The following is a 55038-nucleotide window of genomic DNA, read 5'->3' as shown; positions in this document are numbered from 1 at the left end:
CGGCTTCGACATGTCGGTGTTCGCCACCGGGCAGCCCACCTTCGACGAGGTCCTCGAGGTGCGGGCGCAGCGGCAGGCCATGCTGCGTGACTTTCTCGCGACCGCCACACCGGAGCTGCTGGCCGAGCAGCGTCCGAGCGCCTGGTGGCCCGAGCGGCACGTGTCGGTCCTGCACTGCGTCCACGTGATCTTCACCGAGGAGTGGCAGCACCTCCGCTACGCCCTGCGTGACCTGGACGCGCAGGGCTGACGACAACGAGGGTCGCCCCGGGTGCGGCTGTCAGGTGGCGGGGAGTCGCCGGGCCAGCTCGCGGCGCAGGGCGTGGCGGTCCGGGATCATCCAGGTGAGCTGGACGACCAACTCGTACGGTCCGCGCCCCGGTGTCGACCACTGGTTGGGCCGCATCGGGGGCCGGGTCTCCCCGGGGTCGCGCGGCCGGACAACCAGTCGCGGGTCCACGGCGCCCCGCACCTGGGCGCTCGCCACGTTCGTCCAGTCGATGGTGAGCGCGGTGCCGTCCGGCCCGGTCAGGCGCAGCGACTCCGCGGTCAACCGCAGGGGCAGCCGGGGCTGACGGCGTAGCTGCCAGCGGATCACCGCCGCGCTGGCGAGGCCGATCCCACCGAACCGCAACAGCGCGTGCCACCACGGCTCGTCGACGATCGCCGCGTACGTGACGAGGAGCCCTGCCGCCAGCACCGTGACGACGGCGAGGGCCTTGCGGCGTCGGGCCGGCGATGAGTGAAAGTCCACGACGGACGCGTCATCGTTGCTGGCCACCGTCGTGCTCTGCCCGACCGGCCGCCGCGCCAAACGCGGTGGTCGTGTGACAGGCGCGGGGTCGGCGACGGTGGGGGTGTCCTGGCGGTCGGGATACCCGATTTCGCTGATCTGGAGTGGATCTCGGCCGCAACGGGCGGTCGGGCGGGGTTTCTGTCGTACCCGGTGGTTAGCGTCGATGTGACCGACGGTGCTCGGGTGGCGACGACAAGCGTCGACCGGGCTCCGCCAACGATCAGGAGGCGTGATGCTCATCGACTGCGACGGGTGCGCGAGGCGGGGTGACGGCTGTTCCGGCTGCCTGCTGGCCGCTCTCTTCGACGACACGTCCCCGGCTGCGGGGCTGGTCGCCGCCGAGGTCCAGGCGATCGAGGTGCTCGCACGTGCCGGGTTCGAGGTGGAGGTGCTTGCCGCGCCCGAGCGCCGCGGCGACACCGGCCGCGGCGCGGCACGACGGGTCGCCTGACGCGACACCACCTCCAGAGAGGGCTTTCCGCGGGCCATAGGATGAGCGGTCACGGCGGGAGGAGCGGGCGGGATGAGCGGGCTACCAAGAGGCGTCGCCGGCACGGCGGTGTCCGCGTGACCCCCCGTGGCTGGGCGCTGCTGACCCTGGCCGGGTTGACCGTCGCGCTGGTGGTGGTCGCCGCGCTGCTCATTCCGTGGCACCGGCCGCCCGCGCCCCGGGCCGACCAGCTCGCCGCGCTGCGTGACCTGCCGGCCGAGCAGGTGGCCAGGGGGCGGGAGTTCCGCGCGGCCCTACGCCCCGGTGGCTACACCGCGCTCGCAGTCGGCCTGCTCGTCGCGCTCGCGCTCGGGCTCACCCCGCTGGGCAGCCGCCTGGTCGAGCTGGTGGGCCGGCCCTTCGGCGGGCACTGGGCCGCGCAGGCGGTGCTCGGCGGGCTGGTCGTGGTGCTCGTCGCCGACCTGGTCACCCTCCCGTTCGCCGTCTGGCGCCAGAGCGTCCTCACCCGCTACGGGCTGAGCACCAACGGCTGGAGCGGCTGGGCCGTCGACCTGCTCAAGTCGTACGCGGTCAGCGCGGTGATCGGCGCGGTGGCGCTGTTCGGCTTCTACGCGGTGATCAGGTTCGTGCCGCGCTGGTGGTGGGCGTTCGGCGCGGCGGGTGCCGCCCTGCTGGTGGTGCTGCTGTCGTTCGTGCTGCCGGTGCTGGTGGAGCCGGTGTTCAACAGGTTCACCCCGATGGAGCAGGGTCCGCTGCGCACCGAGCTGATGAGCATGGCCGCCCGCGACGGGGTGCCAGTGCGCGACGTGCTCGTCGCCGACGCCTCCCGCCGCACCAGGGCGGTCAACGCGTACGTCTCCGGTCTCGGCCCGACCCGGCGGGTGGTCGTCTACGACACGCTGCTGACCGAGGCGACCCCGGCCGAGGTGACAGCCGTGGTGGCGCACGAGCTGGGGCACGCGAAGGATTCCGACGTGGCCGTCGGCACGCTCACCGGGGCGCTGGGCGCCGCCGCGGCGGTGGTGGCGCTCTACCTGCTCGGCTCGTGGGGGCCGCTGCTGCGGCTGGCCGGCGTCGACTCGGTGGCCCACCCACGCGCGTTCCCGCTGCTGCTCGCCCTCGTCACGGTGGCCGGGCTGGTCGCCGCGCCGGTGCAGGCGCTGATGTCGCGCCGGGTGGAGGCCCGCGCCGACGCGCACGCGCTCGCGCTCACCGGCGACCCGGTGGCCTTCGAGTCGATGCAGCGTCGGCTCGGCTCGGTCAACCTGGGCGACCCCGACCCGCCGCGCTGGGAATACCTCTACTCCGCCTCGCATCCGTCCACCGTGGAGCGGATGGCCGCCGCCCGCGCGTACGCCCGGGAGGCCGGCCGATGAGCCGTACGCTGCTGATCACCAACGACTTTCCGCCCCGCCCCGGGGGCATCCAGTCCTTCGTGCACAACCTCGCCCTGCGTCAGCCGGCCGGTTCGGTGGTCGTGTACGCGTCGAGCTGGCGGGGTGCCGCGAAGTTCGACGCCGACCAGCCGTTCGAGGTGGTCCGGGAACGCACCCGCGTGCTGCTGCCGACCCCGCTGATCGCCCGGAGGGCGGCCCGGCTGGCCCGCGCGTACGACTGCGACACGGTGTGGTTCGGCGCGGCCGCCCCGCTGGGGCTGCTCGCCGCCGGTCTGCGCCGCCGGGCGGGCGTACGCCGGGTGGTGGCGCAGACCCACGGTCACGAGGTGGGGTGGGCGGCGGTGCCGGCGGCCCGGCCGGCGTTGCGCCGGATCGGTCGGGGTGTGGACGTCACGACCTACCTGGGCGAGTACACGAGGACCCGGCTGGCCCGGGTGTTGGACGGGGTGACCGAGCTGCGCCGGCTGGCGCCCGGGGTGGACGTGGACACGTACCACCCCACGGTGGACGGTGAGCAGGTCCGGGCCCGGCTGGGGCTGACCGACCGGCCGGTGGTGGTGTGCGTGTCCCGGCTGGTGCCACGCAAGGGGCAGGACATGCTGATCCGGGCGCTGCCGGAGATCCGCCGTCGGGTGCCCGACGCGGCGCTGCTGATCGTCGGCGGTGGTCCGTACCGGGCGACGTTGGAGAAGCTGGCCCGGCAGACCGACGTGGAACGGGACGTGGTCTTCACCGGCTCGGTGCCGTCGGCGGAGTTGCCGGCGCACTACGCGGCCGGTGACGTGTACGCGATGCCGTGCCGCACCCGTAACCGGGGCCTCGACGTGGAGGGGCTGGGCATCGTCTACCTGGAGGCGTCCGCGACCGGTCTGCCGGTGGTGGCCGGCGACTCCGGGGGCGCGCCGGACGCGGTCCGTGAGGGCGAGACCGGTTACGTGGTCGGTGGGCGGGACGTCGCCCAGTTGGCCGACCGGGTGGCGCGGCTGCTCGCCGACCGGGACCTGGCCCGTCAGTTGGGCGCGGCGGGTCGGGCGTGGGTGGAGCGGGAGTGGCGCTGGGAGGCGCAGGCGCAGCGGATGGCGGGGATACTCGCCAGCTGACCGCCGGGCCTTCTCAGGTGGTGCTCGCCCGGGGCGGCGCGTAGTGCGGCACGTACTCCTGGTCGGTCAGCCGTTGGATCGCGGCCATGACCTCGTCGGTGACGACGCGGATGTCGCGTGGCCCGTCGATCCGGCCGGCGACCGGGATCGGCGGGCCGAACCGCAGGGCGACCGGGTGTCGGCGGGGCAGTCGCGCGTCGACGGGCAGCACCTCGGCGGTGCCGAGCACACCCACCGGGATGATCGGCACCCCGGTGTCGCGGGCGAGTCGGGTCATGCCGGTGCGGCCCCGGTAGAGCCGGCCGTCGGGGGAGCGGGTGCCCTCGGGGTAGATGGCGACGAGGCCGCCGCCGCGCAGGACGGGCACGGCGGCGTCGAGGGCGGTGAGGGCGGCCCGGCCGCCGGCCCGGTTGACCGGAATCGCGCCCATGCCGGTGACGATCCGCCGGCTGACCCAGCCGCCCGGCCCCCGGCCGGTGAAGTACTCGACCTTGGCCCAGAACGTGACGTGTCGGGGTGTCAGGCAGGCGAGGAACACCTCGTCGGCGACGGACAGGTGGTTGCTGGCGAGGATCGCGCCGCCGTGTCGGGGCAGATGTTCCAGCCCTTCCACGCGGGGTCGCCAGCCCGCCCGCAGCGCGGTGCCGACGGTCAGTTTGCTGAGGTCGTACAGCAGTGGCACGTGTCCTCCGGGGGTCGGTGCGGTGCGGGGCCGAGGTGGGCGTCGAGCGTGGCGCGCAGTAGGGCGTCGTCGTCGGTGGCGCCGGTGGCCAGCGGCAGACTGCCCCAGGCCCAGAGTTGGGCGATGCCGTGCAGGTTGGCCCAGAGCGCGCCGGCGAGCACCGGGGCGGGGGCGTCGCCGGGTTGGCGTACCTGGGTCACCAGGTCGGCCAGGACGGCGAACAGCGGCAGGCTCGTCTCGCGCAGCCGCAGCCGGCCGCTGTTCAGCAGGTCGTGCCGGAACATCAGCTCGAACATGCCCCGGTGCGCCGCGGCGAAGTTCAGGTACGTCCGGGCCAGTGCGGTCAGTTGGGTACGCGGATCCGGGTCGACGTCGCGCAGTGTGTTCTGGACCCGGGCGGTGAGGTCGGCGAAGCCTTCCCGGGCGATGGCGGAGAGCAGGTCGACGTGGGTGGGGAAGTAGCGGCGCGGCGCGCCGTGGGAGACCCCGGCCCGGCGGGCGATCTCCCGCAGCGACACGGCCGACTGGCCCTCGCGCAGCACCAGGTCCACTCCGGCGGCCACCAGTCGGGCCCGGAGGTTCGCGTCCCCCTCGCTCATAGACACTGTCTACCAGCGAGCCGTAGACGCTGTCTACTCCCCGCGTTTCGCGGCGCTGGTCAGCGGATACGGGCCAGGATGCGGTCGGCGGGGGCCGGCCTGCCGAAGTGCCAGCCCTGGGCGGCGTCACAGCCGATCGCCCGCAGCCGCTCGGCCTGCCCGGCGGTCTCCACACCCTCCGCCGTCACCGTCAGGTCCAGGGCGTGCGCCAACGAGACGAGCGAGGCCAGGATCCGCTCGTCGGTACGCCCGACCGCCGGCGACCGCAGCCCGGCCACGAACTCCCCGGCGACCTTCAACTCCGTCACCGGAAGGTCCCGCAGGTACGCCAGGTTGCTGTAACCGGTGCCGAAGTCGTCGATGGCGATCCGCACACCGAGGTCGGCGAGCACCCGCAGGGCGCGTACCGGCTCCTCGGCGGTGCTCATCATCGTGCTCTCGGTGATCTCCAACTGGAGTCGTTCCGGTGGCAGCCCGGTCTGCCGCAGCAGGGCGAGCACGTCCTGGACCAGACCGGGCCGGTGCACCTGCCGGACGGCCAGGTTGACGCTCACAAAGGGCGCCTGGACGCCACCGGCCGACCACGCCTCGGCCTCCCGGCACGCCTCGGCAAGCACCCAGCCACCCAACTGCACGATCAGGCCGGTCTCCTCGGCCAGCCCGATGAAGCTGTCAGGTCGCAGCACCCCCAGCTCCGGATGGCGCCACCGCACCAGCGCCTCCACACCCAGCAGCCGCCCGTCGCGCAACGAGGTCAGCGGCTGGTAGTCGAGGTAGAACTCGCCCCGCTCCAGCGCGGCCGGGATCGCCGCGGAGAGCGCGTACCGGGCCAGCTCCCGGCGGCTGCGTTCGGCGTCGTAGAGGGCCCAACGCGCCCCGCCGGCCGACTTCGCCCAGTGCAGGGTGGCGTCGGCGGCCCGCATCAGGTCACTCGGATTGGCGCCGGCCACCTGGCGCTCGACGATGCCGATGCTCGCCGAGACCTGCAACTCGTGTCCGTCCACAAGCGCCGGTGTGCCCACCGCGGCCAACGCCGTCTCGGCCACCTTCACCATGTCGTCGGTGCCGCCGGTCCGTTCGACCAGGATGACGAACTCGTCGCCGCCGAGCCGGGCCACCAGGTGCTCACCCAGGTCCTGGCACAGCCGCTCGGCCACCATCGTCAACAACCGGTCGCCCACCTGGTGTCCCAGGCTGTCGTTGACGACCTTGAACCGGTCCAGGTCGAGGAAACACACCCCGACCCGCTGCGCGCCGCGACCCGGCTCGTTGAGAGCGGCGGCCAGCCGCTCGGTGAACAACGTCCGATTCGGCAGGCCGGTGAGCGGGTCGTGCGTCGCCTGGTGCCGGAACCGCGCCTCGCTGGCCCGCAACGCCCGCTCCGCCTGCGTCCGCGCCATCATGGCGGCGCGGCGGATCGACTCCTGCTCGTCCAGGGTCCGGTCGCGCAACGCGCGGGCGTAACCGGTCGCCACGGCGGCCAGCAGCCGGGCCATCCGGTCCTCGACGTCCTCGGCCACCAGGCCCAGGTCGCGCACCAAGCGGAGCTGGATCACCTCGACGGTACGGCCCAGCCCCTCCGCCGAGGCGATGTGCGCGGCGACCAGCTCGGCGCCCACCCGGTGCCCGGCACGCAGGTCGAACGGTTCGGCGAGCAGCGCGCCGGCCAGCTGGCCGGTGAGCCGGTGCAGCAGTGCCTCGAGCTGCGCCTGCGTCATCGGCAGGTAACTGGTGCCGGAGACCGCCTTGGCCCAGGCCCGCGCGAAGGTGCCCGGACGGGACGCCGCCCCGGGCGATTCAGCCACCGAGTCGCCCGACGCCGCCCATGAAGACCGCGCGCTCGGCGTCCTCCGCGCCGTCCGGGGTGTCCGGCCGCCACTGCGGCACCCACACCACACCCGGGTCGAGAAGTTCGAACCCGTCGAACAGCGCGGTCAGCTCGGCACGGCTGCGGATCCAGAGCGGGCTGTCCGTACGCCGGTAGACCCGTTCCGCCTCGGCCCGCTCGTCCGCGCTGCGCCCGTCGTCGCTGGCCTGCGACAACACCAGGTAGCTGCCGGGGGCGAGGGCGTCGCGCAGGGTCGCCAGCAGCTCCGCCGGGCGGTCGTCGTCGGAGACGAAGTGCAGCACGGCCACGATCATCACGGCCACCGGCTGGCTCAGGTCGAGCAGCTTGCGCACGTCCGGGTGGCCCATGATGGCCTCCGGGTGCCGCAGGTCCTCCTGGACCACCACGGCCCGGTCGTTACCGGACAGGATCTCCCGGCTGTGCGCCACCGCCACCGGGTCGACGTCCACATAGACCACCCGCGACGCCGGGTCGATCCGCTGGGCGATCTCGTGCACGTTGCCGACCGTGGGGATGCCCGAGCCGATGTCCAGGAACTGCCGGATCCCGGCCTCGGCCAGGTGGTGCACCGCCCGGCGCAGGAACGCGCGGTTGGCCTGGGCCATCAACGGCGCCTCCGGCACCGCTGCCACCATCGCCTGCGCCGCCGCGCGGTCGGCGGCGAAGTTGTGCGAGCCGCCGAGGTAGTAGTCGTACATCCGCGCGACGCTCGGACGCTCGATGTCGATGGTGTCGGGCGCCCAGTCCGGTCGCTGCATGCGCTCACCCTTTCCGAGTCGGCGTCGAGGGCATCGTCGCCCGCGCGGGTATTGTGCCCCCGACACGGCCGCCAGACCATAGCGCGCCGCCAGGTCGCCCGCCGACGTCGGTCGATACGCGAAGTCCGCGCCGGCGGTGAGCCGGCGCGGACCTCGGTCGCGGTGTCCCGCTCGACGAGCGGGGGTCGGTCAGAACTTCGGGGCGTCCGGCGCCTCGAGCAGGCCCAGTCGCAGCGCCGTCATCAGCGCCTGCGCCCGGTTGGCCGCCCCGAGCTTCTCGTAGAGCTTGGAGATGTGGGTCTTGGCCGTGGACTCGCTGACGAACAGCTGCTTGGCGATGCCGGCGACGCTCATGCCGTCGGCGAGCAGCCGCAGCACCTGCCCCTCGCGGGGGGAGAGCTGCGGACCGGACGGGGCGAGGCGACGCTTCATCGCCTCGGCCAGGTCGGCGGCGGTGAACGCGCTGGGGGAGGAGGCGGCGTGCCGGGCTGCGGCCACCACCTCGTCCGCCGGGGCGGTCTTCGGTACGAAGGCGCTCGCACCGGCCTCCAGGGCGCCGAAGAGCTGGTCGTCGCCCGCGTACATGGTCAGCACCACGATGCCCATCGACGCGCTGGACTTGCGCAGCGCGCGGGTGGCCTCCAGGCCGCTGCCGTCGGGCAGACGCAGATCCATGATCACCACGTCCGGCTGCAGGGCGCCAGCCTGACGTACACCCTCTGCCGCCGTGGCGGCCTCACCGACGACCTCGAACTGCCGGTCGCGCTCGAACGCGTGCCGCAGGCCCTTGCGAATCAGGTCGTGATCGTCGACAAGGAGGACCTTGGTGCGGGTGGCCGGTGTCGGACTTGTGGTCATCCTCGGGTTACTCCCCTTCTGGTGCTGCGCTGTCACGCACGTTATCTCGCCGGGACGAGGTACCGAGAACCACCGCCACGGTCGTGCCGCTGGGTTGCCGCGGCCTGATCTCCAACCGGCCCCGGATACGTTCCGCCCTCTCGGCCATGATCGCAAGACCGTACCGTCCGTCGGGGCGCTGGTCAGCCATCCCCTGACCGTCATCCGACACTTCTATTTGCGCGTACGGGGGGTCCACCTCACACGTGACCCACAGATTGGACGCGCCGGCGTGCTTGCGCGCGTTGGTGACCGCCTCCTGCGCGATGCGCAGCAACTCGGCCTCGGTGGCCGCCGGCAGCCGCGCCGTGGACTCGTCGAGCGACAGGTGCACCCGCAGACCGCCGGACGCGCCCACCGTGCGCGCGTACTCGGCGATCGCCGCGGCCAGCCCGCCCTGCCGGTCCACCTCGCTGCGCAGCTCGAAGAGGCTCAACCGCAGCTCGGTGATCACCCGGGTCACCTCGGCGCGTAGCGTCCGCAGCGCCTCGGCGGTCTCGTCGGCGTCGTCGAAGACGGTGGCCAGGGCGTTGTCGATGCCGTAGCCGACCATCACCAGCTCCTGCGCCACCCCGTCGTGGATCTCCCGGGCCAGCCGTTGCCGCTCCTCGTTCGTGGCCAGCGAACGGACCTCGTCGAAGAGCAGCGCCGCCTCCAGCCGCAGCGCGGCCGGCCGGGTCAGCCCGGTGACCCGGTCCACCACCGGCGGCGGGTACGCCTGCGCGACGTCCGCCTCCAGCACCACGAGCCCCACCGTGCGGACGCCGGCGACCAGCGGGACGATCAGCGCGGACACGTCCCCGCCCCGGTGCGTCCGCGACTGCGACCGGGCGGCCGTGGTGGCCTGCTGGCTGGCCCAGGCGTCGGCGATCGCCGAGTCCGCGTCGAGGGTCGTCTCCCAGTCCACCCGGTCGACCCCGGCCTGGGCGAGCACCACGAGCCGGCCGCCCCCGCTGGCCGACAGCACCGCACCCCGGTCGGCCCGGGCCACCGTGCGCAGCTCCTCGATCAGGTGCTCGGAGATGCCACCCGGGTCCAGGGTCGCCCCGGGCAGTTGCCGGGCCACGGTGCGCAGCTGGGTCAACAGCCGGGTCGCCTCGGCGTACGGCTGGGGCTTGCCCTCGCCGCGCACGGCCATCACCCGGTGCAGGGTGCCGGCGGCGTACAGCCCCAGGGCGGCCAGGATCAGCCACTGCGCGCAGACCGCCAGGTAGCCGGGCTGGCCGAGCTGGCGGCCCCCGTCGACCTCGGTCAGTGCGCCGCTGACCAGCAGGGTGGCGGCGGTGACGGCGAGCAGTGCGGCGCCCTCGGAGAAGCGGCGGCGCAGCGCGGTGACGGTCACCGGGACCGCCAGGTAGGGCAGCACCGCCGACGCGCCCAGGCCGTCGACCGCGCCGCCGATCGTCGCGTCCGCGGCGACCTGGCTCGCGGCCAGCCCCAGCACCACGACCTCGGCCACCCGGCTCAGCGGGCCGATCAGCCGGTGCTGCGGGGCGAGCAGCGACGGCAGTCCGGCGACCGCCAGCAGCGCGATCCACCACAGCTGGGCGACGTCGCGGGTGGCGAACAGGGTCAGGACGGCGACCAGCGCCAGCATCACCAGGCGGGCTGCCGCGGCGAGGGGATGCGGGTGCGGTGCGGCGGATGTCGATGCGGGCACGTGACGGATGGTAGTCAGCCCCGGTAGATATCGGCGATTTCCGCCGCGTACGTCTTGTGGACGACCTGCCGCTTGACCTTCAGCGACGGGGTCAGCTCGCCGGTGGTCTCGGTGAAGTCGTGGGGCAGGATCCGGAACACCTTGATCGCCTCGGCCTTGGAGACGCCCCGGTTCGCGTTGTCGACGGCGGACTGGATCTCCGCGCGCAGACCCTCGTGCTCCCGCAGTTGGTCGACCGGGGTGTCGGCGGGCAGGCCGGCGCCCGCCAGCCACGCGGGCAGCGCCTCCTCGTCGATGGTGACGAGCGCCGCGATGAACGGCTGCCGGTCGCCGACGACGACGCACTGGCTGATCAGCGGGTGTGCCCGGACCTGGTCCTCCAGGACCGCCGGGGCGACGTTCTTGCCGCCGGAGGTCACGATCAGCTCCTTCTTGCGGCCGGTGATGCTCAGGTACCCGTCGTCGTCGAGCTGACCGAGGTCGCCGGTGCGGAACCAGCCGTCGGCGCTGAGCGCCTCGGCGGTGGCCGCGTCGTTGTGCCAGTAGCCCTGGAAGATCAGCTCACCGGAGATCAGGATCTCGCCGTCGTCCTCGATGCGCACGGTCACGCCGGGAAGGGGGCGCCCGACGGTGCCCATCCGGGTGCCGGTGGGCAGGTTCGCGGCGGCGGCGGGGGAGGTCTCGGTGAGGCCGTAACCCTCCAGGATCGTCACGCCGATGCCGCGGAAGAAGTGACCGAGCCGGGCGCCGAGCGGCGCGCCGCCGGAGATGGCGTCGCGGCACCGCCCGCCGAGCGCCGCGCGCAGCTTGCGGTAGACCAGCCGGTCGAAGACCGCGTGCTGGGCCCGCAACGCCAGGCCCGGCCCGCGCGGGGTCTCCAGAGCCTCGCTGTACGAGATGGCGACCTGCTCGGCGCGGGCGAAGATGCCGCCCTTGCCGTCGGCCTCGGCCTTCTGCTTGGCCGCGTTGTAGACCTTCTCGAACACCCGGGGTACGGAGAGCACGAAGGTCGGCCGGAACTCCTGGAGCTCGGCGACCAGGTTCTTGGGGTCGGCGCAGTGCGCCATGGTGGCGCGGGCCTGCACCACGCCGATCTGGATCAGCCGGGCGAAGGCGTGCGCCAGCGGCAGGAAGAGCAGGGTGGCCGCGCCGGCGTTGAACAGGTTCGGCAGGACCGGCACCGCGTTGGCGATGTCGGCGTACATGTTGCGGTGGGTGAGCACGCAGCCCTTGGGCCGGCCGGTGGTGCCGCTGGTGTAGATGATGGTCGCGAGGTCGCCGGAGTGGACGGCCTTGCGGCGCCGTTCGACCTCGGCCAGCTCGACCGAGGCGCCGGCGGTGACCAGGTCGTCGACCGCGCCGAGGTCGATCTGCCAGACGTTCTCCAGCTCGGGCAGCTGGTCGCGGACGCCGGCGACCAGCTCGGCGTGCTTGTCGGTCTCCACGACGACGGCGACCGCGCCGGAGTCGGCGAGGATCCAGGCGGCCTGGTCGGCGCTGGACGTCTCGTAGATCGGCACGGTGACCGCGCCGGTCGCCCAGATGGCGTAGTCCAGCAGGGTCCACTCGTAGCGGGTGCGGCTCATCAGTCCGACCCGGGCGCCCGGCTGCACGCCGGCGGCGATCAGCCCGCGCGCCACCGCCGCGACCTCGTCGCGGAACTGGAGGCAGGTCACCTCGACCCAGGTGGTGCCGCCGGCGGCCGGGTTGCGGCGGGCGAACTGGACCGTGTCCGGCGCGACCTCGGCGTTGTCCCAGACCGGATCGGTGAGGTTGGCCGCGTCGCCAACGGTGACGATCGGCGGAACGGAGAACTCGCGCACCTGCACTCCTTCGTGCTCGCACTTGCCGGAACGGCCGCCACCACGGCGTCCGTTCCGTCGAAACCTACCCGGCGGATGGTTACGGTGCCGTAGGCAGGGCGTGGCGGGGGCGGCGCGACACCTGGGCGGGGCCCGCCGGGTAGCCTCCCCCCATGGCGGACTCCTCCACCCAGTCGATCATCATCGGCGCGTCACCGGACCGGGTGGCGGCGGTCATCTGCGACTTCCCGCGCTACCCGGAGTGGACCGAGGCGGTGCGCCACGCCGAGGTCGTCGAGGAGTACGAGGACGGCTACGCCAGCCAGGTGCGGTTCACCATCGACGCCGGGGTGATGGCCGACGAGTACGTGCTGGCCTACGAGTACGCCGAGGACCTGTCCCGGGTCGAGTGGCACCTGGTCGCGCCGTCGAAGATGCAGAAGAGTCAGCGCGGCTCGTACGACCTGGTGGGCAATCCGGACGACAGCACCACGGTGACGTACACCCTCGAGGTCGAGCTGTCCGTGGGCATGCTCGGCATGTTCCGGCGTAAGGCCGAAAAGATGATCATGGACACCGCGTTGAAGCAGCTCAAGCGCCGGGTAGAAGCACCCGGTGCGGCGCAGTGACGCGTCCGGCGGCAGGGCGGAGGAGCCGAGGGTGAGCGGCACGGATCCGGGCTCGGCCCGGCAAGAGGCGGAACGGCTGGTCGCCACCCTGCTCGCGGGAGCGCGACTGGCCGCCGCCGGGTCGGCGGGCGGCGCGTCCGGCCCGCTGGGCGGCCTGCTGGCGGGTGTCCTCGGTCACAGTGGTGTTCCGCACACCGCCTCGGCCGGGACCGGCGGTTTCGCCACCGGATCCGCCGAATGCTGCGTCTGTCCGGTCTGTCGGGGCATCGCCGCGTTGCGGGACCCGAGTCCGGAGTTCGCCGAACGTCTGGCAACCGGCGCCGGCGACCTGGCAGCCGGCGTGGCCAGCCTGCTGCGTGCCTTCTCCCCGCCGGAGCCACCCCCGGCGAGCACATCCGACTCCGCCGCCCCGAACCGGCCGGCACCCGCCCCGACCAGCGACGACGAGGCCCGACGACCCGAGCCGGCCGACGCCGGCGACGATCACGTGTGGCGCGATGCCACCCGCACCGGGCATGATTCTCAGCCGGCGCCGGAGCGGGATGTCTGGTCGGCCGCCACCCGTACGGCGGACCCACTCGCCCCGCCCACCGCACCACCCGTCGACGACGCCGGGGCGGTGGCCGCACCGGCACCGACCAACCGACCCGTGGTGCCCGCGTCGCGGGTGCCCGACGACGCCGGCGCGGACGCACCGTGCGACGAGGCCTGACCGCGGGACATCCCGACCCGGACCGACGTCCTCGTCGGCGCGTGGGCCGGACAGCACAGCAGAGGGGAGCGGCAGCGGTGACGCTGACCATCGGAGTCGACGTCGGTGGCACGAAGGTGGCCGGCGGTGTCGTGGACGACACCGGCACGGTCCTCGTGCAGACCCGACGGGACACTCCCGCCGATGACGTCGGCAAGACCCGCGACGTCATCATCGAGCTGGTCGGCGAACTCGCTGCCGGGCGGACGATCGAGGCCGTCGGGATCGGCGCGGCAGGCTGGATCGACGCCACCCGCTCGACCGTGCTCTTCGCACCGAACCTCGCCTGGCGGGACGAGCCGCTGCGCGAGTACGTCGGCGCCGCCGTGGGTCTGCCCGTCATCGTCGAGAACGACGCGAACGTCGCCGCCTGGGCCGAGTTCCGTTACGGCGCGGCCCGCGACGCGGACGACTCCATGATCATGTTCACGATCGGCACCGGCGTCGGCGGCGGCATCGTCCTCGGCGGCGAGCTGATGCGTGGTGCGCACGGCGTCGCCGCCGAGCTGGGCCACATGCTCGCCGTGCCGGACGGGCACCAGTGCGGCTGCGGCCGGCTGGGCTGCATCGAGCAGTACGCCAGCGGCAGCGCCCTGGTCCGCTTCGCTCGCGCAGGCGCCCGGCAGGAGCCGGACCGGGCTGCCGCGCTGCTGGAGCTGGCCGGCGGCGAAGCCGAGGCGATCACCGGGCACATGGTGACCGCAGCCGCGCAGGGCGGCGACCCGGTCTCGGCCGAGGCGTTCGCCCAGATCGGCAGGTGGCTGGGCACCAGCCTCGCCGACATGGCGCAGATCCTCGACCCGCAGACCCTGGTCGTCGGCGGCGGTGTGATCGACGCCGGTGACCTGCTGCTCGGCCCGACCCGCCGGTCGTACCTCGACGCGCTGGCGCAGCGCGGCCGCCTGCCGGTGGCCGAGGTGCTCCCCGCCGAGCTGGGCAACAGCGCCGGGGTGATCGGCGCCGCCGACCTGGCCCGCCGGATCTGAGGCGGGGCACCGATGGGCGAGGCTGCCGGCGTACCGCTGCGCGCGGTGTCGTACAACATCCACAGTCAGCGCGACGACACCGCCGCGCTGGCGGCGGTGGTCCGGGCCGTGCGACCGGACGTGGTGATCGTGCAGGAGGGGCCGCGCCGGTTCCGGTGGCGGCAGAAGTCCGCCACGCTGGCCGAGTCGTTCGGCCTGGTGGTGGCCGCCGGCGGGCTGCCCGCGCTGGGCAACCTGCTGCTGACCAGCCTGCGCGTCCAGGTGGTCGGCACCCGCTGCCAGCGGTTCCCGTTGACCCCCGGCCGGCACCTGCGCGGCGCCGCGTACGCCGACTGCCGGGTCGCCGACGCCCGGTTCACGCTGGCCGGCTCGCACCTGTCCACCGACCCGGCGGAGCGTCCCGCGCAGGCCGCCGAGTTCAAGCGAGGGCTGGACGCGGCGACGACTCCGGTGCTCGCCGGCGCCGACCTCAACGAGGGCCCGGACGGTCCGGCGTGGGCCACTGTTTCGAGCGGGCTGACCGACGCCGCGGTGGCCGCCGACGCGGCGGACCGGCTCACCTACTCCTGCGCCGACCCCCGTCGACGCATCGACGCGCTCTTCGTCGACCCGCGGATCACCGTGGTCGACTACGACGTGGTGGACACCCCGCAGACCCGCCGGGCCAGCGACCACTTCCCGGTCCTGGTCGACCTGCTGCTGCCCACCACCGGCTGACCCCCCACCGGCCCGGGACCCGCCGATCGGTCCGCGCCGGCGCTGGACATCCGGCTCCGATGTGGAGAGGATTTCGCGGCGACCGGCACGCGTGCCGCACAAAAGGAGATGCCCCGGTGTCCACCTCCACCGACCACGGCCGGCCCGATCCGTCCGCGCAGGGCCGCGACGCCGCCCCGGTCTCCGACCGGGGAGACACGGTCTGCGTCATCGGGGCCGGGGCCAGCGGCCTGACGGCCATCAAGAACCTGCGCGAGCACGGGTTCGGCGTGGACTGCTACGAGCGGGAGACCGGCGTCGGTGGCGCCTGGAACTGGCGCCACGACCGCAGCCCCGTGTACGCCAGCACCCACCTGCTGTCGTCGAAGCCGTTCACCCAGTTCCCCGACTTCCCGATGCCGGACTCGTGGCCCGACTACCCGCACCACAGTCAGCTGCTCTCCTACTTCGAGCGGTACGCCGACCACTTCGACCTGCGCTCGCACATCTGGTTCGGCACCGAGGTGGTCCGGGTCGAGCCCGCCGAGGGGGACCGCTGGGACGTGACCACCCGCTCCACCGGCGGGTACGGTCCGGAGCGCACCTCCCGGTACGCCGCCGTGCTGATCGCCAACGGTCACAACTGGTCGCCGAAGTTGCCCCGCTACGAGGGCCTCGAAGAGTTCCGTGGCGAGATCATGCACGCCTCGTCCTACAAGGACCCGGCCCAGCTGCGCGGCAAACGGGTGCTGGTGGTCGGCGCCGGCAACACCGGCTGCGACATCGCGGTCGAGGCCGCCCAGCAGGCGTCGCGCTGCTGGCACTCCAGCCGGCGCGGCTACTGGTACGCGCCGAAGTACGTGTTGGGCCGCCCCGCCGACCAGGTCAACGACGCGCTGCTGGCGCTGCGGGTGCCGTTGCGGGTGCGGCAGTGGCTCTACCACTGGACCCTGCGGCTGACCGTCGGCGACCTGACCCGCTTCGGCCTGCCCAAACCCGACCACCGGGTGTACGAGACGCACCCCATCGCGAACAGCCAGCTCGTCTACTACGTGGGCCACGGCGCCATCGGCCCGGTGCCGGACATCGCCCGGTTCCACCCGTACGCGGTGGAGCTGACCGACGGCCGTGAGATCGACCCCGAGGTGGTCATCTTCGCCACCGGCTACCTGCCGCGCTTCGAGTTCCTGGACGCGTCGGTGTTCGCCGACAGCGCCGGCGCGGGCCGGCCCACCCTGTGGCTCAACGCGTTCACCCCGGGGCATCCGACGCTGGCGGTGGCCGGTCTGTTGCAGCCGGACTCGGGGATGTTCACCCTGGCGCACTGGCAGACGGTGCTCTTCGCGCGGGTGTTGCGGGCCCGCCGGGACAGCCCGGAGCGCGCCGCGGCGTTCGCGCGGCGGGTGCGGGAGCGGGCGGGTGAGCGGTACTCCGGTCAGGTCAAGGAGAGCAGCCGGCACTGGTTCGAGGTCGGGCACGCCGACTACCTGCGCGCTGTCCAGCGCGCCCTGCACGACCTGGAGGCCAAGTGAGCGCGAGGAGTGAGCTTGCGAGCCCCGCAGTCGCGAACGGAGGGCCAGTCGAGTGAGCGCGAGGACCGAGCTGCGGATCATGCGGGGTCGGGAGTGGGCGCGGCCGGTCCGGCCGGCGCGGCGTGAGGTGCTCAGCGCCGTACCCGAGGTGGAGCAGGGGCGGCCGCCGCTGCTGTTCGTCCCCGGGTTCGGGCACGGCGCCTGGGCGTTCGCCGAGCACTGGCTGGGGCACGCGGCGTCGCGGGGCTTCCCGGCGTACGCGATGAGCCTGCGTGGGCACGGCGCCAGCGAGCCGGCGCCGGAGGCGACGTTGCGGGCGTACGCCCATGATGTGGTCCAGGTGGCCGCGGGCCTGCCGCGTCAGGCGGTGCTGGTGGGGCACGGCGCCGGGGCGCTGGTCGTGGCGCACGCGTTGGCGCGCTATCCGGCGCGGGGCGCGGTGCTGGTGGCGCCGGTCTTCGGCGGCTGGGGGTTGCTGGGCGCGGCGCTGCGCCGCAACCCGGCCGGGACGCTGCCTGCGGTGTTCGGCGGACCGTTGCGGCTCAACCGGGGGCAGTTGTTCAGCCGGGAACTGCCCGAGGAGGAGGCCCGCCGGTACGTCGGGCGGCTCGGTCGGGCCGGCCGACGGGCGCAGTGGGCCCTGCTGGGGGAGCCGGCGGCCGAACCGGCCGTGGGCGCGCCGCCGGTGCTGGTGATGGGCAGCCCGGACGACCGGGTGGTGCCGTCGTCGACGTTGACGCGGGTGGCCCGCCGGTACGGTTCGGCGCCGCTGCTCTTCCCCGGCATGGGGCACGACCTGATGCTTGACGCGCGGTGGGTGGAGCCGATCGACGCGATCCTGGACTGGTTGGAGAAGGAACCCGCAGCGCGCTGAGCTGCCCGGTCAGCCGCCGACGTGGTGGGCGGCCGGGTTGGCCCGGGTCACCGGGCGGGGCACCCGGACCGCGTCGTCGGTGCTGGCCAGGCGGCTCACCAGGGCGCCGGTCTCGTCAAGCGCGCTGAGGTAGGAGCGCGCCCAGGCCCGGATGTCGTGCTCGTGCAGGTGGGCGCGCATCGCCCGCATCCGTTCGGTGACGTCGGCCGGGCTGGCCCGCAGCGCCGCGCGCAGCCCCTGCTTGAGCCCTTCCAGGTCGTGCGGGTTGACCAGGTACGCCTGGGACAGCTCGGCGGCGGTGCCGGCGAACTCGCTGAGCAGCAGCGCGCCGTCGTCGTCCACCCGGGCGGCGACGTACTCCTTGGCGACCAGGTTCATCCCGTCGCGCAGCGGGGTCACCGCCATCACGTCGGCGACCCGGTAGAGGGCGGCCAGCTCGGCCCGGTCGAAGGGCTGGGTGAGGTAGTGGATGGCGGGTTCGCCGACCCGGCCGAACTCGCCGTTGATCCGGCCGACCTCACGCTCGATCCGTTCGCGCAGGATCTGGTACTGGCCGACGCGTTCCCGGCTCGGCATGGCGACCTGCACGAGGACGGTGTCGCGGACCTTGACGTCGCCGCTGGCCAGCAGTTCGCTGTACGCCTTGAGCCGCTGCTCGATGCCCTTGGTGTAGTCCATCCGGTCGACGCTGAGGATGACCTGTCGGGGATCGCCGAGGTCCTGGCGGAGCCGTTGGGCCCGGGCGGCGACGTCGGGTCGGGAGGCGAGCGCGGCCATCTCGGCGGTGTCGATGGAGACCGGGAACGCGCCGATGCGTACGACCCGGTCGTCGATACCGATCCGCCGGTCGGTGGCCGGCAGGTCCAGCACCCTCGTCACGAGCTGGGCGAAGTTGTGCGCGGCCTGGATCCGCTGGAAGCCGACGAGGTCGGCGCCGAGCATGCCGCGGAGCAGTTCGGCGCGCCTGGGGAGTTGCATGAACAGCTCCGGCGGCGGGAACGGCACGTGCAGGAAGAACCCGATGCGCAGATCCGGCCGCAGCGCCCGCAGTTGGCCGGGGACCAGGTGCAGGTGGTAGTCCTGCACCCAGACGACGGCGCCCTGCTCGGCCACCTCGGCTGTCGCCTCGGCGAAGCGCTGGTTGACCCGCTGGTACGCCTCCCACCACCGGCGGTGGTGCTGCGGTTGTTCGACGGCGTCGTGGTAGAGCGGCCAGAGGGTGGCGTTGGCGAATCCCTCGTAGTGGTCGCGGAGGTCGTCCTGGCTGAGGGCCACGGCGTGCATGCGGACGCCGTCCACGTCGGGTAGCGCGGGGGCCGGCCCGGTGCCGCCGGCCCAGCCGACCCAGGTCGCCGGGGTGTGTTTGAGCAGGGGGTGCAGCGCGCTGACCAGACCCCCTGGGCTGCGTCGCCACTCACAGGCCCCGTCGGGCGCCTGGTTGTCGTCGATGGGGAGGCGGTTGGCCACCACCACGAGGGAACTCTGTCGCATCTCGGGCATTCCGATCAGCAGAGGACTGACCGCCACGAGCAGGAGAAAACCGGTCAGTCAGCGGGGGAAGTGACGTACGGCGGTATTCCTACTGACAGTAAGTTACACCACTGTTACGCGCCGGGCGGGTCGGCGTCGTCCCGCGATGCGGGCCGGAGGTCAGACGACGGCACCGTTGTCCGGGTCGTCGTCCTCCTCGTCACCGGGGCGCAGCCGCCAGATCAGCGTGACGAAACCGGCCAGGATGCCGGTGAACCCGAACAGGGTCACCGCCGAACGGTCCACCGGGACCAGCGACGGGAAGAGGAAGAGCACGAACCCGACCACGACCGCGAGGATGCCCACCACCGCGTACTTGGAGATCCGGGGCAGCGGCGGTGGCGGCGGCGGGTGGTAGCCCTCGTCGTCCTCGTCGTCGGGCAGATCGGCGCCGAACGTGTCCAGCCCGTCGAGCAGCGACGGCTCGTCCGGACGGGTGCCCCGCCCCACCGAGATGCCGGAGATGTCGGTGGCGGACGGCAGCCGCCGGACGTCGGTGGCCGTCGGGCCGGGCTCGTCGACGCCGGTACGGGCCAGGGGGCCCGCGGCCGGCTCGTCTCGGGTGTCCGGTTCGTCCACGTTCTCCGAGGCCGGCCAGGGGTGCTCGCCGGCCGTCGAGGTGGTGTGGAAGCCCGCCACGATCCGCGCCCACTCGGCGTCGATGTCCGGTTCGCCACGCGCCGGAGGCTGCTCCGGGGACGTCTCGTCGGCGAGCTGGGTCAGGTAGTCCCGCGCGGTGGTCAGGTGCGAACGGTCGACGTACAGCCGGTCGACCGGACGGGCCGGGACTGTGGTGGTGCGGGTGACCGGGTTGAGATCGGCCGAGGGTTGCAGGTACGCGGCGATGCCACCGGCGGCCAGCACGTCGAGCAGGTGCTCGCCGACGCGTGGATCGACGTCGCCGACGACGGCGTACTCGCTCGCGTCGAGCCCGTTGTCCCGCCGACCCCGGCGGGCCCCACCCGCTGACACCCGGACATCCTCCTCAACGCGCCCTGCGGCGCGGCCACCCGTCCCCGTCGACGTCCGTACGCACGCCGTGCTCTGAATCGTGACACGTCAGGGGCCGGTTCCGGGAGTGCGTTGTGTCGCGTCTTGGAAAGTCGCGGCTGCCGCCGCAGGTCGCGGCGGGCCCCCGATGTCCGTTCTTGCGCGACACGTGCGATCTCGGTGACCGCCGCCGGCCGCGCGGGCGCGCCCCGACCGCCGTCGTACAAGACCGGGCCCGCCCGGGAGCGGCGCGCCGGCGGCCGCGACCCCGCAGGCGACCCGGCGGCCCGCCGGCTCAGCAGGCGACCCGGCGGCCCGCCGGCTCAGCAGGCCACCCGGCGGCCCGCCGGCTCAGCAGGCCACGGCCGGTCCGGCCGGGCTGATCGGCCGCCCCGCGAGAGCCAGCAGGCCGGGCGCGTCGTTGCGCAGCGCGAAGGTGCGGACCTCGGCGCGCGGCGCCCGGGCGGCCGCCGGGTCACCAGCACGGCTCAGCTCCGCCGCCGCCAGCGCCAACGCCAGCACCCGGTCACTGACATCGGGAATCCGCCCGTACGTCTCGGCGGCGGCCAGGTGCAGCTCGGCCGACCGCCGGTGGTCGCCGTCGGCGGCGGCCAACGCGGCCGTCACGGTCCGCAGCGCCGCCTCCGACCAGGGAGTGCGATGCTCGACCCGGCCCAGCATCGCCCGGACCCGCACCGCCGTGTCCCGGCCGGCCAGGGCGGCGCCGTACGCGGCCGCCGCGATCCACTCCCCGCTGGCCAGGGCCGGCACCGCCGACCAGGACCGGTCCAGCTCGTCGATCAGCGCCGCCGCCTCGTCGGCGCGACCCTGCAACGCCCGGCACAGCGCGGCCATGCCCAGCATCGTCCAGCGCAGCCGGTGGAACCCGCTGCGTCGCGCGGTGTCCAGGGCGTCGTCCAGGTCGTCCGGGTCCTCGTCGTCGCGCAGCACCAGCAGGCAGCAGCGCAGACCCCGCACCTGCATGTCCCAACTGCCGGTGGGCGTGTCCACGAACGCCTCCGCCGCGGCGAGCAGCCGACCGAAGTCGCCCTCGAACCAGGCGCGCATCGCCTCCGCCGAGTAGCTCGTGGTCAACGTCTGGCCGCTGGCGGTCCGCGCCGGCGCGGCCGACAGCAGGGCGTCCGAGCGCAGCCAGTCGCCCTCCTCGCGGATCGCCCAGGCGAGGTTCTGGGTGGCGCGGGGCAGCGCCAGCAACTGACCGGCCCGGCTGAACTCGACGATCGCGTGCAGCTCGTCCAGGCCGACCCGGTCCCCGGCCTGGTAGCGGGCCGTCGCGGCGGTGATCCGGGCGTTGGTGCGGGTCTCGGTCAGGCCCAGCCGCTCGGCGATCTCCGCGGCGATCTCCGCCGCCACCACGGACTGGTCCCGCTCGTAGTTGAGCATGTGCAGCCGGCCCAGCTCCGCGTACGCGTCCGCCTTCTGCGGGGTGTCCGGCAGCGACTCGAACAACTGCACGGCCCGATCCAGACAGGCCAGGGCGTCGGCCCGGTCGGCCCGTAGCCAGGCGGCCTGCCCGAGCAACGTCCACGCCCGGGCCGCGCACGCGTCGTCGCCGTGCGCCAGCAGCCGCCCGGCGAGCGCGTGCACCTGCTCCGGCCCGCCGCCGGAGAGGAACGCGTTGCCGTCGCGGTAGAACGAGATCTCCGTGCTCAGGAGTTCCAGTTGGAGCCGACCGACCGGGTCGCTGTCGTCGGCCAGGCCGAGCGCCCGACCCGCGTGTGCGGCCGCCGCGTCCAACCCGTGCAGGGCGTACGCCCGCCGGGCCGCGCGGTGCAGCGCCTGCCGGGCCGGCGCGGCGTACCGGCGGACCTCCATGCCGAGGGAGCGGGCGATCTCGTGCGCCGCCCAGCGGTGGTGCGCGAGCACCTCGGCCAGGTCGGTGTCGCGGCTGTGCGACAACGCGTCGAGCCAGTCCGCTGCCCGCTCGTGCCGTGCCACCCGCTCGGTCCGCGGCAACCGCTGGTAGCAGACGTCGCGTACCAGCACGTGCCGGAACCGGAACTCCGCCTGCCCGGCCATCGTGGACGCGGCCTGCTCGTGGACGAAGTCGCGCTGCTCCAGCCGGCGCACCGAACGTTCGACCGACTCCACCTGCTGCCCGAGGGCGGCGGCCACCGCGCCGGGCCAGAACTGCACCCCGACCACCGAGGCGGCCAGCAGCACCGCCCGGTCCTTCGCGTCGAGCAGGTCCACCCGGTTGGCGATCACCGCGTGCACGCCCTCCGGCATGGTCAGTTCGAGATGCTTGTCGAGCGACCAGCCCCGCCCGGACTGGCGTAGCGCGCCCTGCTCGATGAGCATCCGGACGTACTCGTGGGCGTACAGCGGGTTGCCGCCGGCCACCTCGATGAGCGGGCTCAACATGTCGGCGGAGAACGCCGCCTGACCGAACAGGTGCGCGTACAGCGCGGCGATCCCGGTGTCCCGCAGCGGCGGCAGGGTGATCGTCACCGAGCCGGTGATGGTGCCGGCCCAGCTCGGGTCGCGGTCGACCAGCTCCGGACGGGCCGTGCACAGCAGCAGCAACGGCACCTCGCGGGCCGCCGACCCGAGCAGCTCCACGAACCGCAGCATGGCGTCGTCGGCCCAGTGCAGGTCCTCGAAGACCAGCACCGTGGGACGGCGGGCGGCCAGCGCCAGCAGGAAACGCCGCCACGCCGACTCGGCCTCCTCGGCCGGCAGCGGCGTGCCGGGCAACCCGACCAGCGGGCGCAGCGCGTCGACCACCCGGTCCCGTTCGCCCGGGCCGATCAGCTCGCCGACGGCAGCGGCCAGCCGCTGCGCCGCGCTGGCGGCCGGGTCGGTGTCCAGGATGCCGGCCTCGGACTTCACGATGTCGGCGAGCGCGGCGAACGTGACGTTCTCCCCGAACGGCGGGCAGCGCCCGATACGCCAGGTCAGCGGTTCGTCGACCAGCCGGCCGGTGTGCCGGTACAACTCGCGCAGCAGGCGGCTCTTGCCGATGCCGGCCCGCCCGAAGATGGTCACCACCTGCGGCAGCCGGTCCCGCAGAGACCGGTGCAGGGCGTTGACCAGCATGCCCAGCTCGTGTTCCCGGTCGACCAGCGGCGTGGCGTCCGGTTCCCGGTCGGTGGGCTGGCGCCGCAGCGGGGACAGCGCGAGCCACACCTCGGTCGGCGAGGACCGGCCGCGCAGGGTCACCGGCGGCTGCTCCTCGTAACGGATCGCGTCCTTGGTCAACGCGTGCGTGGTGCCGCACACCAGCACCCCGCCCGGCGGCGCGACGGACTGCATCCGCGAGGCGGTGTTCACCACGTCCCCGGCCACGATCGCCTGCCCGCCGTCGCGGGCGGCGGCCACGTCGACGAGCGCCTCGCCGGTGGCCACCCCCACCCGGAACCGCAGTTCGGTGCTGCCGGTCGGCGCGAACCGGGTGAGCACCCGTTGCAGCTCCAGCCCGGCCCGTACGCAGCGCAGAGCGTCGGTCTCGGTGGCGATCGGCGCGCCGAAGAGCGCCATCACCGCGTCGCCGATGTACTTCTCCACCACCCCGCCGTACTGGCCGACGACCCGGCGGGCGGCGGAGAAGAACCCGGTCTGCATGCCACGGACCTGCTCCGGGTCGGCCCGCTCGACGTACGGCGTGAAGTCGATCAGGTCGACGAAGAGCACGCTCACCCGGCGGCGGTCCTCCTGCGGGGTGACCGCGGCGGGTCGGTCCGCGCCCGGCCGGGGCGACCCGCACGAGGTGCAGAACGTGACGTCGGAGGCGAGTGGACGCAGGCAGTGCGGGCAGACCGCACCCAGTTCGGCGCCGCAGCCACCGCAGAAGCGGTCGCCGTCGGCGGCCGTCCGTCCACAGCGCTCACACTGCGCGGCGATGACACCCTCCACTGGCGAAGCCGGTCGACGCCCACCGGCGCCGCCTGGTAGGAGTATCGCCGCCGGCGAACCTGTCAGGTACCAGCCTGTTGGCTTGCGGACAGTCCATCAGGGCAGATGCGGACTACATTCAGTCAGCCACATGTCGATCAGCGACCAGAGGGGGACAGGTCAATGGTGTACGTCAAGCTGGAGAGCGACTGGACCGACGGCAACGGGGTCAGCCACTCCGCCGGCGAGTCGGTGGACGTCGACGCCGCCACGCTCGCCACGCTCCAGGCCGAGGGCATCGTCATCGAGCAGTCCCACGGCCCGAGCGGTGACGGCAAGGGCCCGGACAAGTGGGCCGGCCCGGGCAGCTCCGGGGCCTGAACCAGCCTCGGTGACGCGTCGACGCGGCCGGGTCGCCCACGGGTGACCCGGCCGCGTCGTATGCGTATGGGTGGGTCAGCGGTCGTTCATGCCGGCGCGCCGGCGCAGCGCGGCCACGTCGGTCACCACGATCCGGCGGCCCTCGGTGCGCAGCCATCCGCGACTGGCGAACGACCCGATCGCCTGGTTGACGCTCTGCCGGGAGCCGCCGGCCATCTCGGCCAACTGACTCTGGTTGAGCTCGATCGTGATCATCGGCGCCTGGCTCTCGCCGGCCAGCCGGACCAGTGTCTTGGCGACCCGGCCGGGCAGGTCGAGGAAGACGTGGTCGGCGTTCTGCTCGGTGAGCCGGCGGATCAGCCCGCCGAGTGACCGCATCACGGCGTCCAGGATGCGCGGGTTGGAGTGCACCAGCTCCATGAAGGCCCCCCGGGAGAGCGCGAGGGCCGCGCAGTCCTCGATGGCCTCGGCGGAGGCGGACCGGGTGGACGCGTCGAGCAGGGAGACCTCGCCGAGCACGTCGGGTGGACGGATGACCGACAGTACGGCCCGTTCACCGGTGGGCGCGGTACGGAAGACGGCGACCGCGCCGCGGCGCAGCACGATCAGCGACTCGCCCGGGTCGTTCTCCACGAAGAGGAGTTGACCTTTGCGGTAGGTGCGCGGAACGGCGGCGGCGATGACGCGCTGCCGCACCTCAGGCTCCAGCCCGGCGAACATCTCGACACCCGTGAGCGCGTCACCCGGCTCCGGTAGGCGCATCTCCACGGCCCAACCCCTCCCCGGTCATGGACCACAAACTCGCTCACCGGGTGAACCTGATGGCCCTGAAAGGTGAACTGACACCGGTTCGGCGTCCGGTAGCGGTACACATCAGATCATGACGGTCCGGTCGCTTGCTGTACACCCCTCGAAGCACTTCCGTGACCGTCGCCAGCTGCGGCGTACCCCTCGTCGCCCACCTCGGTCGGCCCCCCGCCGGGCACCGCCGCGCGGCGGTGGGCGAGGATGGCCGGAATGGTCTACCGCTACTTCTACGACTGCGAGTTCATCGAGGACGGCCGGCTCGTCGACCTCGTGTCGATCGGTGTCGTCGACGAGTACGGCCGCGAGTTCTACGCGGTCTCCACCGAGTACGACGATTCCCGTGCCGTGCCCTGGGTGCGGCGCAACGTGCTGGACAAGCTGCCCTCGCCGGCCGACCGGGCCTGGCGCTCGCGTGAGCGCATCCGCGACGACCTGTACGACTTCCTCATGGAGCCGATCCGGGACCGGCCGGGGGAGCAGTTGGAGCTGTGGGCCTGGTACGCCGCGTACGACCATGTGGTGCTCGCCCAGCTCTGGGGGGCGATGCCGGCCCTTCCCCGGGAGATCCCCCGGTTCACCAAGGAGCTGCGTCAGCTCTGGGACGACCGTGGCCGACCGACCCTGCCGGACGCCGACGCGGCCCGGCACGACGCCCTGGTCGACGCCCGGCACAACCTGGCCCGCTGGCGGGCGATGACGTCCCGCTGACAGTCGTCGTACCTTTGCAGGTTTGACCGGTTCTGTCCCGGGCATCGGTTCGACCAGTCGAGCCGAGGGAGAGCGCCATGAGCAAGCAGCCGACCAACGCCACCGAGGCACGCGCCCGGGTCACCGAGCTGGTCCGCGAGGCGCGGATCTGCATGCTCACCACGACCGCCGTGGACGGGCGGCAGGTGAGCCGACCGATGGGGCTTCAGGAGGCCGGGTTCGACGGGGACCTCTGGTTCTTCGCCTCCGCCGACTCGGCGAAGGTGCGCCAGATCCGGGTGAATCCGGAGGTCAACGTCTCGTTCTCCGACCAGAAGCACAACGCCTGGGTGTCGGTTTCGGGCACCGCCAGCGAGGAGTTCGACCGGGCCCGCGCCGAGCGGCTGTGGAATCCGCTGCTCAAGACGTGGTTCCCGGACGGGCTGGACACCCCCGACCTGACGTTGATCAAGGTGCACGCCAGCTCCGCCGAGTACTGGGACTCGCCGAACAGCACCGTGGTCAACCTGTTGGGGTTCGCCAAGGCCGCCGTCACCGGCCAGCCGCCGGAGGCGGGCGAGAACCACGAGGTGAGCTACTGACCCGCCGCCGTCCCGGGGCGCGCTGTCATCGCACAGGTAGGCCGACTACAGTGCGCAGTGACGGCCCGCCCCGGGCCGGCAACGGCGCCGATGGTCTGACCTGACACATATCCTGGGGCAAATCGGGCTTTACCTGATGCTCCAGGAGGATGAGCGGATCATGCGTATCGGCGTGCTCACCGGCGGCGGCGACTGCCCGGGTCTCAACGCGGTCATCCGGGCGGTGGTCCGCAAGGGCGTCGCCACCTACGGTCACCAGTTCGTGGGCTTCCGGGACGGTTGGAAGGGCCCGCTCGAGGGTCTGTCCCGCCCGCTGGACATTGCGGACGTCCGGGGCATCCTGCCCCGCGGCGGCACCATCCTCGGCTCGTCCCGCACCAACCCGTTCAAGATCGAGAACGGCGTCGAGCGGATCAAGGACAACCTCGCCGAGCAGGGCGTGGACGCGCTGATCGCGATCGGCGGCGAGGACACCCTCGGCGTCGCCACCAAGCTCTACGAGCTGGGCGTGCACGTGGTCGGCGTCCCGAAGACCATCGACAACGACCTGGGCGCCACCGACTACACGTTCGGCTTCGACACCGCGGTCAACATCGCGATGGAGGCCATCGACCGGCTGCACACCACTGCGGAGAGCCACCACCGCACCCTGGTCGTCGAGGTGATGGGCCGGCACGCCGGCTGGATCGCCCTGCACGCCGGCCTGGCCGGCGGCGCCAACGTCATCCTGCTGCCCGAGCGGCAGTTCGACGTCGACCAGGTGGCCGGCTACGTCGAGAAGCGCTTCCAGCACCAGTACGCCCCCATCGTCGTGGTCGCCGAGGGCGCGCAGCCGCTGGACGGCCAGATGGTCCTCGCCAACCAGGAGCTCGACTCGTTCGGCCACGTCCGCCTCGGCGGCATCGGCCAGTGGCTCGCCGAGCAGCTGGAGGCCAAGACCGGCAAGGAGGCCCGCACCGTGGTGCTGGGTCACATCCAGCGCGGAGGCACCCCGACCGCCTTCGACCGGGTGCTCGCCACCCGGCTGGGCCTGCAGGCCATCGACGCCGTCAACGACGGCGACTGGGGCAAGATGGTCGCGATGCAGAGCACCGACATCGTCCGGGTGCCCCTCGCGGAGGCCACCCGCGAGCTGAAGACCGTGCCGCTGGAGCGGTACGCCGAGGCCGAGGTCTTCTTCGGCAGCTGATCGATCGTCGGCGGCGCGGCGGGCCTGCGGGTCCGCCGCGCCGCGACCCAACACGAGGGGGTACGGGCCGACATGTCAGCCGGAGTGCACACGGTCGCGGTGATCGGCGCGGGCAAGATCGGCGAGCTGATGCTCTCCGGGCTGCTGCGCTCCGGATGGCCGGTGGACCGGCTGCTGGCCACCGCCCGCCGACCCGCGCGGGCCGAGGAGCTGACCGCCCGTTACGGCGTACGGGTCGTCGACAACCTGACCGCCGTGGACGAGGCGGCGGTGCTCGCGGTGTCGGTGAAACCGCAGGACGCCGCCACGCTGCTCGACGAGATCGGCCCCAAGGTGCCGGCCGACAAGCTCGTCATCTCGCTCTGCGCCGGGCTGCCCACCAGCTTCTTCAACCGCCGGCTGCCCGAGGGCACCCCGGTGGTCCGCGTCATGACCAACACCCCGGCGCTCGTCGACGAGGCGATGACCGCGATCTCCGCCGGCGCGTACGCCACCGGCACGCACCTGGCGTTGGCCGAGGAGATGTTCAAGCCGCTCGGGCAGACCATCCGGGTGCCCGAGTCGCAGCAGGATGCGGTTACCGCGCTCTCCGGCTCCGGCCCGGCCTACTTCTACCTGCTGGTCGAAGCCATGATCGACGCGGGGATCCTGCTCGGGCTGCCCCGGCAGGTGGCGCACGAGCTGATCGTGCAGACCGCCATCGGCTCCGCGGTGATGCTGCGCGACTCCGGCGAGCACCCGGTCAAGCTGCGCGAGGCGGTCACCTCACCCGCCGGCACCACCATCTCGGCGGTCCGGGAGTTGGAGAAGCACGGCGTCCGGGCGGCGCTGCTCGCCGCACTGGAAGCCGCCCGGGACCGCGCCCGCGAGCTGGCCGCCCAGTCCGACTGAACGTTCCGGGCACGTCGCGGAGCCGGGCGTGGCGCATACTGGCGCGGTGTTCACACTCGCCCAGGCCCGGCACCTGGTGGCCACCCTGCAACCGCGCGTCGACGAGTTGATCCGGGTCCGGGCCGACCTGGCCGAGCTGCGCGCCGACCTGGCCGACCACGGGGTGAGCGCACTCGGCGGTCTGGCCGAGGTCAAGGGGCTGGAGGCACGCCTGCACGCCGTCGTCGACGAGCTGCACCAGCACGACATCCAGGTCAAGGGTATAGCGCCGGTGCTGCTCGACTTCCCCGGCGAGCGGGCCGGCCGTTCCGTGCTGTGGTGCTGGCTGGAGGGCGACTCCGACGTGCGCTGGTACCACCGGGCCGAGTGCGGCTTCGCCGGCCGCCGCCCCATCTGACCCCGGGCCGGTCATCTCTCGACCACCGCGAAGACCACCACGTTGTCGCTGTAGTGCCCACGCCGCCGGTCGAAGTCGCCCCCGCAGGTGACCAGGCGCAGCTCCGCGCCGGGCGTCGGCCCGTAGACCGTCGCCGTGGGAAAGTGGTCCTTGCGGGTCCGCAGCGACCCGGTCACCCGGAACGACAACCACCGCCCGCCGCGCCACACCTGCACCCGGTCACCGGGCCGCAGCTCACCGAGCCGGGCGAACACCGCCGGGCCACGCCGCGAGTCCAGATGCCCGGCCAGCACGGCCGGGCCGGTGTCGCCGGGGGCCGGCCCACCGCCGTACCAGCCGGCGGTGTCGAAGTCGTCCGGCGGGACCAGCGCGCCCGCGCGGTCCAGGCCCAGCACGGTGAGCGGGGAGTCGACGCCGATGCGCGGCACGCGTACCCGGGTGGGTGGACCCTGCGGCGCGGGTGCGGCGGCCACCGACGGGCAGTCGTCGACGCAGCCGGGGCGCCAGCTCGCCCCCGGCGGCGGCGGGCCCGCGCCGGCCAGCCCCACCCCGGTGCCGGCGGTCAGGCAGACCGCCGCGCCGGCCGCGACGAGCGCGGCCAGTGGCACCCGGCGGTCGCGGTGCCGCCGGATCGACAGACCCGGGCCGGCGCTCACCAGGTGGTGCGCCGCCACCGGCGCCAGAACAGCAGGGCCGCCGCGACGCCCGCCGCGGCCAACCCGCCGGCCACCAGGGGGTACGCGTCGAACCCGGCCCCCGCCGTGCCCCCGGCGCCGGTGTCCACCCCGCCGGCCGGCACGACGGTGCCACCCTCGGCGTCGCGGCGCAGCTCCGCGGTGAGCCCGCCCTTCTTGGAGTCGAGCACCAGCAGCGAGTAGACCGCGCCTCCCGTGAGCCGCACCTCCGCATCGGTGCTCGGGCCGCCGGCGCCGGTCAGCTTCAACCGCCAACTGCCCGGCTCGACCTGCTGGTAGTCAGTCGTCGTGGCGAACTGCACCCCGTTGGCGATCATCGGACCGTCGGCGGCCGCCACATCCAGCACCGGCGTACGCACCGACGCCTGCACGACACGCACCTTCGCCCGGCCGTCGGTGGGTGCGCTGAGATCGTCGGTGAGCACCCGCAGACCAAGGTCGGCATGCCGGCCGACACCCGCCACCGTGTAGGCGTCGCCGCTGGTCACCGCCACCTCGGTGGTGAGCACCGGAGGATCGGTGGCAGGCGCGCCAGCCTCACGCATCGCCACCGCGTAGCGGCCGGGAGGCAACGACAGATAGTCGGAGACCACCCCGTACCCGACCCCGGGAAAGACCCGCGGCTTCGCGGCGTCCGGCGCGGACAGGTAGACGTCCACGGCCGGCGTGTCGGGGGAGAGGTGAGCGAGCCGGACGTATCCGACGGCGTCCGCGCGAGCGGCCCCCGCCGGCACCGGCGCGCCGGCGGCCAGCACGGAGCCGAGCAGGAGCGCGCCAGCGCCGGCCAACAGCCGACGGGCGGTACGAAGCGTGTGCATGTCGCCTCCGGAGGCACGTTCGGTGAGCGGGCGGCAACCCACGGAAACAGAGTCCCGTGGGTAGGACTAGAGCGCAAGTTGCCGCGTCGATGTTTCTCGCCGCGCCGCGCCGTGCCGCGCCGCTGGCTGCAAGATCGAGCGTGACCTTGCTACCTCGCCAGACTCGATCTTGAGGTGAGGCGGGCCGGACGCCGCTACCGCACCGCGAGGGAGCCGGACAGGTCGGGGACTCCGCCGCTCCATCGAGGCGCCGCCACCGTTGCCGGGCGGGTGCCGTCGGCGTCGGCGAGCAGGTGCCGCCATTGTCGCCGAGTAGGTGCCGCCACTGTCGCCGGGCGGGTGCCGACCGTCGCGTGCACCGACCGTAGACGGTCGCCACCGCCGCAGGCGAACCCCTCGTCCGGGCCGGCGTGGGCGTCGTGTGCCGGGGTGCTCGTCGGTGCCGTCCGCCGACGCTTCGGGCGGGCGTCACGCGCGGGGTCGGAGTCGTTCCGGGGGCAGACAGGGATCCCGCGCAGACTCATGTTCGCCTATTGTCGGTCGATGCGGGATCGCCGGGTGGCGCTGGCGTGGGCGGCCTTCGTCGTCGTCGCGCTGGTGTCCTGTGTGCTGGTGCTGGGCCGTCCGGATCGTCTGTCCGACCTGCACATCTACTACGGCGCGCTGTCCGACCTGCACGCCGGCAGGCCGCTGTACGGGTATGTGGCCGAGAACGGTGGGCCGTTCACCTATCCGCCGTTCGCGGCGCTCGTGCTCGGGCCGATGACAGCCGTCAGCGAGGGCGTGGTGCAGGGGTTCTGGCTGGTGGCGACGTGCGCCGCGGTTGTCGCCATCGCCGCGTCGGTAGGTGTCGCGCTGAGCACCCGGCCGTCCCGGCGGCCGCTCGTCGTGGCGGTGGCGGCCACGGTGCTGATGCTCTCCGCGCCGGTGCAGAGCAACCTGCGGTTCGGTCAGGTCAGCATCTTCATCGTGCTGATGGCCCTGCTGGACGGGATGGGCGTCCTGCCGCCCCGGCTGCGCGGGACGTTGGTCGGGGTGGCGGCGGCGGTCAAGCTGACCCCGCTGTTGTTCGTGGTCTACTTCCTCGCCGTCGGCCGTTACCGCGACGCCGGTCGGGCGGCGGCGACGTTCGTGGCCTGCGCCGGGCTCGCCGCGATCGTGCTGCCCGGCGAGAGTTGGACGTACTGGACCGAGAGCGTCCGGCAGACCTCCCGGATCGGCAACCTGGCGTCGTTGGGCAACCAGTCCCTGCACGGGATGCTGCTGCGCGTCGGCGTCGAGGAGTCCACGTTGCCCCTGTTCTGGGCGGGCCTGGTCGCGCTGGTCTGCGCGGCGGCGCTGCTGCGGGCCCGGCAGTTGGCGCGGCAGGGCCGCCCCGGGCACGCCGCAGTGCTCGTCGGGTGCGCCACCGTGGCCGCGTCCCCGGTGTCCTGGACCCACCACCAGGTGTGGCCGGTGCTCGCCGCGATGCTGCTGATCGGGGCGTCCGGCGTCGCCCAGCGGGCCGCCGGTGCGGCGCTGCTCGCCGCCATGGTCGTCTCGCTGGGCGCGGTCCTCGGTCCGATCTCGACGCGGCCGGGCGTGCAGTTCCTGTTCGAGAACGCCCGCGCCGTCGGCGTGTGTCTGCTGTGCCTGGTCGGCTTCGGCGGGGTCGCCGTCGCCGCCCGGCGTACGAGCAGACGACCGGCCGCCGGGCGGGCGTGGCTGCGGGTGGGCGTGACGGCTACCGTGGCGGTCGCGTTCTTCGCCGTTCAGCCGTTGCCGGCCGGCGCCGACCCGACCTTCAAGGCGTACACCCTCGACGACGTGGTCAACCCCCGGTACTTCTTCGTCTGCCGGGGCCCGGCCGAGTGCGCCGCGTACGGCACGGGCGCGCCGGTCACGTTCGGTACGCGCGCGGAGAAGACCAAGGTCCGGGTCAACGGTGTGGTGTCGCCGCAGGTGACCCGCCTGGAGTACTACTCGGCCCCGGGCGGGGCGCCTCGGGCCATTCCGCTGCTCGCCGCCTATCCGGGGTCGCGGACCTTCTCGTTCCGTTCGGCGACGATGGCCCAGGGGCGACTCGTGGCGTACGCGTCGGACGGTCAGCCGATCGCCAGCTACGACGACGAACTCGCCGCCGCCCTCCGGACGGCCACCAGGTAGGCGGCGTACGGAGGGCGGCGGCGGTGCTCAGCGGGTGGCGGCGGCCAGGGCGGCGCGCAGCTTCTCGGCGTCGCCGGGTGCGGGGTTCTCCCAGTCGGTGGGGCTGGCGGCGTAGAGCGTCCCGTACGCCGGGGTGTCCGGCTGGTAGCGCCATCCCTCGGCGAGCGGGCCGACGTCGACCGTGTCGAAGCCGATCCGGTCCAGGAAGGCGGTCACCTCGGCCTTGGCGGCGGCGTCGTCACCGGCGATGGCGAGGGCGCTGCGGTCGGGGGCGCCGGACGGGCGGGGCAGCGTGGCCAGGCCCTTGAAGTAGATGTTGTTGAAGACCTTGACGACCCGGGAGTCCGGCAGGTGCCGCTGGAGCAGCTCACTGCTGGTGGTCTCGCCGGAGTCCAGCTCGGGGAGGTTCCCGTCGCGCTGCGGGTAGTAGTTGTTGGTGTCGATGACGACCTTGCCGGCCAGCGGCTCCACGGGCACCGCGCGGTACGCCTTCAGCGGCACGCTGACCACCACGAGGTCACCGACCTGGGCCGCGTCCTGGGCGGTGCCGGCGCTGGCGTGCTCGCCCAGCTCGTCGACGAGACCCTGGAGGGTCTCCGGTCCCCGCGAGTTGCTCAGCACCACGTCGTAGCCGGCGTCCACCGCCAGCCGGGCCACGGTGCCACCGATGTTGCCGCTGCCGATCAGTCCCACAGTTGTCATGCTGGTTCCCAACTCCGTCCACCCGTGACGCATTCCCGACCGGGCTGGTGGGTCATCCGGTTGCGGCGCCGCCGTCCGGCTGCGCACACTGCCGGGCATGCGCTGCCTCGTCGAGGATCTCGCGACCTTCGCCGGTACGGCTGGCGCCTGGTTGCGCCGCGAGCCCGTCCTGCACAACGTACTGCTCACGCTCGTCGCCGGCCGGCTCTCCGGGGACGTGCCACTCTCCGGTGACGAGCGGTTCGTGCGGGTGGTCGACGGCGGGGTGACTGTGGGCGCGGCGGTGTGGACGCCGCCGCGCGGGCCGCTCCTGGGCGGGGTGCCGGTGGCTGCCGCGAGGTCGCTGGCCGAGCACTTCGTCCGGGAGGTGCCGCCGCTGGTCGAGGTGCACGGGCCGGTACCGGCCGTCGTGGAGTTCGCGCGGCGGTACACCGAGCGCGCCGGCCTGCTGGCCGTACCCGGCACCGCGCAGCGGATCTTCCGGGTGGAGACGGTGCGGCCGCCGGCCGGCGTACCCGGTCGCGCCCGGCCGGCGACCGCGGCGGACCGTGACCTGCTGGTGGCCTGGGCCGCCGCGTACGCCGCGGAGACCATGCCAGGGCGGCCCACCGTGGAGCTGTCCGGGCAGGTGGACACCCGGCTGCCGTACGGGGACCTGCTCTGGCTCTGGGAGGTCGCCGGCGCCCCGGTCTCGATGGCCTGGCTGAGCCGGCGGGTGGCAGGCGTGGCCCGGGTCAGCGGTGTCTACACGCCACCGGAGCACCGGGGGCGCGGCTTCGCCGGCGGCTGCGTGGCACATGTCAGCCGGTACGCGCTGAGCGCCGGCGCGACGACCTGCACCCTCTACACCGACCTGTCCAACCCCACGAGCAACCACATCTACCAGGCCCTCGGCTACACGCCGGTCGCCGACGCGGCCCAGTGGCGCTTCCGCAACCCGGAGCGGTGATCACAAGGGCGGTGATCAAGAGGTCGGCGTCAGGAACCGGCTCCGCGGTGACGCGAACCTCTTGATCACCGGCGCTCAGGCGGGGAGGACCTTCTCGATGGCGGCACGCAGGTCGTCGGAATCCGGGGTCACCGTGGGGGCGAAGCGGGCGGCGACTGTTCCGTCGGGGGCCACCAGGAACTTCTCGAAGTTCCACCGCACGTCCCCGGTGTGCCCGTCGGCATCCGGGGTGTCGACCAGCGCGCTGTAGAGCGGGTGCCGCTCGGGGCCGTTGACGTCGACCTTCTCGGTCAGCGGGAAGGTCACCCCGTAGTTGACCTGGCAGAAGTCGGTGATCTCGGCGGCGCTGCCCGGTTCCTGTCCGGCGAACTGGTTGCAGGGCACGCCGAGCACCACGAGACCGCGTTCGGCGTAGGTGTCGGCGAGCGACTGGAGGCCGGCGTACTGGGGGGTGAGGCCGCAACGGGAGGCCACGTTGACGACCAGAACTGCCTTGCCGCGGTATTGAACCAGGTCCGCAGGGCCGCCGTTGAGGGTGTCGATCGGGATGTCGAAGACGGTCATGGCCCGAGGCTACGCGTCGGGTGTCGGGTCGTCGCCGCCGGAGCGTCGGCGCGGAAAGGGGGAATCGAAACATGCGCATCTTGACGAAGTGATGACGCTGTGAGTACGGTCTCACCAATCTCTTTTGGAAAGTTTCCTAACAGTTCGGGAGACGCCTCATGAAAAGATCGCTCCGCCGGGCCCTCTGGGTTGGTGCCGTGGTCGCCGTGACCGTCGCGGCGGTGCCGATGACCAACGCGCTCGGCGCCGGCACGGTCACCACCACTTTCACCAAGGCGCAGGACTGGGGAACCGGTCACGAGACGAAGGTGACCATCACCAACGGCTCCAGCGCCACCGTCACCACCTGGCGCATCGAGTTCGACCTGCCGTCGGGGACCACCGTCAGCAGCGCCTGGGACGCCGACGTCACGAGCAGCGGCAACCACTACGTCGCGGTCAAGAAGAGCTGGGCCGGTGGCCTGGCGCCGGGCGCCTCGTTCAGCTGGGGCTACAACGGCACCGGCGCGTACAAGGCGCCGCTGAACTGCACCATCAACGGCGCCGCGTGCGGCGGCGGAACCCCGCCGCCGACCACGACGCCGCCGACCACCACCCCGCCGACCACGACGCCGCCCACCACCCCGCCGCCCACCACGACGCCGCCGACCACGCCCCCGCCGAACAACGGTGGCAAGAAGGTCGTCGGCTACTTCGCCGAGTGGGGCGTCTACGGCCGCGGCTACCACGTCAAGAACATCCAGACCAGCGGGTCGGCCGCCAAGCTGACCCACATCCTGTACGCCTTCGGCAACACCACCGGCGGCCGCTGCTCCATCGGTGACAGCTACGCCGACTACGAGAAGGCGTACACGGCCGCGGAGAGCGTGGACGGCGTCGCCGACACCTGGGACCAGCCGCTGCGGGGCAGCTTCAACCAGCTGCGCAAGCTCAAGCAGATGAACCCGCACCTCAAGGTCATCTGGTCCTTCGGTGGTTGGACCTGGTCCGGCGGCTTCACCCAGGCCGCGCAGAACCCGGCCGCGTTCGCCGAGAGCTGCTACAACCTGGTCGAGGACCCGCGCTGGGCGGACGTCTTCGACGGCATCGACGTCGACTGGGAGTACCCGAACGCCTGCGGCCTGACCTGCGACAGCAGCGGCCCCAACGCGTTCAAGAACGTGATCGGCGCGCTGCGGTCGAAGTTCGGCTCCAACGCACTCGTCACCGCCGCCATCACGGCGGACGGCAGCAACGGCGGCAAGATCGACGCCACCGACTACGCCGGCGCCATCGGCAACCTCAACTGGCTCATGCCGATGACGTACGACTACTTCGGCGCGTTCGCCGCCCAGGGTCCGACGGCACCGCACTCGCCGCTGACCTCGTACACCGGCATCCCGCAGCAGGGCTTCAACTCCGACGCGGCGATCCAGAAGCTCAAGAGCAAGGGCATCCCGGCCAACAAGCTGCTGCTCGGCATCGGCTTCTACGGCCGGGGCTGGACCGGTGTCACCCAGGCGGCACCGGGCGGCAGCGCCACCGGCGCGGCACCGGGCACGTACGAGGCGGGCATCGAGGACTACAAGGTCCTCAAGAACACCTGCCCGACCACCGGCACGATCGCCGGCACCGCGTACGCCAAGTGCGGCAGCAACTGGTGGAGCTACGACACCCCGTCGACCATCAACGGCAAGATGACGTACGCGAACAACCAGGGCCTCGGTGGCGCGTTCTTCTGGGAACTCTCCGGTGACACCAGCAATGGTGAGCTCATCGGCGCCATCAAGGGCGGTCTCGGCTGAGCCGAGGGCGACGCAGCACCCACACGGCGGGGAGGGACTCGCACCGTTCCTCCCCGCCCGTGACCCACCGGCCCGGTCGACGCCCAGCGTCGGCCGGGCCGGCGGCGTTGGGCCGGGCCGGCCCGATGTGGCAGACTCGCGGCTCGGCACGTCTCGATGGCACGGTCGACGGAGGTGGTCATGCGCCCGACCCACCGCAGGTTGGCGGCGACCGCCGCCGGGCTCGTGCTGCTGCCGGCCGCCCTGGTCGGCTGCGGCATCGGCGGCGGTGACGAGGAGCAGGCGGCCACGCCCGAGCAGGCGCCCGCCGAGGAGGCCGGCACCCGGTCCCGTGAGCGCGTGCAGGCGTACCTCGACGCGATGACCGCCAAGGACGTCGCCGCCGGCCGCAGCCAGCTCTGCGCGCTGCTCCAGGAGGGGTTCGACCTGAGCGCCACCGGCCCCAACGGCGACTTCGCCGATCACTTCCAGGTGCCCCGGGCGACCATCACGGACGTCCAGGCCGGCCCGCGCGGGCAGGAGGTCAGCGTCTCGGTCTCGGTGACCGCCGGCAAACGTACGATCACCCGGCCGTTGGTGTTCACCGTCACCCGCGACGGGGGTGACTGGTGCATCGCGGGCGAGGCGCCGGCCACTGCCCCGGCCGGCGGCGTCCCGCCCGCAGCCCCGGCGTCCGGTGCCCCGGCGTCCGGTGACCCGGCCCCGCCCGGCGGCGGCGGAACCCAGCCGTCGTCCTGACCGTCACCCACGGGATTGATCTCCCATCTGCCGGAACCGTCCCCCTCGCCGACCACGCGCGCCGGCCGTCGCCGTACGCTTTCTCTCATGCGCCATGAGTGGCATCAGCTGAGCCATCCCGCGGTGGGCAGCCCGGGCCTGCAGACCAGCCGTCCGACCGTCGACTCCGCCGAGGACGCCGCCCTCGGCCTGGACCGATGGCGGGAGCTGCCCCGCGAGCAGACCCCGCCGTGGTCCGATCAGGCGACCGTCGCCGAGGTGTGCAAGGTGCTCGACACCGTGCCGTCGGTCGTCGCGCCCTACGAGGTGGACCAGTTGCGGCAGAAGTTGGCCCTGGTCTGCGAGGGCAAGGCGTTCCTGCTCCAGGGCGGTGACTGCGCCGAGACGTTCGTCGACAACACCGAGAGCCACCTGCTGGCCAACGCCCGCACCCTGCTGCAGATGGCGATCGTGCTCACCTACGGCGCGTCGCTGCCGGTGGTCAAGGTCGCCCGGGTCGCCGGCCAGTACACCAAGCCCCGCTCGCTGCCCACCGACGCGCGCGGCCTGCCCGCCTACCGCGGCGACATGATCAACTCGCTGGAGGCCGACCCGACCGCCCGGGTCGCCGACCCGCAGCGCATGATCCGCGCCTACGCCAACTCGGCGGCGGCCATGAACATGCTCCGGGCGTACCTCGCCGGCGGGCTCGCCGACCTGCACGCCGTGCACGACTGGAACAAGGGATTCGTCAAGAACTCCCCGGCGGGGGAGCGCTACGAGGCGATCGCCCGGGAGATCGACCGCGCGCTGGCCTTCATCCGGGCCTGCGGGATGACCGACGACGAGGCGCTGCGTACCGTCACGCTCTACTGCTCCCACGAGGCCCTCGCCCTGGAGTACGACCGGGCGCTGACCCGGGTCTCCGACCGCCGGGCGTACGGGCTCTCCGGGCACTTCCTCTGGGTCGGGGAGCGCACCCGGCAGATCACCGGCGCGCACATCGACTTCATCTCCCGCATCGCCAACCCGATCGGCGTGAAGCTCGGCCCGACCACGTCCCCGGACGAGGCGATCGAGTTGTGCGAGAAGCTCAACCCGGACAACATCCCCGGCCGGCTCACCCTGATCAGCCGGATGGGCAACCACCGCGTACGCGACGCCCTGCCGCCGATCGTGGCCAAGGTCACCGCCGCCGGCGCGAAGGTCGTCTGGCAGTGCGACCCGATGCACGGCAACACCCACGAGTCGTCGAACGGGTACAAGACCCGGCACTTCGACCGGATCGTCGACGAGGTGCTCGGCTACTTCGAGGTGCACCGGGGCCTGGACACCCACCCCGGTGGCCTGCACGTCGAGTTGACCGGCGAGGACGTCACCGAGTGCCTCGGTGGCGCCCAGGGCATCGAGGACCTCGACCTGCCCGACCGGTACGAAACCGCCTGCGACCCGCGACTGAACACCCAGCAGTCGCTGGAGCTGGCCTTCCTGGTAGCGGAGATGTTGCGTGGCTGATCTTGTTGACCTGCGGTCCGACACGGTGACCCGGCCCACCGCCGGGATGCGGGAGGCGATGGCCACCGCCGAGGTCGGCGACGACGTCTACGGCGAGGACCCGACCGTCAACGCGCTGGAGGCCGAGGTCGCCGCGCTGTTCGGGCACGAGGCGGCGTTGTTCGCCCCGAGCGGGTCGATGGCCAACCAGATCGCCCTGCAACTGCTGGTGCCGCCCGGTGACGAGCTGCTCTGCGACGCCGACGCCCACGTGGTGACGTACGAGATCGGCGCCGCCGCCGTGTACGGCGGAATCTCCTCGCGGACCTGGCCCGCGGTCGGCGCGGACATCGACCCGGAGACGGTCGCGCGGATGATCCGTCCGGACGGGTACTTCGCCGTCCCCACCCGCGCCATCGCGGTCGAGCAGACCCACAACCGGGGCGGCGGTGGGGTGATCCCCCTCGCCACGCTGCGGGACCTGCGCGCCGTCGCCGACGAGGCGCAGATCGCGCTGCACTGCGACGGTGCCCGGATCTGGCACGCGCACGTCGCGGACGGGGTGCCACTGGTCGAGTACGGCCGGCTCTTCGACACCGTGTCGGTCTGCCTGTCCAAGGGCCTCGGCGCGCCTGTCGGTTCGCTCGTGGTCGGCAGCGCGGAGAAGATCAGCCGGGCTCGCACGATCCGCAAGCGGATGGGTGGTGGCATGCGGCAGGCCGGTGTCCTCGCCGCCGCCGGCCGGTACGCGCTCGCGCACCACATCGACAGGCTGGCCGACGATCACGCCCGCGCGGCCCGGCTCGCCGAGGTGGTCGCGCCGTTCGGGGTGCTCGCCACCCCGGCCCGCACCAACCTCGTCGCACTGGACCTGACGAAGCACACGCTCGACGCGCGTGCCCTGGCCGCCGCCGCGCGCGCCGAGGGCATCCTGATCTCGGTGCTCGGCCCCCGTACCGCCCGGCTGGTCACCCACCTGGGCGTCGACGACGCGGACGTCGACCGCGCGGTCGACGTGCTGCCGCGCGTCCTGTCGGCGTAACGCCAGACCCTCGGTGATCAAGAGGTTCGCGTCAGGTTCCGGCCTCCGGACGACGCGAACCTCTTGATCAACCCAGCGGTGGGGGTCGGAGGCGGATGAGGGTTTCGATGTCGGCGGCGTGACCCAGCTGCTTCTCGCTGGGGGTCTCCACGACGATCGGGACACCGGCGGTGGCCGGGTGGGCCATCAGCTCGGCGAAGGCCGGCTCGCCGATGGTGCCCTTGCCGATGTTCTCGTGCCGGTCCCGGGTCGAGCCGCACAGGTCCTTCGAGTCGTTGGCGTGCACCAGCCGCAACCGGTCCGCACCCACGGTCGCCACAAGCGTGTCGAGGGTGGCCGTCATGCCACCCTCGGCGGCCAGGTCGTGCCCGGCCGCCCAGGCGTGACAGGTGTCGAAGCAGACCCCGAGCATGGGGTGCCGGTCCACCGCGTCCAGGTACGGACCGAGCTGCTCCACCCGGGAGGCGAGCGAGCGGCCACCGCCCGCGCTCGGCTCGACCAGCAGCATCGGCCCGCCGGTCTCGGCGGCCCGGTCGAGCAGCGGCAGCAGCTCCCGGCGAACCTGCCGCATCGCCTCCTCGGCGTGCCCCTCGTCCACCGAACTGCCCGCGTGGAACACCACAGCCCGGGCGCCGATCGCCACGCCCCGGCGCAACGCGTGCGCCAGTGTCTGTGCCGACCTCTCCACGGTAGCCGGGGTGGGCGAGCCCAGATTGACCAGCAGGGACGCGTGGATGTACGCGGGGATGCCCCGCTCGGCGCAGCCCTGCCGGAACAGCTCGTCCTGCGCCGGGTCACCGGGAGGCAGCGCCCAGCCCCGGGAGTTGGAGACGTAGACCTGCACCACCTGCGCGCCTGTCGCGTCGGCGTACGGCAGGGCGGCCTTCGCCAGCCCACCCGAGGTGGAGGTGTGGGCGCCAACCGGACGCGAGTGGACCGTCGGCATCAGAAGCACGTGATGACGACCGGGGTGCCCGGCGGCACCTGCGAATTCTCGCCGGGGGCCTGGATGCGGACCACCGCGTTCGGGTTGACCGCGATCGTCACCGGGTAGCCCTGGCTCTCCAGCACCTGTTTGGCCTGCTGGCAGGGCAGGTCGATCACCCGGGGCACGACCGCCAGCGGCGGACCCTTGCTGACCTCGAGCTTGACCTGGGTGCCCTTCTCCACGCCGGCGCCGTCGGCCGGGCTCTGACCCAGGATCTCGTCCTTGGGCTTGTCGGAGTCCTTGAACGTCTCCACCGGCACCAGGCCGAGCCCGGTCAGGGTGGTGCGGGCCTCGGTGAGGCTCTTGCCGACCAGGTTCGGTACCGACACCGGCGCGCGGCCCCGGCTCACGATCAGCGTGATCTTCGTACCCGGTTTGACCTCGGCGCCCACCTTGGGGGAGCTGTCCAGGACCACCCCGGCGGGCAGCGTGTCGTCGTAGCGGGTGGCGCCCTTGGCCACCACCAGCTTCGCGTTGAGCAGGTCGGCCTCGGCCAGCTCGTACTCCTTGCCGATCACGTCCGGCACGGGGAAGCGCTCCGGGCCCAACGAGAGGGTCAGGGTGATCGTGCCACCCTTGACGATCTTGGCGGACGACGCCGGACTCTGCCCCAGCACGCTGTCCTTCGGGACCTTCTCGTCGAAGCGCGGCTCGCCGTACGCCAGGGTGAGCCCGGCCCGGTCGGCCTGCGCCTGCGCCTCGACCTTGGTGAGACTGACCAGCTGCGGTGCGGACGTGTACCGGCCGACACCGAACCACCAACCACCCAGCGCGGCCACCAGGCCCAGCGCCACCACCACCGCCGCGACGGCTCGTCGGCCGCGCGGATCGCCCATCACCGTGGTCCGCAGCTCGGCCAGCCGGGCCCACAGGCCCTCCGCCGGCTCCGGCGCGGCCCGCCGCCGGCCCGGCCCCTGACCGCCCTCCGGCAGCCTGGCCCAGGCCGGTCGCTGCGCCGGACGGACCGTGGCGACCATCATGGTCGGCTGGGACATCGGCGGCTCGTCGGTCACCCGGCGCAGCACCGTGGTCTGGCTGTTGGCGTCACCCAGGTTGTCCCGGGCCACCTGCACGTCGGCCAGCAGCGCGCCGGCGTCGGCGGGACGGGCGGCCGGGTCGCGTCGGGTGGCCCGCCGCACCAGGTCGTCCAGGACCGACGGCAGGCCCGGCACCAGCGTCGAGGGCAGCGGCACGTCACGGTCGACGTGCTGCCAGGCCACGTCGACCGGGCGGTCACCGTCGTAGGGCACCCGACCGGTGAGCATCTCGAACAGCACGATGCCAGCCGAGTAGACGTCGGTGCGCGGGTCGGCCCGGCCCTCGGTGACCAGCTCCGGGGCGACGTACGCCACGGTGGCCATCAGCTGGTTGCCCTGCTCCTCGTCGGCGCTCGCCTCGACGGCCCGGGCCAACCCGAAGTCGGCCACCTTGACCACGCTGTCGACCAGGTTGGCGACACCGCCGGTGGGTGCCTCGGCGACCAGCACGTTCTCCGGCTTGACGTCCCGGTGCACCAGACCGGCCCGGTGCGCGGCGGCGATCGCGGCGAGCATCTGCTCGGTGATGGCCAGCGCCTCGTCCGGGTTGAGGCGGCGCCGCTCGGCCAGCACGTCGCGCAGCGTACGGCCGCGCACGTACTCCATCACCAGGTACGGCAGGCCGGCGTGGGTGCCCTGGTCGTAGACCGCCACCACGTTCGGGTGGGTCAGCCGGGCGATGGTCTTCGCCTCGTCGGTGAACCGGGCCACGAAGTTGGCGATCCGGGCCCGGGCCTCGGGCGCCTGGGTCGGGTGAATGATCTTGACTGCGACGGTGCGCTCGAGGCGTTCGTCGGTTGCGGTGTACACGGTCGCCATGCCGCCACGGGCCACGCGACCGCGAATGCGGTAGCGCCCGTCGATCAGCGAGCCCAGCAACGTGTCGGCGACCTGTGTGTCCATCGGCAGGGAGTCTATGTGTCCAGGGGGTGAAGGTTGAACAGGATGCTACAGCCGGAGGCCGACACGGTCCGTCCCGCCGCGCTCCGCACCGGTCATCCGCTGGTCAGCGGCGCGTACGAGACCGTGCTCCGGCCGGTCGTCCGGGGTGCCGGTGGCTCGACGCGGCGGCGGCGTGGCAGGGTGGTCGGGTGACCGAACCCGTACCCGACCAGGCCGTGCCCGGCCCCGAGCTCGCCGGACCCGCCGACCCGGCCGGCTGGCTCACCCTGCCCGACGTCGCCGAGCGCCTCGACGTGTCGATCAGCAAGGTGCACCAGATGATCCGAGACCGGGAGCTGCTGGCGGTCCGCCGCGACGGTGTCCGCCGGATCCCGGCCGACCTGGTGGCCAACGACACCGTGCTCAAGCACCTGCCCGGCGTGCTCAACCTGCTCTCCGACAACGGCTACGACGACGAGGCGGCGCTGCGCTGGCTCTACGAGCCGGACACCACGCTCCCCGGCGGCACCTCCGCCTCCGCCCTCTCCGGCGACCAGGCCCGCGAGGTCAAGCGCCGAGCCCAGGCCCTCGGCTTCTGACCCCCGACCCTCCCCCCGCGTTGATCATGAGGTCAGCGGCGCGACACGCCGAGGCGGTCGCCGCCAACCTCATGATCAACGCGCGGGGGGACGCGGGCGGGGCGGGGCGGGATCAGTCTGCTCGGCGGGTTGCCGCTATCGCCAGGTCCACCAGGGCCTGGCGGGCCTCGGTGTCGAGGTCCACGGCGCTCAGGGCCGCCAGCGCCGTGTCGGTGAGCGTGACGATCCGCTGTTCGGTACGGGCCAGAGCACCGCTCGCGGTGATCAGCTCGCGTAGCCGCGCCACCCCCCGCTCGTCCAGCGCGGGGTCGCCGAGCTGGCCGAGCAGCAGCTTCCGCCCGGCGTCGTCGGTGGCCTCCACGGCCGCGGCGACCAGGTAGGTGCGCTTGCCCTCGCGCAGGTCGTCACCCGCCGGTTTGCCGGTCAGCGCCGGGTCGCCGAAGACCCCCAGCACGTCGTCGCGCAGCTGGAACGCCTCGCCCAACGGCAGCCCGTACGCCGAGTAGGCAGTGCACACCTGCGGCGGCGCGTCGGCCAGCGCGGCGCCCAGCAGCAACGGCCGCTCGACCGTGTACTTCGCCGACTTGTACCGGGCGACCTTGCTGGCCCGCTCGACCGACGTGTCCCCGGTGACCTGGGTCAACACGTCGAGGTACTGCCCGACGGTGACCTCGGTGCGCATCTCGTCGAAGACCGGCCGGGCCCGGGCCGCCGCCCGCAGGTCCAACCCCGCGGAGTGCAGCAGTTCGTCGGACCAGACCAGGCACAGGTCGCCGAGGAGGATCGCGGCGGCGTCACCGAAGCCGTCCGGGTCACCGCCCCAGCCGGCCGCCCGGTGCTGTTCGGCGAACCGACGATGCACCGCCGGGTCACCGCGGCGGGTGTCGGAGCGGTCCATCAGGTCGTCGTGGATCAGGGCGCTGGCCTGGACGAACTCCAGCGCGGCCACGGCGGTGAGCACCTGGTCGCCGTCCACCCCGCCGGCGCCCCGGAACCCCCAGTAGGCGAAGGCCGGACGCAGCCGCTTGCCGCCGCCGAGCACGAACGCCTCGATCGCCTCCGACACCGCGACCAGGGCGTCGTCCACCCGGATCAACCGGGCCCGCTGGCCGGCCAGGAACTCGGTGAGGGCCTTGTCGACCCGCTGCCGCAGGCCGGCACGGTCGACGGGAGAGACGGGAGCAGCGTCGGTCACGCCACGACGCTAGCCGGTCGCCGACGCCCGCGCTCCACCGCCACGCGTACTCCCGCCAGGGCGGCCCGGACCCGTCCGCCCGGCCGGCCGGGCACCGGGCCCGGCGACCCGCCGACCCGGCCCGCCGGCGCGCGTCGGAGTGGCCCGCCGGCTGGCGGTGGCGGCCCCGGTGAGCACCACCAGCGGTACGTCCAGCACGACGGCGAGCCAGCCGAGCCAGAAGCCGCCGGGCACCCGCCGCTGCCTCTCCCACCTCGACACCTCGTGCCGGCTCACCGTCGGCACCCCGGCGGCGGCGCACAACTCGGCGGCGGTGCGCCGCTGGCTCCAGCCCAGCGCCAGCCGACGGTGGGCCAGCAGCGGCCCGAGCTGGGCCGGGCGCGGCGGTGGGTGCGGGGTCATCGGTCCTCCCGGCGGTGCGTCGGTGCGGTGACGACCCACCCGCCCGACCGGACGGGACCCGGACGCCACCACGTGGCTGCCGACCCCCGCGCGAGCCCCCGGTCGGCCCCCGTCGACCCCTGCGCGCCACCCATTCCTACCCCGGGGGTACGACGCCCTCGCGCCCACCGGACCGGCCCGCGCGGCGGCGGCACGCCTCGGCCGTGGGAAGCGTCTGGGTCCGGGTGGCGCCGCCCGCTAGAGTCGGTTCGTGGCGCTCGGTCTTCCCTCGGTACTCCCCAATCCGCAACCGGCGATCGGGGAGCTCATCCGTGACCGCCAGCCGACCTTCTCGTTCGAGTTCTTCCCGCCCAAGACCGAGGCGGGGGAGCGGCTGCTCTGGCAGGCCATCCGCGAGCTGGAGTCGCTGCGCCCGTCGTTCGTGTCGATCACCTACGGCGCGGGTGGCTCGACCCGGGACACCACGGTGGCCGTGACCGAGCGGATCGCCACCGACACCACCCTGCTGCCGATGGCCCACCTCACCGCCGTCAACCACTCCGTCGCCGAGCTGCGGCACGTGATCGGGCGGCTCGCCGGGGTGGGGGTGCGCAACGTGCTGGCGGTGCGCGGCGACCCCCCGGGCAATCCGGGCGGTGAGTGGGTCCGCCACCCCGAGGGCGTGGACTACGCCGAGGACCTGGTCCGCCTGGTCCGCGACTCCGGTGACTTCAGCGTTGGTGTGGCGGCCTTCCCGTACAAGCACCCCCGCTCGCCCGACGTGGCCACCGACACCGAACACTTCGTCCGCAAGTGCCGGGCCGGCGCCGAGTTCGCGATCACGCAGATGTTCTTCGACGCCGACGACTACCTGCGCCTGCGCGACCGGGTGGCCGCCGCCGGCTGTGCCACGCCGATCCTGGCCGGGGTGATGCCGGTGACCCAGATCGGCACCATCGAGCGGTCCGTGCAGCTGTCCGGGGCGCCCTTCCCGCCGGCGCTGGCGGCCCGCTTCGAGCGGGTCGCCGGCGACCCGGAGGCGGTCCGTCAACTCGGCATCGAGCAGGCCAGCGAGATGAGCCGCCGGCTGCTGGACGAGGGCGTGCCGGGTATCCACTTCATCACCCTCAACCGGTCCACCGCCACCCGCGAGGTCTGGCAGAACCTGAAGGTCGGCGCACGGGTGTGAACGGTGGTCATGCGACACCTCATGCCCGGCCCGGTGGTTGATCCTCAGGTGGGCACACAGCTGAACTGGGACCAGTACGCCACGGCGTGGGCGCGGTTGCACGGCGGATTCGACCCCCGGGCCGCCGCGCCGGTGGTACGCGCCTGGCTGCGGTTCGCGTACCACGTCGGGTACGTGCTGGGCCGGCTGCGGGTCAGCCCCACCGCGGTCACCGTCGTCGGGGTGCTGCTCTGCTTCTGCGTACCGCTGCTGGTGGGTCGCCCTGACGACGGCCCGTTCCTGGCGGCGCTGTTCGTGCTGCTCGCCGCCGTGGCCGACAGCGTGGACGGCGCGGTGGCGGTCGCCACCGGCCGCACCACACGCCTCGGCTACGTCTACGACTCGGTCGCCGACCGGCTCGGTGAGGTGGCGTGGCTGTTGGCGTTCTGGCTGGCCGGAGCCCCGGGCGCGCTGGTCGCGGCGGGTGGCGCGCTGTCCTGGCTGCACGAGTACGTGCGGGCCCGCGCCGTCTCGGCCGGCATGCGCGAGATCGGTGCGGTGACCGTGGGCGAGCGCCCCACCCGGGTCTCGGTGGCGCTGGTGGGGCTGCTGGTGGCCGGGCTGGCCGGGCTCATCGAGCCGGATCTGACCGCCGGCACCATCACCATGGCGACCGCGGTGTGGGTGCTGCTGGCCGGCTTCGGCCTGGGGCAGCTGCTGTCCACCGTCCGCCGCGCGCTGCTCGACGCCGACTGAGCGGCCCGCCCTACCAGGCCGGGCCGATCTCGTCGGCGACGATCTGCGCGGAGAGGGTCACCATCGGCAGCCCGCCGCCGGGGTGGCTGGAGCCGCCCACCAGCCACAGCCCGTGCGCCGGCCCCCGGTTGGCCGGTCGGAGCAGCCCGCCGGCGGTGCCGTAGATCGAGCCGCCCGGCGCCCGGGTCGCCACGTCCAGGTCGGCCGGGGTACGCACCTCACGGAACAGCAACCGGTCCCGCACGTCGACGCCGCGGTCGGCAAGGACCTCCAGGATCCGGTCGGCGTACGCGTCGGCGAGCCCGGGGCGCCGCCAGTCGACCGCGCCCGTGGCCGTGCCCTGCCGCGCGGCGTTGACCAGCACGAACCACGCCTCGTGCCCGGCCGGACGGGCCGTCGGGTCGTCCGCCACGGTGACGAACACCGTCGGGTCGGCGGCCGGCCGGGCCCGTACGCCCCGCCCCGGGTCGCCGAACACGGCGTCGAACTCCGCGTCGTAGTGGCGGGGGAAGAAGACGTTGTGGTGGGCCAGCCCGGTGCTGCCGGAGACGCCCAGCAGCAGCACGAAGCCGGCGAGGCTGCGGTCGGCGAGCGCGGCCAGCCGGCGCGGATGCGGGAGCAGGTCGCGGTAGACGGTGAGCGCGTCCACATTTGCCACCACCACGTCGGCGGGCACCGGCGCGGTGACGCCGGCGAGGCGTACCCCGTGCACCCGGCCGCCTGTCGCGTCGATCCGGGTCACCGGGGTGCCGGTCCGCACGACCACGCCGAGGTCCAGGCAGCGGGTCAACAGCGCGTCGGCGAGCGTGCCCAGCCCGCCGCGCAGGTACCAGCCGCCGAAGGCCAGCTCGGCATAGGGGACCGCGACCAGCGCCGCCGGCGCCCGACGCGGGTCGGCGCCGGTGTAGGTGGCGTACCGGTCCAGCAGCATCCGCAGCCGGGGGTCGGACAGGTGCCGGCGGCCCAGTCCGCGCAGGGTGCGGCCCGGGGCGATGGCTGCCAGGTCACCGACCCGCCAGGCCAGCGAGGCGAGGTCGCGGGGCGAGTCGACGGTACGGCGCAGGATGTCCCGCGAGGAGGCGTTCCACACCCGCGTGGCCCGGTGCCACAGCCGCTGCCAGTCGGCCGCCGCCCGGTCACCGAAGGCGGCCCCGATCCGGGCGGTGAACTCCACCGGGTCGGCGCACGAGTCGAGTGCCGGACCGCCACCGGGGAAGACGTGCCGGACGATCGGGTCCAGTGGGACCAGGTCCAGGTACTCGTCGAGCTTCGCCCCGGTCGCCTCGAACAGGTCGTGGAAGACCTCGGGCAGGGTGAGCAGACTCGGCCCGGTGTCGAAGTGGAACGACCCGGCCGGGGTGTCGTGCGTGTACCTGCCGAGCTTGCCACCGACCGTGTCGGCGGCCTCGAAGACCGTCACCTGGTGCCCGGTGGCGGCCAGCCGGGCGGCGGTGGCGAGGCCACCCACCCCGGCGCCGACGACCACGATCCGCGCCATGCCGCGCCCTCCTAGCTGACCGGGCGGCCCCGCCAGGTCAGGCGGCGCCGCTTCCGCAGATGGTACGACCGTACGGTCAACCAACCGAGGACCACGACCGACACGGGGTGTGCGAGCGCGTCGGGCCACCACCGGCCCCCGGTCGCCCGCGCGGTCAGCACCCGCCCGGCCACACCCAGCAGGTATGCGCTGAGCGCAACCATCGACACCCGGGGAGCCGTCGTGGCGAACCCCAGCGCGACCAGCGGCGGGGCGGTGTAGAGCAGCAGCAGGGCCGCCACCACGGCCGCCGCCGCGCCCGGGTGCCCGAACGACGCCCAGAGCGACTTCGAGTACCCGTCGCGCAGCTGCGGCCAGTCGTCGTACATCCGGCAGGTGGCCAGCCGGGAGCCGTCGGCCAGGGCGATCCGCCCGCCGGCCCGCTTGACCGCCCGGGCCAGCTCGACGTCCTCCAGGATCCGGTCGGCGACCGCGGCGTGCCCGCCGGCGGCGGTGTAGCCGGCCCGGTCCACCACCAGGAACTGCCCGCCCGCCGCGGCCAGCGACGGCCGCGGCGAGCGCTCCATCGCGCGCAGCGGCAGGAAGGTCAGCCAGAGCCACTGCAACAGCGGCTGGACCAGCCGGTCGGCCGCCGTCGCCACCACGATCCGGGGGTACGGCGACAGCAGGGTCGCGCGGGCGGCGCGCAGCTCGGTGACGGCGGCGGCCACGGCGTGCGGGGCGAGCACCACGTCGGCGTCGACGAAGACCAGCGCGGTGGCCGCCGGGTCGGCCCGGGTGGCCAGTTGCCAGCAGGCGTGCGGCTTGCCCAGCCAGCCCGGCGGCGGGGCGACCCCGCTGAGCAGCGTCACCCGGGGATCGTCACCGACCACCGCGCGGACCACCTCGGCGGTGCCGTCGGTGGACCCGTCGTCAAGGACCACGACGCGCAGGCCGGGCACGCCACGCTGGGCGAGCAGGGCGCGCAGGCAGGGCGTCACCCGGTCGGCCTCGTCGCGCAGCGGCAGCAGCACCGCCACCGCCTCGTCGACCTCGCCCGGCCGGTCGGTCGGCCGGCGCAGCCAGCGGGCGGCGTTGAGCCAGGTGTGCCCGGTCAACGCGGCGACGGCGAGCAGCAGGGCGAACAGGACGGTCATCGGGTCGCGTCGACGCCGGCGCGGTACGGCTCGTGGTCCTGGCGGTCCGCGGCACGGCTCCGGCGGGCGCGCAGCAGGGTCACGGCCAGCGGCACGGCGGTCACCGACATGCCGGCCGCGCCCCACAGCGCCGAGGCGGGCAGGTCGAGGAAGACCGCGTGGGCCAGGATGCTGGAGAAGTACGTCCACAGGTACAGCGCGACCATCGGGTGGTCCCGCTGGTCGGTGCGTTCGACGGCCGGGCCGGCCAGCGGGCGCAGCGCGCTCATCATCAGCACCGCGAAGAGCAGCCAGCCCAGGTAGTTGCTGACCGGGATGCCGGGCAGGCCGGGCAGCGCCGGGGTGGCGTCGCGCCACACCCAGTAGCCCTCGGCCACCATCTGCGGGTCGAGGAAGAGGTCCCAGGCGGCCAGCCCCACCGTGGCCAGAGCGATCCGCCCCACCCACCGGCCGGCCGTCGTCCCGGTGCCGCCGGCGGTCGACCTGCCGCCGGTCAGCCGGACCGCCGCCAGCCAGGCCGGCCAGGCCATCCAGGTCCAGGCCAGCGGGATGATCAGCGGAACCCCGGCCAGTTTGGGGCCCAGCTCACCGGAGTAGTCGTAGCTGCCGAACGGCACACCGGTGGCCACCCCGATCGCCTCGATCGCGAACCCGCCGCCGGTGGCCACCGCGACCAGCGCCGCCGCGGCGCGGGGACCCCGGCTGAGCAGCGCGTGGCCCACCGAGAGCAGCCACCCGAGCACGACGGTGGCCACGGTGAGCCCGGCCCGGGTGGCGCCGGTGGTCAGCGGGTAGCAGATCTGGGCGAGCACCAGGACGGCGAACAGTGCCCAGGGGATCCGCCGGGTCATGACGCGGAGGGCTCGAGTGGCAGGTCCCGACCGAGGACGCCGAACGGCCGCTCGTCGCCGGGGAAGTGGAAGTCGCGCAGCACGTCGACGAAGCCGAACCGCCGGTACAGCCGCCAGGCCCGCGAGGTCTGCTCCACGGCCTCCGGGGTGGACAGCAGCGTCGTGTCGCCCTCGGCCATGCCGAGCAGCGCCCGCAGTTGACCGGCGCCGAGCCCGTGCCCCTGCGCCGGTGGCCGGACGTGCAGCTCGACCACCTCGAAGCAGTGGGTGAGCCACCGCTTGCGGGCCGGTACGTCCAACGCCCGGTGCACCTGGTCGTGCCACCACTGGCCGGCGGCGCCCAGGTAGCCGTAGCCGAAGCCGGCGAGGTGACCCTCGCTGGTCAGGCTCGCCACGGCCCGGAAACCGGGCCGGCGCACGTGGGTGGCGATGTAGCCGCGCCGGGCCTCCAGCAGGTCGGTGCGGTATCCCATCGCCTCGCCGTAGACGGCCACCACGTCGTCCAGCCGCCGGACCAGATCGTCCGGCGTCCAGCGCACCAACCTCATGCCCGTCCACCCTTCGCCGTTCCAGGGTCGCCGTCGGCGACCCATCCGAGCACCGTCCGGTCGCCGACCACGTCGCGCACCTCGAACCGGGCGAACAACTCCTCGGCGTACCAGCCCGCGGTGGGGGTACGCATGATCGCCGCCCGGTGCTCCGGGTGACGGTACGCGAACGCCACCAGGTCCGTCGGGTCGCGCCACACGCTCACCGTGCCCTGCCATCCCAGCGGCGCCTCGCCGACGCCGAACCGGGCCAGCAGCCCGGGTGCCTCGCGCAGGGCCGCGGCGACCGGCGGGACCGCCCGCCAGAAGGTGGCCGCCCGGCGGGCCCGCAGCCGTGCCCGGGTGAGCGCCAGCACCGGTCCGGTGACCCGGCCACCCGGTGGGTCGCCGAACGGCCGCTGACCGGACCACTCGCCCCGGCTGCTCAGCGGTCGTAGGTCGACCCGGACGGCGGCGTGGGCGATCCGCGCCCAGGCGCGTCCGACAGGTGAGTCGTCGAAGCCGGCCGCCGCGGTGGGGGAGTCCCAGACGGTCAGCGCCGCCCAGCGGGTGAGGTCGGCGTCACCCGGCCCGAAGCTGGTGCCGGTCCCGGTGCCCAGCAGCTTGCCGAACCGGACACCCGGCAGGGCGCGCAGACGGCGCGGGTCCACCGCCATCCGGGTCAGCGCCCGGGGCAACGCGCCGCGGTGGACCCGCCACACGTGCAGGGTGACCAGTTCCGGAGTGGTGCTCACGCCACCTCGGCCGGGGTGCCGGAGGTGACCCGCAGCAGCTCGGTGTAGGTCGTCGGGAAGACCGCCTGCGGTACGCCGCCGGCGGCCCAGATCTCCGGGTACGCCGCCAGGGCCGTGTCCACCAGGGTGCGCAGTGCCCGCGGGTGCCCGAGCGGGGCGACACCGCCGATCGGCTGCCCGGTGTGCGTCCGGACGAACTCCGGGGTGGCCCGGCGCAGCCGGGTGACCCCGATCGACGCGGCCAGGCCGGCGGTGTCCACCCGGTGCGCGCCGGAGGTGAGCACGAGCAGAGGCGCGTCGTCCGCGTCGAAGATCAGCGAGTTGGCGATCTGGCCGACCTGGACGCCGAGCGCCTCGGCGGCGGCCGCCGCGGTGTGCACCGCGTCCGGCAGCAGGCGGACGGTGCTGGGCGCGCCGGCGCCGTCGCGCGTGCCGGCGGCGGTGAGCGCGTCCTGCACCGCCCGTACGTTCGGGTGTGGCTGCATGGGGACATTCTTCCCGGTCCGTCCGGTGCCGGTTCACCCCGGTGCACCCGGGCGCGAGCCACGGCGCGTCACACGTTGCATTTTCGTCGGAGGGGAGGTGTACTGTCAGCAGCAGTTAGAACGAGTGTTCGATTGCCTCGAACGCCCGTTCCAACCAGCCGGAGCGAGGTGTTTCGCGGCACCAGCTCCGGGCGGTGCGGCTCCGCGGGCCGCACCTGGGTTTCCGGGCAGTCGCGAGCCCGGTCCCATCAGGCAGGAGCGTCGCCCGCCGCCCACGACCCCCGGGCGGCGGGCGACGAACCCGCCGGTACGCCGGCCGGGTGTGGTGTGGGGAAGCATCCACACCCGGCCGGCCACACCCGGTGCGTCTTCCTCCGCACCACCCGACTCGGCGTCTCGTCGGCGGCATCACCGCGCCGAGGCGACGCCCGGCCACGTGGAGGAGACAGTCCATGCCGACCAACCCGGCTCAGGCACCGACGGTGCCGGCGCACGTGCTGCCGCACCGTACCCCCGCCCAACTCCTCACGTTGGCGCGGCGTGGGCTGGTCGAGGCTGGCCAGACCCGCCCCGACGGGCTGCGCTACGCGGCCGCCCACCTGGCGGCGCTGCGCGCGGCTGCCGCCCTGCTCGCCGCCCGGGCCCGGCCCGCGCCGAGCCGCCGTAACCGGATCACCAGCGTCTGGGTCCTGCTCTGCGCCGTCGCCCCCGAGCTCGACGAGTGGGCCCGCTTCTTCGCCGCCGGTGCCAGCAAACGGGCCGCCGCCGAGGCCGGCATCCCCCGGGTGGTCAGCGCCCGGGAGGCCGACGACCTGCTCCGCGCCGCCGAGCAGTTCGTCACGGTGGTGGAGACCGCGCTCGGCATGGCCCACCAACCCACCCTGGACGGCCTCGCCGCATGATCCCGCCGTGATGCCGGCCGCCCGGCGGGGGGAGCCGGGCGGCCGGCGTCACAGTGTGCCGGTCCTGATCTGATCCACAGCAACGACGGGGGAGTTGGTCCAATGGCGGGCCGCATGGTGGTCGGTTCCGCCGCGCTTGCCGATCTGGTACGCCCGGCGAGCGCACCCGATCCGGTGGGCGGTCACCGGGTGCTGCCGGTGACGCCCGAGCTGACCGGTCTGCTGCCCAGCCGGGGCCTGCGCCGGGGCAGCACCATTGCGGTCGCCGCCGGTCAACCCCGGCGCAGTGGCGGCACCTCACTGGTGCTGGCCCTGCTCGCCGAGGCGTCCCGGGCCGGCTCGTGGTGTGCCGTGGTGGGGGTGCCGACCTTCGGTGCCGGCGCGGCCGCCGAACTGGGTATCGCCCTGGACCGGGTGGCCCTGGTGCCGAATCCCGGCCCCGAGTGGGCCACAGTGGTCGCCGCGCTGATCGACGGGGTGGACGTCGTGGTCACCGCCGTGCCGGCCGCGGTCTCCGCCTCGGTGGCGACCCGGCTGGCCGCCCGTGCCCGGCAGCGCGGCAGCGTGCTCGTCCCGTACGGCCGGTGGGACGGCGCGGACGTGACGTTGCAGGTGGTCCGTGGGGTCTGGGAGGGGCTCGGGCAGGGCCGGGGGCGGTTGCGCCGCCGGGAGGTCACCGTCTCGGCGCGCGGGCGCGGGGCGGCAGCCCGGCCCAAGGAGATCAAGGTCTGGCTGCCGGGCGACGACCTCACCCGGGTGATTCCCCGGACGGTGCGGTCGACCGGGGGTCGACCGGCCGTGCCGCTGGCCCTGGTCGGGCGGGGATGACCGGCTCACCGGCACGGACCCTGCTGCTGTGGTGCCCGGACTGGCCGGTGCTCGCCGCCGAGATCGTCGAGGGGGTGCCGGCCACCGGCCCGGTCGCCGTGCTGCACGCCAACCGGGTGGTCGCCTGCTCCGAGCGCGCCCGCGCCGAGGGGGTGCGTCGGGGGCTGCGCAAACGGGAGGCGCAGGGCCGCTGCCCACAGATCACCGTCGTGGAGTACGACCCCGGCCGGGACGCCCGCGCGTTCGAGCCGGTGGTCGCCGCGGTGGAGGAGCTGGTCGCCGGTGTCGAGGTGGTGCGCCCGGGGTCCTGCGCGGTCGCGGCCCGGGGTCCGAGCCGTTACCTCGGTGGTGAGGAGGCGGCCGCCGAACGGATCATCGAGCACGTCGCCCAGTCGTGCCTGGTGGAGAGCCAGGTCGGCATCGCCGACGGGGTGTTCGCCGCGGGGCTGGCCGCCCGTGCCGGTCGGGTGGTGGCCCCGGGCGGCACACCGGACTTCCTGGCCGGGCTGCCGGTGGAGGCGCTCGGCCGTTCGGCGTTGGCCGACCTGCTGCGCCGGCTGGGCGTGCGGACCCTCGGCGACTTCGCCGCGCTGCCGGCCGGTGACGTGCTGGCCCGGTTCGGGTTCGACGGCGCGCTTGCCCACCGGCTCGCCGCCGGGCGTGACCACCGCCCGCTCGCGGTCCGGCAGCCACCGGCCGACCTGACGGTGACCGGCGAGTACGACGATCCGGTCGACCGGGTCGACGCGGCGGCGTTCGCCGCCCGCGCGCTGGCCGAGCAGTTGCACGACCGGCTGGCCGGGCACGGGCTGGCCTGCACCCGGCTCGGCATCGAGGCGGTCACCGCGCACGGGCAGGAACTGCACCGGGTATGGCGGCACGACGGTCTCCTCACCGCTGCGGCCATCGCCGACCGGGTGCGCTGGCAGCTCGACGGGTGGCTCTCCGGCAGCAGCGGCCGGGCCGGGGCTCGACCGGCCCGGCCGTCGGCCGGCATCATCCGGTTGCGGCTGGTCCCGGACGGGGTGATCGCCCAGGCCGGCCTGCAGACCGGCCTCTGGGGGGAGACCGGTGAGGAGCGGGAGCGGGCGCACCGGGCGTTGAACCGGGTGCAGGGCATCCTCGGGCCGGAAGCGGTGGTCACGGCGGTGCTCGGCGGTGGGCGTTCCCCCGCCGACCAGGTGCGACTCGTGCCGTGGGGCGACGAACGCCTCCCCGCCCGCCCCGGCCCGGCGCCGCTGCCCGGCGAGCCGATCGGCAGCGGCGCCGACCGGGCCAGCGGTGCATATGCCCGGCGGCCAGACCCGCCCTTACCCGACGCCGACCGAACAGATCCGTGAGGTGGTCCCATG

The 55038-nt window shown here is 73.6% G+C and carries 55 protein-coding genes and 1 pseudogene (1 of these 56 only partly in view); 29 read left to right on the top strand and 27 right to left on the bottom strand.

What is annotated here, in order from left to right; all coding sequences use genetic code 11:
- A protein-coding gene (locus tag ABZS77_RS23945; protein ID WP_354826707.1) for a DinB family protein crosses the window boundary here: on the top strand, nucleotides 1-250 show its 3' end. 470 nt of this gene lie to the left of the window's left edge; 250 of the gene's 720 nt are visible here — the last part of the coding sequence; the start codon falls outside the window, past its left edge; its stop codon occupies nucleotides 248-250.
- A gap of 30 nt (nucleotides 251-280) precedes the next feature.
- Here the strand turns inward: ABZS77_RS23945 and ABZS77_RS23940 are convergent, their stop codons facing one another.
- A complete protein-coding gene (locus ABZS77_RS23940; protein ID WP_354826704.1) occupies nucleotides 281-781 on the bottom strand; it encodes a hypothetical protein in 501 nt (166 codons plus the stop codon).
- A gap of 247 nt (nucleotides 782-1028) precedes the next feature.
- On the opposite strand from ABZS77_RS23940, the gene ABZS77_RS23935 reads away from it, so the two are divergent.
- From ABZS77_RS23935 to ABZS77_RS23925, 3 genes are all read left to right on the top strand, one after another.
- On the top strand, nucleotides 1029-1247 hold the full coding sequence (locus ABZS77_RS23935; RefSeq protein WP_354826701.1) for a hypothetical protein: 219 nt from the start codon (nucleotides 1029-1031) through the stop codon (nucleotides 1245-1247).
- Nucleotides 1248-1363: 116 nt separating this feature from the next.
- A complete protein-coding gene (locus ABZS77_RS23930) occupies nucleotides 1364-2623 on the top strand; it encodes a M48 family metalloprotease (protein ID WP_354826699.1) in 1260 nt (419 codons plus the stop codon).
- Nucleotides 2620-3744, top strand: a complete 1125-nt coding sequence (locus ABZS77_RS23925) for a glycosyltransferase family 4 protein (RefSeq protein WP_354826695.1) — start codon at nucleotides 2620-2622, stop codon at nucleotides 3742-3744. The genes ABZS77_RS23930 and ABZS77_RS23925 overlap by 4 nt, the downstream gene beginning before the upstream one ends.
- 13 nt (nucleotides 3745-3757) lie before the next feature.
- Here the strand turns inward: ABZS77_RS23925 and ABZS77_RS23920 are convergent, their stop codons facing one another.
- The 7 genes from ABZS77_RS23920 to ABZS77_RS23890 all read right to left on the bottom strand — a co-directional run bounded on the left by ABZS77_RS23920 (nucleotide 3758) and on the right by ABZS77_RS23890 (nucleotide 12012).
- Nucleotides 3758-4426 (bottom strand): lysophospholipid acyltransferase family protein, encoded by a 669-nt coding sequence (locus ABZS77_RS23920; protein WP_354826692.1) that lies wholly within the window; start codon nucleotides 4424-4426, stop codon nucleotides 3758-3760.
- Complete coding sequence (locus ABZS77_RS23915; protein ID WP_354826689.1) at nucleotides 4396-5025, bottom strand: TetR/AcrR family transcriptional regulator; 630 nt, start codon at nucleotides 5023-5025, stop codon at nucleotides 4396-4398. Before ABZS77_RS23915 ends, ABZS77_RS23920 begins: the two co-directional genes overlap by 31 nt.
- A gap of 59 nt (nucleotides 5026-5084) precedes the next feature.
- Nucleotides 5085-6743 (bottom strand): bifunctional diguanylate cyclase/phosphodiesterase, encoded by a 1659-nt coding sequence (locus ABZS77_RS23910; protein ID WP_354826938.1) that lies wholly within the window; start codon nucleotides 6741-6743, stop codon nucleotides 5085-5087.
- A gap of 79 nt (nucleotides 6744-6822) precedes the next feature.
- A complete protein-coding gene (locus ABZS77_RS23905) occupies nucleotides 6823-7632 on the bottom strand; it encodes an SAM-dependent methyltransferase (RefSeq protein ID WP_354826686.1) in 810 nt (269 codons plus the stop codon).
- Nucleotides 7633-7821: 189 nt separating this feature from the next.
- Complete coding sequence (locus ABZS77_RS23900) at nucleotides 7822-8490, bottom strand: response regulator transcription factor (RefSeq protein ID WP_007072219.1); 669 nt, start codon at nucleotides 8488-8490, stop codon at nucleotides 7822-7824.
- A gap of 7 nt (nucleotides 8491-8497) precedes the next feature.
- Entirely contained in the window at nucleotides 8498-10189 is a 1692-nt protein-coding gene (locus ABZS77_RS23895; protein WP_354826683.1) for a GAF domain-containing sensor histidine kinase, read from the bottom strand.
- Between the two features lie 14 nt (nucleotides 10190-10203).
- Nucleotides 10204-12012 (bottom strand): AMP-dependent synthetase/ligase, encoded by a 1809-nt coding sequence (locus ABZS77_RS23890; protein ID WP_354826680.1) that lies wholly within the window; start codon nucleotides 12010-12012, stop codon nucleotides 10204-10206.
- 152 nt (nucleotides 12013-12164) lie between these two features.
- Here ABZS77_RS23890 and ABZS77_RS23885 point away from each other — a divergent pair, with 152 nt between their 5' ends.
- The 6 genes from ABZS77_RS23885 (at nucleotide 12165) to ABZS77_RS23860 (ending at nucleotide 17459) form a co-directional block, all read left to right on the top strand.
- Complete coding sequence (locus tag ABZS77_RS23885) at nucleotides 12165-12620, top strand: SRPBCC family protein (protein ID WP_354826678.1); 456 nt, start codon at nucleotides 12165-12167, stop codon at nucleotides 12618-12620.
- A gap of 31 nt (nucleotides 12621-12651) precedes the next feature.
- A complete protein-coding gene (locus tag ABZS77_RS23880) occupies nucleotides 12652-13332 on the top strand; it encodes a hypothetical protein (protein ID WP_354826675.1) in 681 nt (226 codons plus the stop codon).
- Nucleotides 13333-13409: 77 nt separating this feature from the next.
- Nucleotides 13410-14357: an ROK family glucokinase gene (locus ABZS77_RS23875; protein ID WP_354826672.1), complete on the top strand. Its 948-nt coding sequence runs from the start codon at nucleotides 13410-13412 to the stop codon at nucleotides 14355-14357.
- A 12-nt stretch (nucleotides 14358-14369) separates the two neighbouring features.
- Nucleotides 14370-15074, top strand: a complete 705-nt coding sequence (locus ABZS77_RS23870; protein ID WP_354826670.1) for an endonuclease/exonuclease/phosphatase family protein — start codon at nucleotides 14370-14372, stop codon at nucleotides 15072-15074.
- A 116-nt stretch (nucleotides 15075-15190) separates the two neighbouring features.
- Entirely contained in the window at nucleotides 15191-16585 is a 1395-nt protein-coding gene (locus ABZS77_RS23865; RefSeq protein WP_354826667.1) for an NAD(P)-binding domain-containing protein, read from the top strand.
- A gap of 79 nt (nucleotides 16586-16664) precedes the next feature.
- Nucleotides 16665-17459: an alpha/beta fold hydrolase gene (locus ABZS77_RS23860; protein WP_354826936.1), complete on the top strand. Its 795-nt coding sequence runs from the start codon at nucleotides 16665-16667 to the stop codon at nucleotides 17457-17459.
- Nucleotides 17460-17468: 9 nt separating this feature from the next.
- Here ABZS77_RS23860 and ABZS77_RS23855 read toward each other — a convergent pair whose 3' ends face one another.
- The 3 genes from ABZS77_RS23855 to ABZS77_RS23845 form a co-directional block, all read right to left on the bottom strand.
- On the bottom strand, nucleotides 17469-18950 hold the full coding sequence (locus ABZS77_RS23855; RefSeq protein WP_354826665.1) for a trehalose-6-phosphate synthase: 1482 nt from the start codon (nucleotides 18948-18950) through the stop codon (nucleotides 17469-17471).
- 159 nt (nucleotides 18951-19109) lie between these two features.
- On the bottom strand, nucleotides 19110-19961 hold the full coding sequence (locus ABZS77_RS23850) for a DUF308 domain-containing protein (protein WP_354826663.1): 852 nt from the start codon (nucleotides 19959-19961) through the stop codon (nucleotides 19110-19112).
- A gap of 369 nt (nucleotides 19962-20330) precedes the next feature.
- Complete coding sequence (locus ABZS77_RS23845; protein WP_354826661.1) at nucleotides 20331-23855, bottom strand: adenylate/guanylate cyclase domain-containing protein; 3525 nt, start codon at nucleotides 23853-23855, stop codon at nucleotides 20331-20333.
- A gap of 162 nt (nucleotides 23856-24017) precedes the next feature.
- Here ABZS77_RS23845 and ABZS77_RS23840 point away from each other — a divergent pair, with 162 nt between their 5' ends.
- A complete protein-coding gene (locus ABZS77_RS23840; RefSeq protein WP_354826658.1) occupies nucleotides 24018-24215 on the top strand; it encodes a hypothetical protein in 198 nt (65 codons plus the stop codon).
- A 75-nt stretch (nucleotides 24216-24290) separates the two neighbouring features.
- Here ABZS77_RS23840 and ABZS77_RS23835 read toward each other — a convergent pair whose 3' ends face one another.
- On the bottom strand, nucleotides 24291-24983 hold the full coding sequence (locus tag ABZS77_RS23835) for a Crp/Fnr family transcriptional regulator (RefSeq protein WP_007463121.1): 693 nt from the start codon (nucleotides 24981-24983) through the stop codon (nucleotides 24291-24293).
- A 249-nt stretch (nucleotides 24984-25232) separates the two neighbouring features.
- Here ABZS77_RS23835 and ABZS77_RS23830 point away from each other — a divergent pair, with 249 nt between their 5' ends.
- From ABZS77_RS23830 to ABZS77_RS23810, 5 genes are all read left to right on the top strand, one after another.
- Nucleotides 25233-25730 (top strand): polyadenylate-specific 3'-exoribonuclease AS, encoded by a 498-nt coding sequence (locus tag ABZS77_RS23830; RefSeq protein WP_354826934.1) that lies wholly within the window; start codon nucleotides 25233-25235, stop codon nucleotides 25728-25730.
- Between the two features lie 77 nt (nucleotides 25731-25807).
- Nucleotides 25808-26311, top strand: a complete 504-nt coding sequence (locus tag ABZS77_RS23825; protein ID WP_354826655.1) for a pyridoxamine 5'-phosphate oxidase family protein — start codon at nucleotides 25808-25810, stop codon at nucleotides 26309-26311.
- 160 nt (nucleotides 26312-26471) lie between these two features.
- Nucleotides 26472-27500: a 6-phosphofructokinase gene (locus ABZS77_RS23820; protein ID WP_354826932.1), complete on the top strand. Its 1029-nt coding sequence runs from the start codon at nucleotides 26472-26474 to the stop codon at nucleotides 27498-27500.
- A gap of 72 nt (nucleotides 27501-27572) precedes the next feature.
- A complete protein-coding gene (proC, locus tag ABZS77_RS23815) occupies nucleotides 27573-28391 on the top strand; it encodes a pyrroline-5-carboxylate reductase (RefSeq protein ID WP_354826652.1) in 819 nt (272 codons plus the stop codon).
- Between the two features lie 46 nt (nucleotides 28392-28437).
- Complete coding sequence (locus ABZS77_RS23810; RefSeq protein WP_354826649.1) at nucleotides 28438-28788, top strand: DUF2203 domain-containing protein; 351 nt, start codon at nucleotides 28438-28440, stop codon at nucleotides 28786-28788.
- 11 nt (nucleotides 28789-28799) lie between these two features.
- Here the strand turns inward: ABZS77_RS23810 and ABZS77_RS23805 are convergent, their stop codons facing one another.
- From ABZS77_RS23805 to ABZS77_RS23795, 3 genes are all read right to left on the bottom strand, one after another.
- Complete coding sequence (locus ABZS77_RS23805; RefSeq protein WP_354826647.1) at nucleotides 28800-29462, bottom strand: class F sortase; 663 nt, start codon at nucleotides 29460-29462, stop codon at nucleotides 28800-28802.
- Nucleotides 29441-30301, bottom strand: a complete 861-nt coding sequence (locus ABZS77_RS23800) for a DUF4397 domain-containing protein (RefSeq protein ID WP_354826644.1) — start codon at nucleotides 30299-30301, stop codon at nucleotides 29441-29443. The genes ABZS77_RS23805 and ABZS77_RS23800 overlap by 22 nt, the downstream gene beginning before the upstream one ends.
- Before the next feature lie 194 nt (nucleotides 30302-30495).
- Nucleotides 30496-30825 carry a hypothetical protein gene (locus ABZS77_RS23795; RefSeq protein ID WP_354826641.1) on the bottom strand — a complete coding sequence of 110 codons (330 nt, stop codon included), beginning with the start codon at nucleotides 30823-30825 and terminating at the stop codon, nucleotides 30496-30498.
- 19 nt (nucleotides 30826-30844) lie between these two features.
- On the opposite strand from ABZS77_RS23795, the gene ABZS77_RS23790 reads away from it, so the two are divergent.
- Nucleotides 30845-32446 (top strand): glycosyltransferase 87 family protein, encoded by a 1602-nt coding sequence (locus ABZS77_RS23790; protein ID WP_354826638.1) that lies wholly within the window; start codon nucleotides 30845-30847, stop codon nucleotides 32444-32446.
- A gap of 27 nt (nucleotides 32447-32473) precedes the next feature.
- On the opposite strand, the gene ABZS77_RS23785 is transcribed toward ABZS77_RS23790, so the two are convergent.
- Complete coding sequence (locus ABZS77_RS23785; protein ID WP_354826636.1) at nucleotides 32474-33148, bottom strand: NADPH-dependent F420 reductase; 675 nt, start codon at nucleotides 33146-33148, stop codon at nucleotides 32474-32476.
- A gap of 97 nt (nucleotides 33149-33245) precedes the next feature.
- Between ABZS77_RS23785 and ABZS77_RS23780 the strand changes: the two genes are divergently transcribed.
- Nucleotides 33246-34097: a GNAT family N-acetyltransferase gene (locus ABZS77_RS23780; RefSeq protein ID WP_354826633.1), complete on the top strand. Its 852-nt coding sequence runs from the start codon at nucleotides 33246-33248 to the stop codon at nucleotides 34095-34097.
- Between the two features lie 75 nt (nucleotides 34098-34172).
- Here ABZS77_RS23780 and ABZS77_RS23775 read toward each other — a convergent pair whose 3' ends face one another.
- Entirely contained in the window at nucleotides 34173-34661 is a 489-nt protein-coding gene (locus ABZS77_RS23775; RefSeq protein ID WP_354826630.1) for a glutathione peroxidase, read from the bottom strand.
- Nucleotides 34662-34819: 158 nt separating this feature from the next.
- Here ABZS77_RS23775 and ABZS77_RS23770 point away from each other — a divergent pair, with 158 nt between their 5' ends.
- From ABZS77_RS23770 to ABZS77_RS23755, 4 genes are all read left to right on the top strand, one after another.
- Nucleotides 34820-36445 (top strand): glycosyl hydrolase family 18 protein, encoded by a 1626-nt coding sequence (locus ABZS77_RS23770; protein WP_354826626.1) that lies wholly within the window; start codon nucleotides 34820-34822, stop codon nucleotides 36443-36445.
- A gap of 180 nt (nucleotides 36446-36625) precedes the next feature.
- Nucleotides 36626-37183 carry a hypothetical protein gene (locus ABZS77_RS23765; RefSeq protein ID WP_354826624.1) on the top strand — a complete coding sequence of 186 codons (558 nt, stop codon included), beginning with the start codon at nucleotides 36626-36628 and terminating at the stop codon, nucleotides 37181-37183.
- 87 nt (nucleotides 37184-37270) lie between these two features.
- Nucleotides 37271-38677 (top strand): class II 3-deoxy-7-phosphoheptulonate synthase, encoded by a 1407-nt coding sequence (locus ABZS77_RS23760; protein WP_354826621.1) that lies wholly within the window; start codon nucleotides 37271-37273, stop codon nucleotides 38675-38677.
- Nucleotides 38670-39698 carry a GntG family PLP-dependent aldolase gene (locus tag ABZS77_RS23755; protein WP_354826618.1) on the top strand — a complete coding sequence of 343 codons (1029 nt, stop codon included), beginning with the start codon at nucleotides 38670-38672 and terminating at the stop codon, nucleotides 39696-39698. Before ABZS77_RS23760 ends, ABZS77_RS23755 begins: the two co-directional genes overlap by 8 nt.
- Nucleotides 39699-39765: 67 nt before the next feature.
- On the opposite strand, the gene ABZS77_RS23750 is transcribed toward ABZS77_RS23755, so the two are convergent.
- Both ABZS77_RS23750 and pknB read right to left on the bottom strand, forming a co-directional pair.
- Complete coding sequence (locus tag ABZS77_RS23750; RefSeq protein WP_354826616.1) at nucleotides 39766-40644, bottom strand: deoxyribonuclease IV; 879 nt, start codon at nucleotides 40642-40644, stop codon at nucleotides 39766-39768.
- Entirely contained in the window at nucleotides 40644-42626 is a 1983-nt protein-coding gene (pknB, locus tag ABZS77_RS23745; RefSeq protein ID WP_354826614.1) for a Stk1 family PASTA domain-containing Ser/Thr kinase, read from the bottom strand. The genes ABZS77_RS23750 and pknB overlap by 1 nt, the downstream gene beginning before the upstream one ends.
- A 42-nt stretch (nucleotides 42627-42668) precedes the next feature.
- On the opposite strand from pknB, the gene ABZS77_RS23740 reads away from it, so the two are divergent.
- Complete coding sequence (locus tag ABZS77_RS23740) at nucleotides 42669-42818, top strand: hypothetical protein (RefSeq protein ID WP_354826611.1); 150 nt, start codon at nucleotides 42669-42671, stop codon at nucleotides 42816-42818.
- Nucleotides 42815-43204, top strand: coding sequence for an Rv2175c family DNA-binding protein (locus ABZS77_RS23735; protein ID WP_354826608.1), 390 nt, complete (start codon nucleotides 42815-42817; stop codon nucleotides 43202-43204). The genes ABZS77_RS23740 and ABZS77_RS23735 overlap by 4 nt, the downstream gene beginning before the upstream one ends.
- 112 nt (nucleotides 43205-43316) lie before the next feature.
- Here the strand turns inward: ABZS77_RS23735 and ABZS77_RS23730 are convergent, their stop codons facing one another.
- Nucleotides 43317-44399: a polyprenyl synthetase family protein gene (locus tag ABZS77_RS23730; RefSeq protein WP_354826606.1), complete on the bottom strand. Its 1083-nt coding sequence runs from the start codon at nucleotides 44397-44399 to the stop codon at nucleotides 43317-43319.
- A gap of 9 nt (nucleotides 44400-44408) precedes the next feature.
- The gene (locus tag ABZS77_RS23725; protein ID WP_354826603.1) at nucleotides 44409-44801 is read right to left on the bottom strand and encodes a helix-turn-helix transcriptional regulator; all 393 of its coding nucleotides are present in this window, start codon (nucleotides 44799-44801) and stop codon (nucleotides 44409-44411) included.
- 250 nt (nucleotides 44802-45051) lie between these two features.
- Between ABZS77_RS23725 and metF the strand changes: the two genes are divergently transcribed.
- Together metF and ABZS77_RS23715 are read left to right on the top strand one after the other, a co-directional pair.
- Nucleotides 45052-45969 carry a methylenetetrahydrofolate reductase [NAD(P)H] gene (gene metF, locus ABZS77_RS23720; protein ID WP_354826601.1) on the top strand — a complete coding sequence of 306 codons (918 nt, stop codon included), beginning with the start codon at nucleotides 45052-45054 and terminating at the stop codon, nucleotides 45967-45969.
- A 21-nt stretch (nucleotides 45970-45990) separates the two neighbouring features.
- A complete protein-coding gene (locus ABZS77_RS23715; protein WP_354826929.1) occupies nucleotides 45991-46704 on the top strand; it encodes a CDP-alcohol phosphatidyltransferase family protein in 714 nt (237 codons plus the stop codon).
- A gap of 10 nt (nucleotides 46705-46714) precedes the next feature.
- Here ABZS77_RS23715 and crtI read toward each other — a convergent pair whose 3' ends face one another.
- Genes crtI through ABZS77_RS23685 form a run of 6 tightly spaced genes read right to left on the bottom strand, consistent with a single transcriptional unit; the run spans nucleotide 46715 to nucleotide 51956 of the window.
- Complete coding sequence (gene crtI / locus ABZS77_RS23710; RefSeq protein WP_354826598.1) at nucleotides 46715-48202, bottom strand: phytoene desaturase family protein; 1488 nt, start codon at nucleotides 48200-48202, stop codon at nucleotides 46715-46717.
- A gap of 11 nt (nucleotides 48203-48213) precedes the next feature.
- On the bottom strand, nucleotides 48214-49338 hold the full coding sequence (locus ABZS77_RS23705; RefSeq protein ID WP_354826596.1) for a glycosyltransferase family 2 protein: 1125 nt from the start codon (nucleotides 49336-49338) through the stop codon (nucleotides 48214-48216).
- Nucleotides 49335-50189, bottom strand: a complete 855-nt coding sequence (locus tag ABZS77_RS23700; protein WP_354826594.1) for a carotenoid biosynthesis protein — start codon at nucleotides 50187-50189, stop codon at nucleotides 49335-49337. The genes ABZS77_RS23705 and ABZS77_RS23700 overlap by 4 nt, the downstream gene beginning before the upstream one ends.
- Nucleotides 50186-50737 carry a GNAT family N-acetyltransferase gene (locus tag ABZS77_RS23695; RefSeq protein WP_354826592.1) on the bottom strand — a complete coding sequence of 184 codons (552 nt, stop codon included), beginning with the start codon at nucleotides 50735-50737 and terminating at the stop codon, nucleotides 50186-50188. Before ABZS77_RS23695 ends, ABZS77_RS23700 begins: the two co-directional genes overlap by 4 nt.
- Complete coding sequence (locus tag ABZS77_RS23690) at nucleotides 50734-51471, bottom strand: monooxygenase (RefSeq protein WP_354826590.1); 738 nt, start codon at nucleotides 51469-51471, stop codon at nucleotides 50734-50736. Before ABZS77_RS23690 ends, ABZS77_RS23695 begins: the two co-directional genes overlap by 4 nt.
- Nucleotides 51468-51956 carry a YbaK/EbsC family protein gene (locus ABZS77_RS23685; RefSeq protein ID WP_354826588.1) on the bottom strand — a complete coding sequence of 163 codons (489 nt, stop codon included), beginning with the start codon at nucleotides 51954-51956 and terminating at the stop codon, nucleotides 51468-51470. The genes ABZS77_RS23690 and ABZS77_RS23685 overlap by 4 nt, the downstream gene beginning before the upstream one ends.
- A 452-nt stretch (nucleotides 51957-52408) precedes the next feature.
- Between ABZS77_RS23685 and ABZS77_RS23680 the strand changes: the two genes are divergently transcribed.
- The 3 genes and pseudogenes from ABZS77_RS23680 to ABZS77_RS23670 all read left to right on the top strand — a co-directional run.
- A complete protein-coding gene (locus ABZS77_RS23680; protein WP_139587588.1) occupies nucleotides 52409-52858 on the top strand; it encodes an SAV_6107 family HEPN domain-containing protein in 450 nt (149 codons plus the stop codon).
- Between the two features lie 102 nt (nucleotides 52859-52960).
- On the top strand, nucleotides 52961-53686 hold the full coding sequence (locus ABZS77_RS23675; protein ID WP_354826585.1) for a hypothetical protein: 726 nt from the start codon (nucleotides 52961-52963) through the stop codon (nucleotides 53684-53686).
- Nucleotides 53683-54918, top strand: a pseudogene (locus ABZS77_RS23670) (DNA polymerase Y family protein); the annotation flags it as partial. The gene ABZS77_RS23675 and the pseudogene ABZS77_RS23670, both read left to right, overlap by 4 nt.
- Nucleotides 54919-55038: the final 120 nt, after the last annotated feature.

The organism is Micromonospora sp. NPDC005298, assembly GCF_040607375.1.
Classification (GTDB): domain Bacteria; phylum Actinomycetota; class Actinomycetes; order Mycobacteriales; family Micromonosporaceae; genus Micromonospora.
The sequence above is the reverse complement of the archived record's forward strand: the minus strand, read 5'-3'. Positions and strand labels throughout refer to the sequence as shown.

Coding starts and splice junctions, on each gene's coding strand:
- ABZS77_RS23765 (WP_354826624.1), top strand. CDS start 36,626: ATGCGCCCGACCCACCGCAGGTTGGCGGCGACCGCCGCCGGGCTCGTG.
- ABZS77_RS23725 (WP_354826603.1), bottom strand. CDS start 44,801: ATGACCCCGCACCCACCGCCGCGCCCGGCCCAGCTCGGGCCGCTGCTG.
- ABZS77_RS23915 (WP_354826689.1), bottom strand. CDS start 5,025: ATGAGCGAGGGGGACGCGAACCTCCGGGCCCGACTGGTGGCCGCCGGA.
- ABZS77_RS23770 (WP_354826626.1), top strand. CDS start 34,820: ATGAAAAGATCGCTCCGCCGGGCCCTCTGGGTTGGTGCCGTGGTCGCC.
- ABZS77_RS23760 (WP_354826621.1), top strand. CDS start 37,271: ATGCGCCATGAGTGGCATCAGCTGAGCCATCCCGCGGTGGGCAGCCCG.
- pknB (WP_354826614.1), bottom strand. CDS start 42,626: ATGGACACACAGGTCGCCGACACGTTGCTGGGCTCGCTGATCGACGGG.
- ABZS77_RS23675 (WP_354826585.1), top strand. CDS start 52,961: ATGGCGGGCCGCATGGTGGTCGGTTCCGCCGCGCTTGCCGATCTGGTA.
- ABZS77_RS23695 (WP_354826592.1), bottom strand. CDS start 50,737: ATGAGGTTGGTGCGCTGGACGCCGGACGATCTGGTCCGGCGGCTGGAC.
- ABZS77_RS23925 (WP_354826695.1), top strand. CDS start 2,620: ATGAGCCGTACGCTGCTGATCACCAACGACTTTCCGCCCCGCCCCGGG.
- ABZS77_RS23740 (WP_354826611.1), top strand. CDS start 42,669: ATGCTACAGCCGGAGGCCGACACGGTCCGTCCCGCCGCGCTCCGCACC.
- crtI (WP_354826598.1), bottom strand. CDS start 48,202: ATGGCGCGGATCGTGGTCGTCGGCGCCGGGGTGGGTGGCCTCGCCACC.
- ABZS77_RS23705 (WP_354826596.1), bottom strand. CDS start 49,338: ATGACCGTCCTGTTCGCCCTGCTGCTCGCCGTCGCCGCGTTGACCGGG.
- ABZS77_RS23790 (WP_354826638.1), top strand. CDS start 30,845: ATGCGGGATCGCCGGGTGGCGCTGGCGTGGGCGGCCTTCGTCGTCGTC.
- ABZS77_RS23750 (WP_354826616.1), bottom strand. CDS start 40,644: ATGCCGACGGTCCACTCGCGTCCGGTTGGCGCCCACACCTCCACCTCG.
- ABZS77_RS23870 (WP_354826670.1), top strand. CDS start 14,370: ATGGGCGAGGCTGCCGGCGTACCGCTGCGCGCGGTGTCGTACAACATC.
- ABZS77_RS23780 (WP_354826633.1), top strand. CDS start 33,246: ATGCGCTGCCTCGTCGAGGATCTCGCGACCTTCGCCGGTACGGCTGGC.
- ABZS77_RS23775 (WP_354826630.1), bottom strand. CDS start 34,661: ATGACCGTCTTCGACATCCCGATCGACACCCTCAACGGCGGCCCTGCG.
- ABZS77_RS23785 (WP_354826636.1), bottom strand. CDS start 33,148: ATGACAACTGTGGGACTGATCGGCAGCGGCAACATCGGTGGCACCGTG.
- ABZS77_RS23800 (WP_354826644.1), bottom strand. CDS start 30,301: ATGCACACGCTTCGTACCGCCCGTCGGCTGTTGGCCGGCGCTGGCGCG.
- ABZS77_RS23825 (WP_354826655.1), top strand. CDS start 25,808: ATGAGCAAGCAGCCGACCAACGCCACCGAGGCACGCGCCCGGGTCACC.
- ABZS77_RS23830 (WP_354826934.1), top strand. CDS start 25,233: ATGGTCTACCGCTACTTCTACGACTGCGAGTTCATCGAGGACGGCCGG.
- ABZS77_RS23795 (WP_354826641.1), bottom strand. CDS start 30,825: ATGAGTCTGCGCGGGATCCCTGTCTGCCCCCGGAACGACTCCGACCCC.
- ABZS77_RS23855 (WP_354826665.1), bottom strand. CDS start 18,950: ATGCGACAGAGTTCCCTCGTGGTGGTGGCCAACCGCCTCCCCATCGAC.
- ABZS77_RS23840 (WP_354826658.1), top strand. CDS start 24,018: ATGGTGTACGTCAAGCTGGAGAGCGACTGGACCGACGGCAACGGGGTC.
- ABZS77_RS23900 (WP_007072219.1), bottom strand. CDS start 8,490: ATGACCACAAGTCCGACACCGGCCACCCGCACCAAGGTCCTCCTTGTC.
- ABZS77_RS23700 (WP_354826594.1), bottom strand. CDS start 50,189: ATGACCCGGCGGATCCCCTGGGCACTGTTCGCCGTCCTGGTGCTCGCC.
- proC (WP_354826652.1), top strand. CDS start 27,573: ATGTCAGCCGGAGTGCACACGGTCGCGGTGATCGGCGCGGGCAAGATC.
- ABZS77_RS23860 (WP_354826936.1), top strand. CDS start 16,665: ATGCGGGGTCGGGAGTGGGCGCGGCCGGTCCGGCCGGCGCGGCGTGAG.
- ABZS77_RS23680 (WP_139587588.1), top strand. CDS start 52,409: ATGCCGACCAACCCGGCTCAGGCACCGACGGTGCCGGCGCACGTGCTG.
- ABZS77_RS23685 (WP_354826588.1), bottom strand. CDS start 51,956: ATGCAGCCACACCCGAACGTACGGGCGGTGCAGGACGCGCTCACCGCC.
- ABZS77_RS23905 (WP_354826686.1), bottom strand. CDS start 7,632: ATGCAGCGACCGGACTGGGCGCCCGACACCATCGACATCGAGCGTCCG.
- ABZS77_RS23935 (WP_354826701.1), top strand. CDS start 1,029: ATGCTCATCGACTGCGACGGGTGCGCGAGGCGGGGTGACGGCTGTTCC.
- ABZS77_RS23820 (WP_354826932.1), top strand. CDS start 26,472: ATGCGTATCGGCGTGCTCACCGGCGGCGGCGACTGCCCGGGTCTCAAC.
- ABZS77_RS23715 (WP_354826929.1), top strand. CDS start 45,991: ATGCCCGGCCCGGTGGTTGATCCTCAGGTGGGCACACAGCTGAACTGG.
- ABZS77_RS23885 (WP_354826678.1), top strand. CDS start 12,165: ATGGCGGACTCCTCCACCCAGTCGATCATCATCGGCGCGTCACCGGAC.
- ABZS77_RS23910 (WP_354826938.1), bottom strand. CDS start 6,743: ATGACGCAGGCGCAGCTCGAGGCACTGCTGCACCGGCTCACCGGCCAG.